At 40.2% G+C, this 56,742-nt stretch carries 40 protein-coding genes (1 of these 40 running past the window's edge); 12 read left to right on the top strand and 28 right to left on the bottom strand.

Features of this window, described 5'->3' with window-relative positions; translation table 11 throughout:
• Positions 1-139, top strand: a 139-nt coding sequence (locus OC25_RS28565) for an IS3 family transposase (RefSeq protein WP_156131529.1), incomplete at its 5' end; no start/stop codon positions are given.
• 65 nt (positions 140-204) lie between these two features.
• Here OC25_RS28565 and OC25_RS20700 read toward each other — a convergent pair.
• The 8 genes from OC25_RS20700 to sucD form a co-directional block, all read right to left on the bottom strand.
• On the bottom strand, positions 205-2,169 hold the full coding sequence (locus tag OC25_RS20700) for an SPFH domain-containing protein (protein ID WP_039479960.1): 1,965 nt from the start codon (positions 2,167-2,169) through the stop codon (positions 205-207).
• Between the two features lie 603 nt (positions 2,170-2,772).
• Positions 2,773-2,994: a cysteine-rich CWC family protein gene (locus tag OC25_RS27700; RefSeq protein ID WP_082018673.1), complete on the bottom strand. Its 222-nt coding sequence runs from the start codon at positions 2,992-2,994 to the stop codon at positions 2,773-2,775.
• A 294-nt stretch (positions 2,995-3,288) separates the two neighbouring features.
• On the bottom strand, positions 3,289-5,673 hold the full coding sequence (locus OC25_RS20695) for a ribonucleoside-diphosphate reductase subunit alpha (RefSeq protein ID WP_039479959.1): 2,385 nt from the start codon (positions 5,671-5,673) through the stop codon (positions 3,289-3,291).
• A gap of 159 nt (positions 5,674-5,832) precedes the next feature.
• On the bottom strand, positions 5,833-6,804 hold the full coding sequence (locus OC25_RS20690; RefSeq protein WP_039479958.1) for a ribonucleoside-diphosphate reductase small subunit: 972 nt from the start codon (positions 6,802-6,804) through the stop codon (positions 5,833-5,835).
• Positions 6,805-7,260: 456 nt separating this feature from the next.
• The gene (locus tag OC25_RS20685) at positions 7,261-7,644 is read right to left on the bottom strand and encodes a septal ring lytic transglycosylase RlpA family protein (protein WP_039479957.1); all 384 of its coding nucleotides are present in this window, start codon (positions 7,642-7,644) and stop codon (positions 7,261-7,263) included.
• Positions 7,645-7,838: 194 nt separating this feature from the next.
• Complete coding sequence (locus OC25_RS20680) at positions 7,839-9,386, bottom strand: arylsulfatase (RefSeq protein WP_039479956.1); 1,548 nt, start codon at positions 9,384-9,386, stop codon at positions 7,839-7,841.
• 179 nt (positions 9,387-9,565) lie between these two features.
• Positions 9,566-10,069: a methionine-R-sulfoxide reductase gene (locus OC25_RS20675; RefSeq protein WP_052266361.1), complete on the bottom strand. Its 504-nt coding sequence runs from the start codon at positions 10,067-10,069 to the stop codon at positions 9,566-9,568.
• Positions 10,070-10,655: 586 nt separating this feature from the next.
• On the bottom strand, positions 10,656-11,528 hold the full coding sequence (gene sucD / locus OC25_RS20670; protein WP_039479954.1) for a succinate--CoA ligase subunit alpha: 873 nt from the start codon (positions 11,526-11,528) through the stop codon (positions 10,656-10,658).
• Between the two features lie 582 nt (positions 11,529-12,110).
• Between sucD and OC25_RS20665 the strand changes: the two genes are divergently transcribed.
• Positions 12,111-12,533: a cupin domain-containing protein gene (locus OC25_RS20665; RefSeq protein ID WP_052266357.1), complete on the top strand. Its 423-nt coding sequence runs from the start codon at positions 12,111-12,113 to the stop codon at positions 12,531-12,533.
• Positions 12,534-12,766: 233 nt separating this feature from the next.
• Here the strand turns inward: OC25_RS20665 and rlmF are convergent, their stop codons facing one another.
• From rlmF to OC25_RS20635, 6 genes are all read right to left on the bottom strand, one after another.
• Positions 12,767-13,732 (bottom strand): 23S rRNA (adenine(1618)-N(6))-methyltransferase RlmF, encoded by a 966-nt coding sequence (rlmF, locus tag OC25_RS20660; protein ID WP_039479953.1) that lies wholly within the window; start codon positions 13,730-13,732, stop codon positions 12,767-12,769.
• Between the two features lie 253 nt (positions 13,733-13,985).
• The gene (dctA, locus tag OC25_RS20655; protein WP_039479952.1) at positions 13,986-15,254 is read right to left on the bottom strand and encodes a C4-dicarboxylate transporter DctA; all 1,269 of its coding nucleotides are present in this window, start codon (positions 15,252-15,254) and stop codon (positions 13,986-13,988) included.
• Between the two features lie 8 nt (positions 15,255-15,262).
• On the bottom strand, positions 15,263-16,255 hold the full coding sequence (locus OC25_RS20650) for an isoaspartyl peptidase/L-asparaginase family protein (protein ID WP_245222108.1): 993 nt from the start codon (positions 16,253-16,255) through the stop codon (positions 15,263-15,265).
• An 87-nt stretch (positions 16,256-16,342) separates the two neighbouring features.
• Positions 16,343-18,112: an ABC transporter ATP-binding protein gene (locus tag OC25_RS20645; protein ID WP_039479950.1), complete on the bottom strand. Its 1,770-nt coding sequence runs from the start codon at positions 18,110-18,112 to the stop codon at positions 16,343-16,345.
• Positions 18,113-18,229: 117 nt separating this feature from the next.
• Entirely contained in the window at positions 18,230-18,982 is a 753-nt protein-coding gene (truA, locus tag OC25_RS20640) for a tRNA pseudouridine(38-40) synthase TruA (RefSeq protein ID WP_156131545.1), read from the bottom strand.
• Between the two features lie 71 nt (positions 18,983-19,053).
• Entirely contained in the window at positions 19,054-21,543 is a 2,490-nt protein-coding gene (locus OC25_RS20635) for a prolyl oligopeptidase family serine peptidase (RefSeq protein WP_039479948.1), read from the bottom strand.
• Positions 21,544-21,778: 235 nt separating this feature from the next.
• Here OC25_RS20635 and OC25_RS20630 point away from each other — a divergent pair, with 235 nt between their 5' ends.
• From OC25_RS20630 to OC25_RS20610, 6 genes are all read left to right on the top strand, one after another.
• Positions 21,779-22,246 carry a DUF4293 domain-containing protein gene (locus OC25_RS20630; protein ID WP_039479947.1) on the top strand — a complete coding sequence of 156 codons (468 nt, stop codon included), beginning with the start codon at positions 21,779-21,781 and terminating at the stop codon, positions 22,244-22,246.
• On the top strand, positions 22,246-22,707 hold the full coding sequence (locus OC25_RS28560) for a DUF4293 domain-containing protein (protein WP_082018672.1): 462 nt from the start codon (positions 22,246-22,248) through the stop codon (positions 22,705-22,707). The genes OC25_RS20630 and OC25_RS28560 overlap by 1 nt, the downstream gene beginning before the upstream one ends.
• 472 nt (positions 22,708-23,179) lie before the next feature.
• Positions 23,180-25,051 carry a DEAD/DEAH box helicase gene (locus tag OC25_RS20625; protein ID WP_039479946.1) on the top strand — a complete coding sequence of 624 codons (1,872 nt, stop codon included), beginning with the start codon at positions 23,180-23,182 and terminating at the stop codon, positions 25,049-25,051.
• A gap of 294 nt (positions 25,052-25,345) precedes the next feature.
• Positions 25,346-27,190, top strand: coding sequence for an alpha-L-fucosidase (locus tag OC25_RS20620; RefSeq protein WP_039479945.1), 1,845 nt, complete (start codon positions 25,346-25,348; stop codon positions 27,188-27,190).
• A gap of 69 nt (positions 27,191-27,259) precedes the next feature.
• The gene (bshC, locus tag OC25_RS20615) at positions 27,260-28,846 is read left to right on the top strand and encodes a bacillithiol biosynthesis cysteine-adding enzyme BshC (RefSeq protein ID WP_039479944.1); all 1,587 of its coding nucleotides are present in this window, start codon (positions 27,260-27,262) and stop codon (positions 28,844-28,846) included.
• A gap of 74 nt (positions 28,847-28,920) precedes the next feature.
• Entirely contained in the window at positions 28,921-30,006 is a 1,086-nt protein-coding gene (locus OC25_RS20610; RefSeq protein ID WP_039479943.1) for an Ldh family oxidoreductase, read from the top strand.
• Between the two features lie 187 nt (positions 30,007-30,193).
• Here OC25_RS20610 and OC25_RS20605 read toward each other — a convergent pair whose 3' ends face one another.
• From OC25_RS20605 to OC25_RS20540, 14 genes are all read right to left on the bottom strand, one after another.
• Complete coding sequence (locus OC25_RS20605; protein WP_245222106.1) at positions 30,194-32,875, bottom strand: glycoside hydrolase family 3 N-terminal domain-containing protein; 2,682 nt, start codon at positions 32,873-32,875, stop codon at positions 30,194-30,196.
• Complete coding sequence (locus tag OC25_RS20600; protein WP_039479941.1) at positions 32,875-34,299, bottom strand: alpha-L-fucosidase; 1,425 nt, start codon at positions 34,297-34,299, stop codon at positions 32,875-32,877. Before OC25_RS20600 ends, OC25_RS20605 begins: the two co-directional genes overlap by 1 nt.
• A gap of 101 nt (positions 34,300-34,400) precedes the next feature.
• Positions 34,401-36,035: a SusD/RagB family nutrient-binding outer membrane lipoprotein gene (locus tag OC25_RS20595; protein WP_039479940.1), complete on the bottom strand. Its 1,635-nt coding sequence runs from the start codon at positions 36,033-36,035 to the stop codon at positions 34,401-34,403.
• Between the two features lie 19 nt (positions 36,036-36,054).
• Positions 36,055-39,483, bottom strand: coding sequence for a SusC/RagA family TonB-linked outer membrane protein (locus OC25_RS20590; RefSeq protein ID WP_052266356.1), 3,429 nt, complete (start codon positions 39,481-39,483; stop codon positions 36,055-36,057).
• A 116-nt stretch (positions 39,484-39,599) separates the two neighbouring features.
• Positions 39,600-40,787, bottom strand: a complete 1,188-nt coding sequence (locus tag OC25_RS20585) for an ROK family protein (protein WP_039479939.1) — start codon at positions 40,785-40,787, stop codon at positions 39,600-39,602.
• 179 nt (positions 40,788-40,966) lie between these two features.
• On the bottom strand, positions 40,967-42,292 hold the full coding sequence (locus OC25_RS20580; RefSeq protein ID WP_039479938.1) for a calcium-binding protein: 1,326 nt from the start codon (positions 42,290-42,292) through the stop codon (positions 40,967-40,969).
• Between the two features lie 3 nt (positions 42,293-42,295).
• Positions 42,296-42,889 carry a redoxin domain-containing protein gene (locus tag OC25_RS20575; protein ID WP_052266355.1) on the bottom strand — a complete coding sequence of 198 codons (594 nt, stop codon included), beginning with the start codon at positions 42,887-42,889 and terminating at the stop codon, positions 42,296-42,298.
• 64 nt (positions 42,890-42,953) lie between these two features.
• Positions 42,954-44,636, bottom strand: a complete 1,683-nt coding sequence (locus OC25_RS20570; protein WP_167335421.1) for a SusD/RagB family nutrient-binding outer membrane lipoprotein — start codon at positions 44,634-44,636, stop codon at positions 42,954-42,956.
• A gap of 25 nt (positions 44,637-44,661) precedes the next feature.
• Positions 44,662-47,964, bottom strand: coding sequence for a SusC/RagA family TonB-linked outer membrane protein (locus OC25_RS20565; protein WP_082018671.1), 3,303 nt, complete (start codon positions 47,962-47,964; stop codon positions 44,662-44,664).
• 289 nt (positions 47,965-48,253) lie between these two features.
• A complete protein-coding gene (gene lepB, locus OC25_RS20560) occupies positions 48,254-49,447 on the bottom strand; it encodes a signal peptidase I (protein WP_039479937.1) in 1,194 nt (397 codons plus the stop codon).
• 148 nt (positions 49,448-49,595) lie between these two features.
• The gene (gene dapB / locus OC25_RS20555; protein WP_039479936.1) at positions 49,596-50,330 is read right to left on the bottom strand and encodes a 4-hydroxy-tetrahydrodipicolinate reductase; all 735 of its coding nucleotides are present in this window, start codon (positions 50,328-50,330) and stop codon (positions 49,596-49,598) included.
• 82 nt (positions 50,331-50,412) lie between these two features.
• Positions 50,413-51,159, bottom strand: a complete 747-nt coding sequence (locus OC25_RS20550; protein ID WP_052266352.1) for a DUF5683 domain-containing protein — start codon at positions 51,157-51,159, stop codon at positions 50,413-50,415.
• Entirely contained in the window at positions 51,159-52,067 is a 909-nt protein-coding gene (locus OC25_RS20545) for a ParB/RepB/Spo0J family partition protein (RefSeq protein ID WP_039479935.1), read from the bottom strand. Before OC25_RS20545 ends, OC25_RS20550 begins: the two co-directional genes overlap by 1 nt.
• Positions 52,068-52,074: 7 nt before the next feature.
• Positions 52,075-52,878, bottom strand: a complete 804-nt coding sequence (locus OC25_RS20540; RefSeq protein ID WP_039479934.1) for a ParA family protein — start codon at positions 52,876-52,878, stop codon at positions 52,075-52,077.
• A gap of 170 nt (positions 52,879-53,048) precedes the next feature.
• Between OC25_RS20540 and OC25_RS20535 the strand changes: the two genes are divergently transcribed.
• From OC25_RS20535 to kdpB, 4 genes are all read left to right on the top strand, one after another.
• Positions 53,049-53,570, top strand: coding sequence for an NADPH-dependent FMN reductase (locus tag OC25_RS20535; RefSeq protein WP_039479933.1), 522 nt, complete (start codon positions 53,049-53,051; stop codon positions 53,568-53,570).
• A gap of 1,082 nt (positions 53,571-54,652) precedes the next feature.
• Positions 54,653-54,730, top strand: a complete 78-nt coding sequence (locus OC25_RS28555; RefSeq protein WP_090766592.1) for a potassium-transporting ATPase subunit F — start codon at positions 54,653-54,655, stop codon at positions 54,728-54,730.
• Between the two features lie 37 nt (positions 54,731-54,767).
• Positions 54,768-56,486: a potassium-transporting ATPase subunit KdpA gene (kdpA, locus tag OC25_RS20530; protein ID WP_039479932.1), complete on the top strand. Its 1,719-nt coding sequence runs from the start codon at positions 54,768-54,770 to the stop codon at positions 56,484-56,486.
• A 126-nt stretch (positions 56,487-56,612) separates the two neighbouring features.
• Positions 56,613-56,742, top strand: partial view of a potassium-transporting ATPase subunit KdpB gene (gene kdpB / locus OC25_RS20525; protein ID WP_039479931.1) — the 5' portion only. It continues 1,898 nt past the right edge of the window; the window shows 130 of its 2,028 coding nt (coding positions 1-130); the start codon lies at positions 56,613-56,615; the stop codon falls past the right edge of the window.

Genomic DNA, 56,742 nt, shown 5'->3' with positions numbered 1-56,742 from the left:
TGAATTTAAATCGGTATCACAATTACATTCTGAAATTAGAAAGTATATTAAATATTATAATAGGGACCGAATAAGGATTAATTTAAATGGAATGAGTCCGGTGGAATACCGAACTCATTACTTTAAAAACATTGCGTAACTTCGTCCAACTTTTTGGGGTCAGTCTAAACTTACGTCAAGGCCTTTCGTGCTAATTTAACAAATTTAAGGGTTAATATTATCCCTTTTCGGTTTCGTTTTGGTTTCTACAATTTCGGCTACTGCAACCACTTCTTTACGTTTTTCAGGATCCATTAACTCCATCAGTTTAAGCCCTAATAAACCATCCATGGCCGAACCACCGGCATTGGCATTTCCACCGATCAATACATCCGGAATCAGTTTTACATTACCTTTCGATAACTCTTCGGTAATTTTGTAGCGGGTAAAGTTTTCGCCACCCAAGGCTTTAACGGCAAGCTCGTAAGCCTCGGCAGTAGATTTACCTACAGCTAAAATTTTACCTGCTTCGGCGCTACCGGTTAACGAAATTTGTTCTGCCTCTGCCGATGCGCGTAATTTAATCGCTTCAGAATCGGCCTGTGCACGTGCCTTTGTTGCCTCAGCCTCAGCGTGTGCACGCATTTTCGTAGCTTCGGCCTCAGCACCTACAGCCAGTTTTACTCCGGCAGCGTCACCTTCCGATTTTTTCACCGTTGCACTTGCAGTACGTTCGGCAATTTCGACACTTTGTTGTGCTTTTACGATATCTTTCTGCATATCGGCAATGGCGGTTTCTTTTTCCATCCCCTGGCGCGTTTCCTGAGCCTGTTTCTGTGTTTCGTAAGTCACCTTTTGCTCTTCTGCAATTTTACGGTCGGTTAAGGTTTTCATTAACGATTCTGGTGGTACAATGTCACCAATCAAAGTATCAACTGCATTTACATTGTACTCGTCAAGCACTTTGCGAATGTGCTCTTTTGCCGACTCCTGACGCTCTTTACGGGTACTCAGGAAAGCAATTACATCGCTGCCCTGTGCCGAATTACGGAAATAGTTACCAATAGTAGGCTCCAACACCTGAGAAACGAGGTTAACCATATTACCAAAACGGGCAATTACTTTTGGCGCCTCGGTGGTAGGTACGTGAATAATCTGCGCCACATCCAGGTTAAAAGGGAAACCATCTCTCGAACGCACGGTAATGGTTGACAAGTTTTTATCCAGATTGTGTGCCTCGCTACGTGCCGATGCCCAGTTTAATACCAGATTGGTTGTAGGCACCAGCTCTACCTTCATAATGTACTTGTTAATCGGGTATTTTCCCGGTCCAAGTGGTTCCAGCCAAACCCCTTTTGATCCTTTGGCCACAATATTACCATGTTTAAAATCAGCACCGGTTAAATCGTCGCCTTCTTTACCAATAAAGGAGATCACCACACCTACATAACCAATGGCAATTTCGGTCATAGGTATTTCTTCTAACTGGATAGCCCAAGGATTTAAATTGTATGAACCCGCCAGAATAACCTGCGGCTGCAAGCCCCTGTTACCACCTTGTTTTACAAAGGCATCAAAATCCTGAAAGTTATTGTGCCCCTCTACCAGCTTACCTGCAATCTGGTTAGCTTCGATTGGTAAACCATCCAGCGTAGTCACAATGCCTACCATGCTTTCCTGAATACGGACCATATCGGTAACCGAAACCTGAAATAGCATGGTGTTAATCCGGTACGAACCGGAAGTGATATAGGCCGTCTGCCGACCTCGTTGGCCACCGTTTTCGAGAAACTTAACGGCATCCTGAAAGTTATCAGACTCTACTTTTTGCCCCAAGATATTCCCTGTTGGGATTTCGGCACCGTCTTTGGCCATAATGAGTCCGATTTTACCCTCTGGAATAACCGTAAACTGCTCCATCGTTACACTGTACTGCCAGAACCACATCCCGAAATACAATCCGGGAGCCAGTGTTTTTCCCTGGAAACCTGCTTCGCCTTTAATGGCGATAATCCGCCCGTCGGGCAATTCGCGATCGGAACCTAAGAGCACGAATTTTTTGGTAATCAAGCCGATTCTGTCTTCGGGTACGATAACCATCCCGAATAGGAAACGTAAAATATATTTGTATAAAACTAAGCACAACAGTGCCACTAAAACCCACCAGTAATTTGAAATGAGCGATTCCATAATTTATATGATTTTTATGTTTTTTAAGCCTAATAAACCATTTATTAAGCATGATATAGATATCAAATGATGTGCATTGTTACCAGATTTAACACTTATTTTCAAACTATTTTTTATTGATTTTAAGGCCCGAAAGAAGCGTTAAGAAACACGATTTCAGGAGCACCAACTGCAGATGACATTTTTAGGATTTGCTTAACCAAACGCTTATAAACAGCCAAAAACGACCTTTTTCTTTTTACCTGGTGACTGCAGAAATTTTAATTGTACTTTCAACAATTAAAAGAAGAAAGGTGTCCTTTTTTGGATCTATGCATTTGACCGAATTGAGATACAGTAATTAATCAGTTTTGAATCAGAAAAGATGTATTGACATAAAAAATTCAGAAAAGCTCGGAACTGCTGTAAGCTAAACCCGATTGCACGAATGCCGATTCCTTCAATCGGCAGCAGAAAAAGCGGGACTTAAAGCAACCCAAAAGCACAGGAACTTGCTTTTCAAATGATGTTCCTTCATATTATGATATCGACACCTGCAATGATTTACAGATTCGGTTTGTGAGCCACAGACCGATAGATGCCAGCAATAAAGATCGTAAAGTATTATGCTCCTATTTCTTCCCGGTATTCCTGTTGCAGTTCGAACAGACATTTGGCACAGAGACAGCCATCGTAAAGCTCAGAGATATGTTGTACTTCGTTAATGCTAAGTTGCACCACGCTGCACTGGCATTTGGTATAAGCATTGGCCTTGCACTCTATAGCCGTTCCACATCTTTCGCAGGGAATGATTTCGTGTTTGGCGCTATGGGTATGTGCAGGCATTTTTACAGGTTCATTGGTTCAATGATTCATTAGTCATTAGTAAGGATGTTCGCTATTTGCGTTTGGCAAAACTAATGAACCAATTGCCTAATGAACTATTGAACTGAATACAAAAGTAAGGACAAAAAATAAGGTTTTGAACTTTCATTCAAAACCTTATCTATTTTATTGCTTTATCGTGAGAAGGGAGTTGACTAATTGCATTAAGATTGCTTCGTCGGCTGAAAAAGCCTTCTCGCAATGACGAGATGGGGCAGGCTTTTCGCTTTAGTCTTTCTGCTTTAGTCTTTAAGCTTAACCTGAGCAGCTAATGCAGCCTTCTTCCATCGAACAAACTGGTCCGTCGATGATTTCTTCTGCAACCTGATCTTGTGTCATTTCAGCAGGAATAACCGCCTCAATTGCTTTACCGCCCTGGTTCTCTACTGTAAATTTAACAGCTTGCGAAGCAGCTTGTGTACGTAGATAGTACATACCGGTTTTCAAACCTTTCTCCCATGCATAGAAGTGCATTGAAGTTAATTTTGAAGTGTTTGGCGCGTTTACGAACAGGTTTAACGATTGCGACTGGCAGATATAAGCACCACGGTCGGCAGCCATATCGATGATATTACGCATCTTAATCTCCCAAACAGTTTTGTACAATTCTTTGATGTAATCAGGAATTTCAGCAATCGCCTGGATAGAACCGTTAGCCAATATGATTTTGTTTTTCATATCGTTGTTCCATAAACCTAAGGCCACTAAATCTTTCAATAAGTGTTTGTTTACTACCACAAACTCTCCGCTCAATACACGACGGGTGTAAATGTTAGAAGTGTAAGGCTCGAAACACTCGTTGTTACCTAAAATCTGCGAAGTAGATGCAGTTGGCATTGGCGCAACCAATAATGAGTTGTACACACCATCTTTAACTACTTTTTTACGCAATGCATCCCAATCCCAACGGCCGCTATCTGGAGTTACATTCCACAGATCGAACTGGAATTTACCTTTTGATAACGGAGAACCTTTAAAGGTTTGATAAGGACCGTGTTTCACAGCTAAATCGTGTGAAGCCGACATCGAAGCGAAATAAATGGTTTCAAAGATATCTTTGTTTAAACGTTTAGCCTCATCGCTTTCGAAAGGTAAACGCAACAAGATAAAGGCATCAGCTAAGCCTTGTACTCCTAAACCAACGGGACGATGGCGCATGTTAGAGTTTTCAGCTTCCTGAACAGGGTAATAGTTGTGATCGATGATCTTGTTCAGGTTTAAAGTAGCCTGATAAGTTACATCGTATAATTTCTGGTGATCGAAAGCACCGTTAATTACGAAACGTGGTAAAGCCAGTGAAGCTAAGTTACAAACCGCAACTTCATCTTTAGAGGTATACTCGATAATTTCGGTACACAGGTTAGAGCTCTTAATTGTACCTAAGTTCTGTTGGTTAGATTTGCTGTTCGCTGCATCTTTAAACAACATATAAGGTGTACCGGTTTCAATCTGCGAATCTAAAATGGCAAACCAAAGCTCTTGTGCTTTAACTGTTTTGCGGCCACGGCCTTCAGCTTCATATTTGGTATATAAATCTTCGAATTCTTTACCGAAACAATCTGCTAAACCTGGTGCTTCGTGCGGGCAGAATAAAGTCCAGTCGCCATTATCTTTAACACGTTGCATAAACAAATCGTTGATCCAAAGTGCATAGAATAAATCGCGCGCACGCATTTCTTCTTTACCGTGGTTTTTACGTAAATCTAAAAACTCGAAAACATCAGCATGCCAAGGCTCTAAATAAATAGCGAAAGCACCTTTACGTTTACCTCCACCCTGATCTACATAACGGGCAGTATCGTTAAATACGCGTAACATTGGAATAATACCGTTACTTGTACCGTTAGTACCACCAATATATGAACCCGTTGCACGGATATTGTGGATGCTTAAACCGATACCACCGGCACTTTGCGAAATTTTAGCGGTTTGTTTTAAAGTATCGTAAATACCTTCAATACTGTCATCCTGCATGGTTAACAAGAAACATGACGACATTTGAGGTTTTGGTGTAGCGGCATTGAACAAGGTTGGCGTAGCATGCGTAAACCAACGCTCACTCATTAAGTTATAGGTTTTAATTGCGCTTTCGATATCTTCTTTGTGGATACCAACTGAAACACGCATGAACAAATGCTGAGGGCGCTCAACAATCTGACCGTTAACTTTTAACAGATAAGATTTTTCTAAAGTTTTAAAACCGAAATAATCGAAACCAAAATCGCGGTCGTAAATGATAGAACTATCTAAAATATCTTTGTTTTTTTCAATAATCTCATAAACATCATCAGCGATAAGAGGTGCCTCTTTCTGCGCTTTCGGGTCGAAATATTCGTACAACATTTTCATCGTACCCGAGAATGATTTGGTGGTGTTTTTATGCAAGTTAGAAACCGCAATACGCGAAGCTAACAAAGCATAATCAGGGTGTTTAGTGGTTAACGATGCAGCTGTTTCTGCAGCAAGGTTATCCAACTCAGAGGTAGTTACCCCATCGTATAAACCTTCGATTACCTTTTTGGCCACATCGATCGGATCTACAAGATCTGAATTTAAACTGTAGCACAGCTTTTGAATACGTGCTGTGATTTTGTCAAATTGCACCGGCTCTTTCCGGCCATCTCTTTTTAGTACGAACATATTTTATGAGATTTAAGTTTTATATCAAGTCGTGAGTATCAAGTATCAAGACTTAATCATCACTTTTGTAATTTTTGTTATTTAGTATCGAGTAGTAAGTATCGGGTATCAAGTAATAAGTATCAGGTATCAAGACCTTCCGCCTTCTAACCTTCTACCTTAAAAGTCTTCATCTAAAGAAAATGCCTGAGCTTTGTTATCGGCAGCGGTTAATACACCACTTTTCTGATAGTCGCCAACACGTTTTTCGAAGAAGTTGGTTTTACCCTGCAACGAGATCATTTCCATAAAATCGAAAGGATTGGTTGCGTTGTATATTTTTTTGTAACCTAATTCCTGTAACCATCTATCGGCAACAAACTCGATGTACTGGCTCATTAATTTTGCATTCATCCCAATTAAGGCAACTGGCAATGCATCGGTAATAAATTCTTTTTCAATTTCAACTGCATCGCTGATAATGCTATGCACTTGTTCTTCACTTAATTTATTGCTTAACATGCTGTACAACAGACACGCAAATTCGCAGTGAGAACCTTCGTCTCTCGAAATAAGCTCGTTACTGAAAGTTAAGCCCGGCATTAAGCCACGTTTCTTTAACCAGAAGATTGAGCAGAAACTACCGCTGAAGAAAATACCTTCAACCGCAGCAAAAGCCACTAAACGCTCTGCAAAAGTTCCGTTATCAATCCAGCGTAACGCCCACTCTGCCTTTCTTTTTACTGCCGGAACAGTATCAATGGCGTGGAACAAACGGTCTTTTTCTTCCGGATCTTTAATATAGGTATCGATTAATAAAGCGTAGGTTTCTGAATGGATGTTTTCCATCATGATCTGGAAACCGTAAAAACAACGGGCTTCAGGAATCTGAACTTCGCTCATGAAGTTTACTGCAAGATTTTCATTTACAATACCATCACTGGCTGCAAAAAAAGCTAAAATGTGAGATATGAAATGTCTTTCACCATCGTTAAGGTTTTCCCAATGTTTCAAGTCGTCAGAAAGGTCGATTTCTTCGGCAGTCCAGAAACTCGCCTCTGTTCTTTTATACATCTCCCAAACTTTCGGATACTTGATCGGCAAAAGCACAAACCTGTCTTTGTTTTCTTGTAGTAATAATTCCTGTTCCATACGCTGATGTTTTTAAAATCTATTTTTTTAACAGAGCCGACAAAGGCACGCATCCATCAATTTTATATGATGATTGTAATGTCTTTTATCAAAACGCTGTAGTGAAAGTGCTAACCCTATTACCTGACTAACAACTTAGCTTTTAGTTCGGAAAATTTAAAATTGCAATCTGAGAGATATACGCATAAATTACTAAAAACTAAGCTTTTATAATTGTTTTCAAGTGCAAGAAGTTAAAGAACTTTGTTATAACAAATATATATACGGTAGCCCTTTTTAGTGAACCAAAGTTGTTAACACCCTTGTCTATTGCTGGGGAAAAATGATCAGCTAAATCTCATTTTCAAGCCAAAAAAAAGCTAATCATTTAATTTCAAGCACTTAGCAAACAAAAACAAGTGTTAATAACTTAAATTTGAGGGGTGTTTTAAGCCCGAAATAGAGCTAAAAGGAGTGTTACTCAACCGTATAACTGAGGTTAACTTTAGCAATGCCTTTGCGGTAAATACCAATCTGTTTAGCGGCGCTTTCCGACAAATCGATAGCCAGTCTTTTAGAGAAAGGACCACGATCATTTACCTTTACAACTACTGATTTTCCATTAACCGGATTGGTTACGGTAACCATTGTACCAAATGGCAGGGTGCGGTGTGCGGCAGTAAGTTTTTTTGACCTGTAGCGGGCACCGCTAGTGGTGCGGTGGCCTTCAAATTTTCTGTGGTAATAAGTGGCGAGAACTGTTTTTTGAATACTGTCTGTGGTATTTACCGGCGAGGCAGCATCTTGTGCATTACTGTGTAAAAACAAGAACAAACTACTTAATAACAGAAGATACTTCATAGGCTAAAATTCTTTATCGAGCCCGCAAATATAAGCATTTAGTTTAAAATGAAGCTGTTAATCAGCACCTGCCCGGCAAAACACAGCTATTCAGCCCCAATATCAAAGCAGCCTTTTACCCGAAAAATCGCTGCCTATCACCCCGTCAGGTAAGATTTTTGCCTGTTGAAAAAACCTGAGGCAAGCACGATAATTTATTTCATTTCCTGCTCTAAAACCGGAATTAAAAAGCGCGATAATGCCGGAGTTCGGTGTTCCTGCTTACTGATTTTAATCATTTTTTCGACAATATCGGGATGCTTTGAAGCCAGGTCGTTTTCTTCTTTAATGTCGCTCTCCAGATTATACAAAGCCCATTTCGCATTGCCCTTAAGCATATTGAGGCGTACACCTTTCCAGTTGCCTAAACGGATAGCCTGCTGACCACCATATTCAGGATATTCGAAATACAAATAAGGATGGGTATTTTTCTGTTGCTGTCCTAACAAAGTTGGCAAAATACTGATCCCGTCAACCTCTTTGGGTGTATTTAAACCAAGCAGATCGCAAAAGGTAGGCATCATGTCCATAGTCGAAGCAATCAGATCACTGGTACTACCAGGTTTTACCTTTCCGGGCCATGAAACAATAAAGGGCTCGCGGATGCCACCTTCGTGCACAAAACCTTTACCCCAACCAAAGTTACCCTTAAACGGACCAGCACTGTTGAAAAAGACAGGATCTACACCAGCATTGAAAGCTACACCATTATCGGCCGAAAACAGGATGATGGTATTGTCATACACACCTTTCGCCTTTAGCTCTTTAATTAATTCGCCTACCTGCCTGTCTAACAAGGTAATCATAGCTGCATAGGTAGCACGCGGGTAACGGCAAGGGAAATAAGATCCATCGCCGAGAAATGGCTTTTCATCTCCAAATTTTTGATGGTAATAAGCTACCAGGTCTTTAGGTGCCTGCAACGAAACATGCGGCAATGGCGTCGGGTAGTATAGGAAAAATGGCTTGGCGGCATTTTTATCAATAAATTTCAGTGCTGCTTTGATCAAAAAATCAGGGGCATAATCCTTTTGCGCATATCGCTCGTAATTTTTCTCATCCAGGCTATCCAAATCTTTAGGAAAGGTAACTGTGGGTGCCTGAATTTTATTATCTAAAGGAACGCGGTTTTCATTTTCCCACAGGTGACCGCTATAATAGGTATGATCTTGTCGTTGACAGATATAGCCATAAAAATAATCAAAGCCCTGTTGCGTTGGGAAACCAGTGGTAAAGGGTGCACCCAAACCCCACTTACCTACCATACCCGTAGTGTAACCTGCACTTTTTAACACTTCTGCCAGGGTAACTGTCGAATCGGGTATGGGATACTGTCCTTCCAGATAAGGGTTTTCTTCCATAGCCTTAAAATCCCACACTGGCCCGCGCTCGCCCCACTCGTGGTTACCGCGGATAAAGGCTTTCCCTGAATTTTGTCCGGTCATTAAAATATAGCGTGAGGGTGCACACACCGGGTAAGCATAGTGCTGGGTAAACTTCATGCCACGTTTGGCTAAAGCATCCAGATTGGGTGTTTCAATCTTATCTTGTCCGTAACAACCCAGTTCGCCATAGCCCATATCATCGGCCAGAATATAAACAATATTAGGTTTGGATTGATTAGCCTTTTTTACCGTCTTTTGGGCAAAGGCTGTGCAAAAAGTAAATAAGCTTAGGGCGATGAGCAAGAGTTTACGTTTCATTATTGCTTCCTGATAATTGGGGTTGTAAGGTTAGTACAACTAAAATAAGGCATTCGGCAAATACTCGTATCTTTAAAAAAAGCGCAAACGATTGACCATTTGAATTATTACAAAAGCCCATAAAAAAAGGTGTATAGCCTATAGCCATACACCTCTACCTAACCCTTCTATATCCACCTTTATTTCTGATCGGGCACGAAATTCATAGAGATCGAATTTACACAATGACGGGTGTCTTTATTGGTAAAGCCTTCTCCTAAAAATACGTGACCCAAGTGTGCGCCGCAATTGGCACAAACAATTTCTGTACGCGAACCATCTGCATCTGGAATGCGTTTTACAGCACCTTTAATTTCATCGTCAAACGCAGGCCAGCCGCAGTGTGCATCGAACTTGCTTTCTGAGCGATACAAGGCCGCATTGCAGCGCTTGCAAGTGTAGGTTCCTTTATCTGTAGTATGCTCGTATTTACCTGTCCCCGGGTATTCGGTGCCTTTATTTACAATTACTCTTTCTTCTTCGGGGGTTAATGGATTCCAGTTCATTTTTTTCTTGGGTATAATTTGTGTAGTTTCCTTAGCTGGTTTTGCTTCTTTCTTATCCTGCTTTTGTGCGCAGGCCGAAAGCCCTGTAATTAAAACAACAGCCGAAACTAAAAATAGTTTATTTAACATCGTTCTCATGTTACAATATACGTTAAAGCTATAGGTTTTGGTTTGCTGTTTCAATGGTTTATAATAGTGTTTACCTCCTACTGACAAAGTATGTAGTGACATCTATTATTTACCACCTAAGATATTATTTACCACCTAAGACACCTAAGCGTACCTGAGACTTAAAGCAAAACCAAAGTAGTTAAAAAATATAAGCCAGCTCTTAGGTATTAACCACAGAGAGAAAAGAGCTTTCACAGAGAGGCACCGAGCGAATTGGTTTTAATGTTAAGTTATAATGCTCTCAACTCTGTGTGCTTGTGTTTTTCTCTATGCATTCGGTGGTAAAAACTCAGTGCCCTTTGTGCCTCACTCTGTGTACTCGGTGGTAAAATAAGTTAAAAAAATATAGATTTACCACCTAAGACACCTAAGCACACCTGAGTGTTGAAAAAAACTCAGCGTCCTCCGTGCCCTTCTCTGTGCACTCGGTGGTTAAAATGTGCGCTCTTTGCGTCAACTCTTTGCGTCCTTTGCGGTTAAACAGCGGGTAACCAAAAACAAAAAGCGCTTCGAACCTAATCGAAACGCTTTTCTTTATGTAAATTTAAAAATCTTACTTCGCTAATTCTTCTGCCATTGCAGCTCCGATTTCAGCTGGGCTTTCTACTACACGGATACCACACTCAGCCATGATTTTCATTTTAGCTGCAGCAGTATCATCAGCACCGCCAACAATTGCACCAGCGTGACCCATTCTACGTCCCGGAGGCGCAGTTTGACCAGCGATGAAACCAACAACAGGTTTAGTACCGTGTTCTTTGATCCAACGGGCAGCTTCAGCTTCCATACCCCCACCAATTTCACCAATCATGATGATACCGTGCGTTTCAGGATCGTTCATTAATAATTTAACTGCTTCAACAGTTGGTGTTCCGATAATCGGGTCCCCACCGATACCGATAGCAGTAGTAATACCTAAACCAGCTTTTACAACCTGATCTACAGCTTCATAAGTTAAAGTTCCTGATTTAGAAACTACACCTACGTTACCTTTTTTGAAGATAAAACCTGGCATGATACCAATTTTAGCTTCATCAGCAGTGATAATACCCGGGCAGTTAGGGCCAATTAAAGTAACATCACGATCTGCAATATATTCTTTTACCTGAATCATATCCTTAGTTGGGATACCTTCAGTAATACAAACAATCACTTTAATACCACCTTCGGCAGCTTCCATAATCGCATCAGCAGCAAAAGCCGGTGGAACGAAAATGATCGATACATTTGCTCCTGTCTTATCAACAGCATCTTTAACAGTATTAAAAACAGGCTTATCTAAATGTAATTGCCCGCCTTTGCCAGGGGTTACACCACCAACTACGTTTGTACCGTACGCCAACATCTGTTCTGCGTGGTAAGTTCCTTCGTTTCCGGTAAAACCCTGAACGATAACCTTAGAATCTTTATTTACTAAAACGCTCATGTATCAATTTTTTTTGTGCAAAGCTAATATTATTGACTGGAAAGTCAAACCGAAAAGCATATTATTTGCCCCGTTTTTTCAGGAAAATGTAAGGAATTGCTTTATGCCTACCAGAGGCCTGTTCTGGGCGTAGCCTATACTGTTCTGATCGAATTTATTGACGAAGGATAAAATTCTTTTTGGCACGTTGTAAGAAACAGGCCTTTCGGTTATAAACCTGACAGGAACGAGCATCCCGATTTAATCGGGATAAAGTGGATGGCAGGACTAAACGCTGCCAGGAACCACAAGCCCCTCATTTCCAAATAAAAAATTATCGCTTTGATTAAGAAATGAACAGTCCGGTTCTTTTGGCGGGCTGCAGTCCCGCTCTACGCTTTACTCCGTTACACTCCATGCCCGCTTCGATCTGGTTTAGTAACAAAGTTTAGATGCTTTTGGCAACATCCATGCAAACGCCTAGATTTACGGTTGAAGACCAAAGTAGAAAGACTAAAGACTAAAGCTTAAAGACCAAAGCGGAAAGACTAAAGACCTAAGCGGAAAGCTTAAAGCCAATAACCAGATATAAAAACGAAGCACATGAGCAACAAAGCATTAGCAGTATTATTTTTTACATTCTTTATTTCAATTGCCGCAAAAGCCCAAACAGCCGACACCAGTAAATACATTTTGCAAAATGATGTTGAAGTGGCCAAAACCGAACCGGGCACACACAACGGCGGCGGCGAAACCATAGGTTTTAATTTCTTTGCCCAGGCCAAAAACCTTAAAACCATTTTTAGAAAACGCATATTAAAACCGGGCTCTTCTATCGGTTACCACCTGCAAAAAGAAGATGAGATTTATTATGTTATTAGTGGCAACGGCAAAATGAAAATGAATGGTAAGGTTTTCCCGGTTAAACCCGGCGATGCCATTTTAACCCGTCCGGGCAGTTCGCATGGTATTGAGCCCAATGCGGGTAACGATTTGGTTATTTTGATTGCTTATGAGAAGAAGTGATAGGCAGTTGGCAGTTTTCAATTTTCAGTTAACAAGCTCTAGAGTCGGGATTAAAATAAAACAGTCGTCATTGCGAGAAGGCTTTTCAGCCGACGAAGCAATCTTAAAGCGTTCGCTAGTAGCGGTAGTTGTAAGATTGCTTCGTCGTTCCTCCTCGCAATGACGACTTATATTATAAACTATTTTGAAACGTCAGCGAGTAAACTAAAAACTCACAACTATTAACTCCAAACTTATTTCCATCCTTTAGCCCAGGCTTCCTGCGCTCTTTCATCGTGGAAAGTCCAGGCTACAAAGCGGCTGATTTTCTGTCCCTGGCTCATTTGAACGGTTCTTACCTCGAAAGCATTTACCTTAATTAAAGCATTATAAATACTTTTCAGGTTGGCACTTTTAGAAACGAGTGAGGTAAACCACAAAACCTGGTTTTTAATCTGCGCACTCTGAATAATCATCTGCTCAACAAAAGCACGCTCACCTCCGGGGCACCAAAGCTCTGCCTTGTTACCACCAAAATTCAGTACGTGTTTTACTTCCTTTTCGCCACCGCCCAGGTTTCGCCATTTTTGACGGGTACCCTGTTCGGCCTCTTTTAATGAAGAATGGAAAGGCGGGTTACAAACTACCGCATCAAAACGTTCGTTTCTTCCCACAATTCCTCTGAAAATTCCCATTTTAGAACCTTGCAAACGTGGCTCGATAGCCCCTTGTAATGATTTATTGGCCTCTACGATTCTTTTAGCTGCTTCAACTGAAAGCGGATCGATATCAGAACCCACAAAGCTCCAGCCATACTCACGGTGACCAATTATTGGGTAAATACAGTTGGCTCCAATACCAATATCCAGCACATTTACATTGGGTCCGGTTGGATTTTTGCCCTTATTGCTCGAGCCTAAAAGATCGGCAACGTAATGAATATAATCGGCCCTGCCCGGAATAGGCGGACAAAGGTAATCTTTTGGTATATCCCATTGCGAAACATCGTAATACTGTTTCAACAAAGCCCTATTTAATGCTTTAACTGCATTTTGATCAGCAAAGTCAATAGAATCGTCGTTGTGTTCGTTTTTAAAAACAAAACGTTTCAATTCTTTTGAAGTAGCGGTAAGTTGTTTGAAATTGTAACGCGCACGGTGTTTGTTGCGTGGGTGTAACTCGCTTTTCTCTTTGCGGTTATTTTGTTCTTCCTGAGCCAATATGATCTGGTTTAATTAAACATGCTGTGTTGCCTGTTTCTGCCGCAAAGATACTTAATTAGTTTGGAGTTCGGAGTTTTTAGTTGGGAGGTATTGGTTAGATACAAACTCCCTTTACTCGTCTTGCTGAACTCCCGCCTGGCCAGTCGGACAGGTGTTTCAGCACCTCTCAGAATAAAACAGTGCTCTCCAGGTATTAGAGACCCTGAAATAAATCCGATAGCTATCGGATCAGGGTGACGACTAGAGTAAACTAGCTCTCCTCTCCTTTTTCGATCATTGCTGGCTGGATGGCTTTTAAATATTTTTCCTGATCGAACTGATTTTCACTTTTAGCAATTACAATGGTAGCCACGCCGTTGCCAATTACGTTGGTGATGGCCCTGGCTTCGCTCATAAAACGATCTACACCTATTAAGATAGAAATGTGCTCAATGGGCATAATTTTCAGTGCTGTAAGGGTTGATACCAATACAATAAAACCACTTCCGGTAACTCCCGCAGCACCTTTCGAGGTTACCATCAATACGCCTAAAATCGTAATTTGCTGTCCGAGGGTTAAATCAACATGAAAAACCTGACACAAGAATATCACGGCCATAGCCAGATAAATAGCTGTTCCATCGAGGTTAAAAGAATAACCAGTTGGAATAACTAAACCAACAACCGATTTATCGCAGCCAATGCTTTCCATTTTTTGCATCATACTGGGCAGGGCCGATTCGGAAGAGGAAGTTCCCAGAACAATCAAGATCTCCTGGCGGATGTATTTGAGGTAAGCCCATAAACTGAATTTATAATACCTGCAGATCCCATTCAGCACGATAAAAATGAAGAGAATACAAGTTAAATAAACTGATCCCATTAACTTGGCCATGCCAATTATGCTTTGCAAACCATGCGTACCAATGCTAAAGGCCATACCGCCAAAAGCCCCAATAGGTGCCAAACGCATAATCACTTTCATGATCTTAAACAGCACTTTCGATATTTTATCAAAAGCATTGAGTACCACAGTGCCTTCGCCACCTAATTTATTTAAACCATAACCAAAAAGGATGGCAAATAACAAAATCTGTAAAATATTACCCTCGGCGAAAGAAGCGATAATATTGTGTGGAATGATATGGAGGAAAAATTCGGCCCAGTTCATATCCTTCGCCTGTTCGGCGTAACCGGCGATTTTAGCGGTATCGCCTACCTTAGCCGCTGTATTGGCCCCAGGTTTTAACAAATTGGCTACCAGTAAACCAATGGCAATGGCCACTGTACTCACAATTTCGAAATACAATAAAGCTTTGCCGCCTACCCTTCCTACTTTTTTCATATCGCCCATGTGTGCGATACCCAAAACAATGGTAAAAAATATAATCGGGGCAATTAGCATGCTAATGAGGTTGATAAAACCCTGGCTAATCAGCTTCGCTGTAGGTGCAAAGCCCGGAAAGTAAGCACCAACACTAATGCCGATAATTATGGCTACAATAACCTGAAAGGTTAAATTGGAAAAGATTTTTTTCATGGATTGCCTTACTTATAAATACTGACCTCAATCTTTCCATCGGCAGTTATAGCACCGCGGTACATGCCTTCGGTATTAAATGGCATGGCTATGTTTCCTTGTTTATCTAAAGCAATTAAACCGCCATCACCCCCCATTTTACCTACTTTATCCAATGCAATTTTCGATGCCTCTGCAACTGATAATCCTTTGTACTCGATCAAATCGGAAATGGTTTTGGCCACCACATTACGAATGTAAAACTCGCCCCAGCCTGTGCAAGATATACCGGCAGTTTCATTGTTACAATACGTGCCGGCACCAATAATCGGGGCATCGCCAACACGCCCGTATTTTTTATTGGTCATACCGCCAGTTGAGGTTCCTGCAGCTAAATTACCTGCTTTATCCAGCGCGACACAACCTACGGTACCAAACTTGTAATCCAGGTTTTTCACCCCAAAAAGTTCAGACTTTTTACTACCATGATCGAGTACCGCTTTGGTAGAGTCTTCTTTAATTGCCTTTTGCAAACCTTCCCAACGCTCTTTTGTCCAGAAATACTTCGGATCTACAATCTCTAAGCCTACTTCTTTGGCAAAAAGATCGGCACCTGCGCCAACCAGCATTACATGTTCCGATTTTTCCATTACTGCTCTGGCCGCCGAAATCGGATTTTTAATGGTGGTAACCCCTGCAACAGCTCCGGCCATCAGGGTTTTTCCATCCATAATGGCTGCATCGAGTTCATTGCGGCCATCGTGGGTAAAAACAGCACCTTTACCTGCATTAAAATGCGGGTCGTTTTCGAGCACATGAATGGTAGCCTCTACCGCATCTAAACTGCTTTTACCCGCTTTAATTTCCGCGTAACCAGCTTGCAAGGCCTGGGTTAAAACAGCAATATAAGCGGCCTCTTTCTCGGCACTCATGTTCTTTTTTAAAATGGTACCGGCACCGCCATGAATAACCATTACATATTTTTTCTGCGCCGAAACATTAACTGCCAAGGCTAAAATCATAAATAAGCTTAGTATTTTGAACAACTTCATCTGCTTGCTGGATTTAAGAAGCTGTTAAATTAAGAAAATAACGGGGAATAACGGCGTTTAAACTTTAGCAATCCCTTTTGAAGAAAACTGCAGATCGTAAAGCTTTTTGTAGTAACCGTTTAATTTAAGCAACTGCTGATGCGTACCTTTTTCTTTGATCTCGCCCTTATCGAGCACTATAATCTGATCGGCTTTCTGAATAGTAGATAAACGGTGCGCAATTACGATTGACGTACGGCCTTCCATCAGGTTATCAATGGCTTTCTGAATCAGCAATTCGGTTTCGGTATCAACCGATGAGGTAGCCTCGTCAAGCACCAAGATGGCTGGATTATGCACCAATGCACGAATAAAAGAAATAAGTTGCGCCTGACCTGCCGAAAGCGTAGCTCCCCTTTCCATCACATTGTACTGGTAACCGCCAGGTAAACGTTCAATAAAGTCGTGGGCACCCACTTTTTTGGCGGCATTAACCACCTGCTCCAATGTGATTTCGGGATTATTAAGGGTAATGTTGTTCAGAATTGTATCTGAAAAGAGGAAAACATCCTGCAATACGGTAGCAATGTTACTCCGCAGATAATCGAGATCAAAATCTTCAATGCGGATGCCATCGACTGTGATCTCGCCTTTTTTAACTTCGTAAAAACGGTTCAGGATATTGATTGTAGATGATTTACCCGCACCAGTTGCCCCTACCAGAGCTACCGTTTCGCCGGTTTTTACCTCGAAAGATAAGTCTTTTAAAACATAATTATCATCATTGTAGGCAAACCAAACCTTTTCGAACTTAATATTTCCTTCGAGTTTAGCAGGTTGTTGCGTACCCATGTTAGGTGTGGTTTCGTCGGTATCTAAAACTTTAAAAACGCGTTCGGCACCAACCATTCCCATTTGCAGGGTATTAAATTTATCGGCCAGTTGGCGGATTGGCGTAAACACCATGCCCAGGTACATGATAAACTGGGTAATGGTTCCAGGGGTAACATCTAAAGGTTTGGCCAGAATACTTTTTGCGCCATACCACACCAACAAACCCAAAGACATGGCCGAAATGAGTTCTACAACCGGAAAAAATATAGAATAGTACCAGTTACTGCGGATATTGGCATCGCGGTAGCGCTTGTTAATGGCATAAAATTTACGGTATTCCTGTTTCTCGCGGGCAAAATACTGCACAATAGGCACACCGGTAATGTGCTCCTGCAAAAAGGTATTCAGGTTAGAAACCTCATTCCTCACTTCCTGAAATGCCACTTTAATGGCCTGCTGAAACTTACGGGTAGCCATAATTAATAGCGGAATAGGCAACAGCACAACTAAACTCAGCTCCCAGTCGGTGTACAGCATTACGCAAACAATTACCACCACCTGCAAACTATCGCCAATCATGGAGATCAGGCCTTCCGAAAAAATATCGGCAATGGTTTCCAGATCGGAAACGGTACGCGTAATGAGTTGTCCAATGGGCGTTTTATCGAAATACTTTAACCTAAGACTGGTAATGTGGTTAAAAACTTTTATCCTTAAATCTCTAATTACAGATTGCCCTAAGGTATTGGTTAATAGTGTGTGATTATATTGAATCAAGGTTTGCAAAATCAACATAAAAACCATCAGCATGGTCATATTCACCAAGCCCGAATAATTGCCGGCTAAAATATAATGGTCGAGTGTGTATTTAATCAGGAACGGACGCACCGGCGAAATTACCGCAAGCAGAATGGTTAAAATAACCGACCAGACAAAAACAGCACGATAAGGCCTTACATATTTAAAAATACGTTTCAGTAATCCTGTGTTGTATACGTCGCCGGTAACTGCCATTTTTGTGGTTAACTGTTTAATTGTTAAAATTGGTTAACTGCCTTTTGGGGTAACTGGTTAATTGTTTAAATTGGTTAATTGCTTAGGTTGCAATTAACCGATTAACCAGTTTCACAATTAACCCAGGTAAGGGTACTCTATCTTCACTAAATACAAACCACAGGCAGGTACCGATTGCCCGGCCATACTGCGGTTTTTACTTTCTATTACTGCTTTAAATGCCGTTAAATCTATTTCTTTTTTACCAATTTGCACCAGTGTACCCATAATGGCCCGCACCATATTCCTTAAAAAACGGTCGGCCTCAATGGTAAATACCAACCCATCTTCCTCCTCTTCGAAAACAGCTTTTACGATTTTACAATTGTTGGTAAAGGTTTGCGTATTCGATTTGCTGAAACATGAGAAATCGGTATAGTTTAAAAGCAATGCTGCTGCTTCGTTCATGGCCTGAACATCTAAGTGATCTTTAATCAGCCAGGACCGGTTTAATTTAAACGGATCTTTTTCGAAATGAACATGGTATTTGTAAGCCCTTGCTGTAGCATCAAACCGTGCATGCGCTTCCTCATGAACCGGAATAATCCGCTTTGCAGCAATCTGATAAGGCAAAATGGCATTAATTCCACCCAAAGCATTTAAAACTTTGTTTTCATCTATTCCTTCAACATCAAAATGCGCATAAAAATCTTTCGCATGCACACCGCTATCGGTACGGCCGCACCCCAGGGTTTCGATCGGCTGCCTTAAAACCGTGGTCATGGCCTTATCCAACAACTCCTGCACGGTTACGGCATTGGGTTGCACCTGCCAGCCATGGTACAGGCTGCCATCATAAGCGATTTGGATGAAATATCTTTTTTTACTCAAAGCGATGCAAAAGTACTTTTTTCCTTTTATTTAGCGGGTAAGCACTTTACATTTATTCATAAACTGCGTAATTATGGCTTAGCTGTGTTTTTCTCGTCAAACTGCCATTTGTTATCGTAGAAACCTGCCAGTTTAATGCCTTTACTGCCTGCTTTGGGTAAATCAGCCGAAAACACCATAAAATCAGGAAAACCACTACCACCTGCAAAATACTGATTGGCATAGGCCGCCTTCATACCGGCAACACCAGTACTGGCTACTACCCCAACCAACAGTCGGTTATCTTTTTGTGGCCAAATGTAATAGGCTGCGAGATCGTTACCTTTCCAGCTTTGCTGACCTGCTGTAATTTGCGAGTTGTTAACCTGTATAGGGCAATCTTTTAATAAAATTTTCCAGGCGGCATTATTCCCGGCATTGCCATATAAAATGATGTTCCGTTGCTGATATTTGGCTGCTGAAAATTCTTTATCGGTAATGATGTCAACCGCCCCGTTTCCGCGGTAGTACCAACTTTCTGCATCATATTTGGCTTTGTTTAAATTGGCCTCCGCTGCTTCGGCTGTACCTCCAGTTCCCACCACAAAAACCATTTTATGGTTAAAGGCTTCTTTAAAGGTACCTGATCGTATGGGATTTTTATCCCTTGCATTGACCTGGGTAAGCATCTGCCAGGCTCCATTACTTTTGGCTAAAACCACTGTATCATTGGCACTGCGTGTAGTATAATCAATGGCTGTTAAGCTATCTAAAGTTATTTTAACTGCTGTATTTGCTTTAAAACTGGTTAATGCGAATTTTAAAGTCGCTACGTTTTCAGTTTTGCCTGTAATCATTGCCTGCTTGTTATCGCGGTTTAAAATGATGCGGCTATATTGCAAAGGCTGCTCCTGCTGCTCAATGCTAGCCCAGCGGTAGTTAGCCGAAATCCCCGGACTGGAAGTCATGAAATCGATGTGGTTTACAGCCGAATCTACCGGAATGGTGTGCCATTTAAAAAAGCTGAAAATGGCTGGCCAGTCTACACTTTGATCACCAAACCAGTGTTCGCCACCGGGATATTCGTAATAGCTAAAATCAGGATGAAAACCAGCCAGGAGCTTCTTCATTTGCCGGGCATAACTAACTGGTACTACTTTATCAGCATCGCCATGCAAAATATACACCCCAAGAGGTGTATAATTGGTCGCCAGTTTCGGCACATCGCTTTGGTTCCCCGCCCTTAACAACATGCGCTCTATACTATTCTGACTGCTATCAGGAATTTTCCCATCAGCAGAGCCATAATCTTTAAGCGAAGCATAACCGGCAGCAGGTGCAATAGCAGCCCATTTATCGGGATAAGTAGCACCCAAAAACCAGGTACCATGCCCACCCATAGAGTGACCAGTTAGGTAAATTTGTTGCGCATTGGGTTTAAACTGATTTTTTGCCAGTGATAATACTTCCAAAGCATCTTTACGGCCCCAATCTTCCCAGTTAAAGCCACGTGGCCTGCGGTTGGTGGCGGCCACTACTGTGCCCCAATCTTTAGATTTATAAGCTTTTGCCTGACCAATAGCCTCAACTCCGGCACCGTGCACCGATAGGAATAAGGCCGAATTGGGTTTCCAGCCTTTGAGTTGTGGCGTTACGGCGAAATACTGCAAACTGCCATCTATATTGCTCACAAAAGTCTGTTTATGGGTTGATGCACCATTTAAAGCCTCAATTACAATCACTTTCTCGTCTACCTTTTTATTGCCTTGTAACAATTGCAATTCGACATTGTAATTGCCGGGTGTAGCTACAGCACTTGCATCGAATTCGAAAATCACTTTGCGCATACTCAATTTCGGAATGCGTGCAACGACTACCTCACGTTGCTTACCATTCAAGGTAGTTTTAAAAAGTAAATCATTATAATCTTTTAATGAGGAGTTGCTTACGGTTACTGCACCTTTCAATATGCCATTTGTCTCATTCAGAACAATACTGGGCGAAGTCACGTCATCAGTATGGATTAATAGTTTTTTAGCATTCAAAATAATCATAGGTACAATGCTGGCACCCCGAACATAAAGCTCATTCACACCTTTCTTTAACTGAACGGGGATATTCATATAACCTGAGGCATAGGGATCGCCCATATGCGGAATGCCGTTAAAAAATAAGCTATTGCCACCAATTACATTCAAAATTGCGGTTTGCGCCGTAGGAGAAGTATAAGTAAGGTAAATATAATCAGAACCACGATCTACCCCACTCGGATTGAGAAAAGGATTGCTGGTAGTTTGAAACGCCCTTCTGGAAAAAGCACTAAAACGTCCTTTAGGATCAGCCTTAATTGCTTTCCACAATACCTTTTCGCCATTCTTACCGGTTGAAAATTCTCCGTTTTCTATCGGCGTTTGCAATTGATTGTTAGCCATTTTCCAGGCAAGCAAATCGGTATAAACTGCTTCGCGACCATAGCGGCTCCCGCTGGCTACCGTTAAAGCCTTTTCAAATTTGAGGGTATCTTGTGCAAAAGCGCTTGTTGCAACAAAAAGGCAGGTTAAAAAGAGTAAGTTTTTTAACATAAATCGTTTTATAAAATAGGTCTGTTAAATTCAATTTCTTTTAAATAATCTCAAAGGCTATAGTTAGCCTGTCAGAAAAAGAAAAGACAATCAATTTAGTTTATCAGTCAGGGTTTGTGGTGTATAACCAAATGTATTAAAACTTGCAGGTTTTAGCAAAATCTATTCTTTGCTCAAAAATGTTTTTTCATGGTTGAAATAGAATCCCTATAATTGCTTATTATTTAAAATTAACATGATACAAAGAATACAATCGATATGGCTTTTCTTAGCCGCTTTTACCCTGATTTTAATGTTGTTTTTACCTGTTGCCAGCAAAGAAATCGGAGGAACAGAATCAGCAATATACACAAGCGGACTGTTTCAGATTATTGCCGGAAAAGCAGGTTCACCTTTTAAAATCATATCATTTTTACCTTTACTGATTACCAATATTGCTGTTGCAATTATTTGTTTCATTAATATCTTCAATTTCAGAAAACGCAGTTTTCAAAAACGCTTTGCCATTCTTTCGATTGTGTTAATTGGCGGCTTTGCTTTCTGGTGCAGCATTTATGCTAAAAAACTACCGGGCGGTATTGAAGGTGCTACCTTTGGTATTGGTGCTTATCTACCAGCTCTGGCTATATTATTTATTGTATTGGCCATCTTCGGGATTAATAAGGATGAAAGATTAATCCGTTCGGCTGAGCGGTTGAGGTAATGTTTCAGCGGGCTCAAACAATTTGGTTATCATTAGCATCTATTATATTGGTTGCTATGTTCTTTTTCCCAATCGTTATTATACAGGAGCCCCATTCATTTTACTGTAATATTTTTTCTGTTACAGGAATAGAAAGACATGGGTGTTTCTCCTCAACTTTCAGTAGCAGCTACATCTTTTTGACGATCTATATTGCGATAGTTCTTTTGTCTTTTATCAGCATTTTTAATTTCAAAAACAGAAACAGACAGAAGTGGATTGCCATTATTTCAATACTTCTAATTTTTGTCTTTATTATTTTGTGTTGCATTAATATCTCACAATTACCTGGCAACTTAATTGATGTATACGTAGGTGTTGGTTCTTATTTACTCGCATTTGCGATAATATTTATTATACTGACCATCTTGGGGATTAATAAAGATGAAAGATTAATCCGTTCGGCTGAACGGTTGAGGTAGCTAGCTATATATAAATACCGCTCAACGCAACCAGTTGATAACTTCCTAAACAGGATCGTCATTTCGACTGAAGCCAACCGTTTTTCGCGGTGGCGAAACGGAGAAATCTTTTCAAGTTAGATTTCTCGACTCGCTGCGCTCCGCTCGAAATGATGGATTTGGTGTGGGCTTCACCAGTAAACCATTACAATCACACCTGTCATTCCAATTCCTTTGTTTTTCTAAAACTGACTTCTAGAAATGACGATATTGAAGGAAAGCTATGTCGCAAACCCACTGTTTTCTAAATCTAACATCTGGAATGCGCCGTTTTTACCGCACCTTCCCTCCCCCGTTTTCCATCTTCCATCATCCACCATTCATTACCTCCTTATTACCAAATAATTAAGCTTAAAAACTATTTACCTGACTACCTGTGAAATACGAAATATTAACCGTACCTTTGCGGCTCAATTAAAAAATAAAAAGACGAATGACAAACCCATTTCAATTATTGGGGATAAGTGATGACGTCGTTAATGCCGTAAAGGACCTTGGATTCGAAAATCCAACGCCTATTCAGGAGCAAAGTATTCCTGTACTGTTAGAAGGCACTAATGATTTTGTTGGTTTGGCCCAAACAGGAACAGGAAAAACAGCCGCATTTGGTTTGCCGCTGTTAGAACTAATCGATTTTAAAGTAAATAAACCACAGGCATTGATTTTATGCCCTACCCGTGAGTTGTGTTTACAAATCGCTAACGACCTTAAGAACTTTTCTAAAAACATTGCTAATGCCCACGTAGTTGCCGTTTACGGTGGCGCGAACATTATGCAACAACTACGCGAAATACGCCAAGGCGTTCAAATCGTAGTGGCCACGCCCGGCCGTATGTTGGATATCATTGGCCGTAAAGCCATTGATTTCTCAAACGTTAAATATGTTGTGCTTGATGAAGCTGACGAGATGTTGAACATGGGTTTCCAGGACGACATCAACGACATTTTATCAACTACCCCTGATGACAAAAAAACCTGGTTATTCTCGGCTACCATGCCGTCGGAAGTTCGCCGTATTGCCAAAAACTATATGGATAACCCGATCGAATTAACCATGGGCACCAAGAACACAGGTAACGTAAACATCGATCACGAATACTATATTGTTCGTGCACGTGATAAATACGCAGCCTTAAAACGTATTGTAGATTTTAACCCCGATATTTTCGGTGTTGTTTTCTGCAAAACGAAATTAGATACTCAGGATATTGCTGAGCATTTAATTAAAGATGGTTACAATGCTGATGCACTACACGGCGATTTATCGCAGCAACAACGTGACAAGGTAATGCAACGTTTCCGCGAGCGTAACATGCAATTGTTAATTGCTACTGATGTTGCCGCACGCGGTATCGACGTAAACAATGTAACGCACGTAATCAACTATTCTTTACCTGATGAGATTGAAAGTTACACCCACCGTTCAGGCCGTACCGGTCGTGCTGGTAAAACCGGTGTTTCTATCTGCATCATCAACTCTAAAGAACTGGGTAAAATCCGTCAGTTAGAGCGTATTATTGGTAAACAATTTACCAAAGCTGAGCTGCCTACCGGTTTTGATGTTTGCGAAAAACAATTGTTCTCTTTGGTACATAAAGTACATAATGTAGAGGTTAACAATGAGCAAATCGATCAGTACATTCCACGTATTATGGATGAATTTGCTGATTTAACCAAAGAAGAAGTAATTAAACGTTTTGCTTCTTTAGAGTTTAACCGTTTCTTAGATTATTATTCGAAAGCACCTGATTTGAATGCTGCTGTAGGTGATGATCGTGGTGAAAGAGGTGAGCGTGGCGAAAGACGCGGACGTGGTAGCGAAGGTTACACTCGTTTGTTTATCAATTTAGGTTCTGTAGATGAGTTTACCCGCGGCGATATGTTATCATTTATCTGTAACAACGGAAAAATTGGTGGCAAGAGCGTTGGTAAAATTGATTTAAAAGGTGTTTTCTCTTTCTTTGAAGTAGAAGATGCAGTAGCCGACAAAGTTTTTGAAGGCTTTAAATCAGTTGAATTTAACGGTCGTCAGGTACGTATCGAAAGAAGCGGCGAAGGCGGTGGCGAAAGACGCGGTGGCGGCGAAAGACGTAGCGGTGGTTTCGGCGGTGAACGCAGAGGCAGCGGTGGTTACCGTGGCGGAAACGGCGGTGGCGACAGAAGAAGTTCTGGCGGTAGCGGACGTAGAGAAGGCGGAAGCCGTGATGGTGGTGGTTTCAGAGATTTTTCTGGCCGTAGCCGTGAAGATAAAGGTGGCAACGGACGCAGAGAAGGCGGGAGCGGTGAGCGCCGTAAAAAATGGTAAATCACTAAACCAAATATTTTTACAAGCCGTCCTGATTTTTCAGGGCGGCTTTTTTTTTGCAATTAACATGCTGTTAATCGCTACCCGGGATGCGTTCCGATGGAACGGCCTGAGAGCTTTCCTGTCCTGAACATTTATCAGGAACTGACATAAACCGGTCCTCTCTTTTCTTCATTTCATCTTAAATCCTTATAGAGAAAAAATATCCCATTTCTAACATAAATAAAGCCTGTTTTTCATATAAAATCAGCCCATAAAGCCTTATATTTAACGTTTATTGTACAACCAAATATTATGCGTTATTTAAAGCTTTATATTACTTTTTTCCTGTTAGCTTCAGGCTTCAATTTATCTGCCCAACAAGCCGCTTCAAACCAAAAAATGCAATGGTTTGCCGATGCCAAGCTGGGTATTTTTATTCACTGGGGTATTTATTCGGTTAACGGTATTTCCGAATCGTGGTCGTTTTTTAACAACTACATTAACCACGATGCCTACATGAAACAGCTTAATGGTTTTAATGCTGCCAAATACCAGCCTGCAGAATGGGTAAATTTGATTAAAGAAAGTGGCGCAAAATATGCGGTAATTACCACAAAACACCATGATGGTGTGGCTCTTTGGGACAGTAAAATGCCAAATGCTACCACAACAGTAAAACATAGTGCAGCCAAAAAAGATTTAATTACGCCATTTGTGGCCAATCTTAAAAAATCGGGCTTAAAAACCGGATTATATTTTTCGTTACCCGATTGGAGCTATACCGATTATGACGGTTTTACACGCGACCGTAAGCGTTATGATTACAAACAGGATCCTACCCGTTTTAAAAAATTTCAGAATTATTTTCAGGGTCAGTTAAACGAACTTTCCAATCAGTACAATCCGGATTTAGTATGGTTTGATGGCGACTGGGAACATAGTGGTGAAGAATGGCAGGCTAAAAACATATTGGAAAACCTGCGTAAGGTAAATCCAAACGTCATCATCAATTCGCGTTTAAATGGTCATGGCGATTACGATACCCCCGAACAAGGTGTGCCGGTAGTAAGGCCTGCTTCGCCAGAGTGGGAATTGTGTTACACGATTAACGATTCGTGGGGATACCAACCTTACGATAACCACTACAAATCTCCAAATATGATTATCCGCACCCTGGTTGATTGTATCAGCATGGGCGGTAATTTATTGCTCGATATCGGCCCCAAAGCTGATGGAACCATTGCGTCTGAGCAGGTTAATATTTTAAAAGGCTTAGGCCGCTGGACTCAAAAACATGCTGAAGCCATTTATGGTACACAGGCTGGGATTCCTCAGGGTCACATTGATGGAAAAACCACTTTATCTAAAAATAAAGATGTTTTATACCTGTATCTCGATTATAAAACCGAAAATGGCATTTTACTATCGGGAATTAAATCGAAAATCAACAAAATTGAAGTAGTTGGCAACAAAGCACAGCCCTATATCATTAAATTAAATGAGACAGATTATCTCCTTAATTTTAAGGAAGCAGATTTCGACAGTGACGTAACCGTTGTAAAAGTATCGTTAAATGGGCCTATCCAGCTGGCTGAAGAAAAACAGGAAACCCTTTCGCTGGCAAACCTATATGCTGCACCAAAACAACGTGGCTTAACCAATTTAAACCTGAGCAAGCTGGCCATGAACTTAAATGCCGGTATAAATATATTTCAAAACACCAGTTTACCTGCTGATGGCTTAGACTTTAACCCAGGCATGAAAAATGCAGATCAAAAGATTAGCAACTGGATAATTAAAAATGCTGAGGCGCTTTACAAAACCGGCAAAGGCATACCAGCTGGTCATTATCAAGGCAATACTGCCCTTTCTGCCGATAAGCAAACCCTTTATCTTTTTGTTGAAGGGAAACCAACAGGTCCTATTGCCATTAAAGGTTTAAAGAATAACATTAGCCGCATCAGGGTAGTTGGCGAAGGCACCATGCTTAACCACGAAATTTATAACAAACTGTACTGGAGCAAGATACCCGGCATTGTGTACATTCCGATACCGGAAGATAAATTAGATAGCGAATTAACCGTAATTGCCGTACTGCTGGATGGCCCGATTGATTTGTACCGGGAAAAAGTTGGGGCAATAGAAAGCAATTTATAATTATTTAACAAATGTAAAATAGTTAGCGCACTTTACGATTATCCTTAAATTGCATTACTTTCGCACATCATGCAGGCAAAATATATCTCATATCAGGAAACCGGATCATTTTCAAAACTGGTTTTAGATTATATTAACAACGAAGAACAGCTTAGGGCTTTTTACAGTTACCGTCCTGATATGGCGGGTTTAGCCAATGCAATGGAACGTAGAAATTTTCTGGGTAACCGTACTACTTTGGTGCAGGTTCTGCAGGATCAGTACCAGCATTTACAGCCCAATAAGTCGGTTACCAAAAACATCGAGCTTTTAGGTCTCGACAATACATTTACCGTAACAACCGGTCACCAGTTAAATTTATTTACCGGTCCGCTTTATTTTATTTACAAAATTGTAACTACCATCAATTTAGCCATTGAGTTACAAATTGCACATCCGGATAAAAACTTTGTACCTGTTTACTGGATGGCTACCGAAGATCATGATTTTGATGAAATTAACCACGTAAGTGTTGATGAGAAAAACATCAGCTGGATACAACAAACCAATGGTGCAACAGGCAGGTTAAGCACTAAAACCGTGGCCGCAGCGGTAACTGCATACAAAGGTTATCTGGGCATTTCGAAAAACGGAAAACGCATTGCCAAACTGGTTGAGCAGGCCTACCTGCAACACGATAACCTGGCTGATGCTACCCGATTTTTGGTGAATAACCTGTTCGAAAAATATGGACTGGTGATTGTAAACGCCGATGATGCCCGCCTGAAAAAACAATTTGCCAACATCATTGCCGAAGATATTGTACACCACAACAGTGCCCGTAATATTGACACAAGTTCTCAAAATCTGGAGGATTTAGGTTATAAAACGCAGGTAAACGGCCGTGATATTAATTTCTTTTACCTGAACGATAATCTGCGCGAACGCCTGATTTTTGAACAGGGCAAATACCGGGTAAACCATACCGATATCAGTTTTACTGAAACTGAGCTTTTAGCTGAAATCGAATCTCACCCCGAGCGCTTTAGTCCGAATGTGGTAATGCGTCCTATGTACCAGGAAGTGATTTTACCTAACATTGCCTACATTGGTGGTGGTGCAGAAGTAGCTTACTGGATGCAGCTGAAAGCCAATTTCGATTACTACAAAGTAGATTTTCCGGTTTTACTGTTGCGCAATTCGGCTTTGCTGATTGATAAACGCAGTGCAGAGAATTTGTACAAACTAGGCTTTTCTTTAGAAGATATTTTCCTGCCGGTTGAAGAGCTTAAAAACATTTGGGTTAAGCGCAATACCACTGCCCAACTCAGTCTAGCCGACGAAACCCGGGCCATCAACAGCATTTTCGACCAGATTAAGCTGAACGCTTACAAAATAGATAAAACTTTATCGGTATCGACTGATACGGCCAAGCAACGTACCAACCATTTGCTGGCCAACTTGGAAAAAAAACTGTTCAGGGCCGAAAAACGCAAGCACGAAATGGCGCTTTTACAGATAGACAATGTTAAAAAACGACTTTTCCCGAATGGCACATTGCAGGAGCGCATACTTAATATTGCACCCATGTACGTGAATTATGGAGAGGATTTTCTATCCTCCTGCATAGAAAACTTTGAACCTTTAGGCGGTGATTTTACCGTGTTGCTACCTTGAGCTGAAAGCTAAAAGACTAAAGCTTAAAGCAAATTTTCTTGATTCTTGCTACCTGATACCAGATAATTTAAACAATGAACTTCATCACCTTTTCTGAAACCAACCTGAGAGCATTTACCTACAGCGTATTTAAAAAAATGGGCTGCTCCGATGCACATGCCGAATTAGCGACCGATGTTTTGATCCGCTCTGATTTGCGTGGTATCGATTCGCACGGCGTTGCCCGTTTGAGTGGTTACGTCAGGCTTTGGGAAAAGAAACGGATTAATGCTACTCCTGATATTAAAATTGTGCACGAAACTCCAACCACAGCTACCATCGATGGCGATGCCGGATTAGGTTTGGTTGTGGCGCCTTTTGCCATGCAGATAGCGATAGAAAAGGCCGAAAAATATGGCAGTGGATGGGTATCGGTAAAAAATTCGAACCATTACGGCATTGCCGGTTACCATGCTTTAATGGCGGTGGAAAAAGATATGATTGGGATTAGCATGACCAATGCCAGCCCGCTGGTAGCCCCCACCTATGCCAATGAGCGTTTGTTGGGTACCAATCCCATGTGTTATGCTTTCCCGGCAGGTAAATATCCACCTGTTATTGTTGATATGGCCACTGCCGCAGCAGCCAATGGTAAACTGGAAATTGCACAACGTGCCAACAAAAGTATTCCCGATGGTTGGGTACAGGATAAAGCAGGCGAAAGCTCAACTAATCCTAACGAACTGAAAAACGGCGGCTCGCTGTTACCACTGGGTAGCGATAAAGACCACGGAAGCCACAAAGGATATGGTTTGAGTGCTACAGTTGATATTTTATCGGCCGTGCTGTCAGGAGCCAATTATGGTCCATGGGTTCCGCCGTTTGTGGCTTTTTTAGAGCCTTCGGCAAATCCGGTGGGAGAAGGGCTGGGTCACTTTCTGGGTGCCATGCGCGTAGATGGTTTCAGGCCGGCAGCGGATTTTAAAAACCACCTGGATAATTGGGTTGAGCGTTTTAAAAGTGCAAAAACCATCGATCCGGATAAAAAAGTAATTATTCCGGGTGAGCCAGAGCACGAATTTGAGCAGGAAAGAAAAATTAGTGGTATTCCGCTTATTGACGTAGTGGTTAACGACCTGAATGAACTGGCAGAGAAATTGGGAATTGAAGGGCTGAAATAATCACGCTTCATTAATTTTATCCATTGGTTGATGCCCCACCAATCGGCTCTATTGTTATAAATGTCGGTCGGTGAGACACCGACCGATAGGATTATAAAGATTAAGAAACAAAAAAGCCGCAAAACTAACCAGGTCTTGCGGCAACATGTACGATTATAACCCATCATACAAGGGCTGAGAATTATCTTTATGGTTTTACCGTTAGGGTTTCTTTTAACTGCAGTTCGCGGCTTGATGACCCAATCATCACCCTGAAATCGCCGGGTTCAATAACTGTTTTCAGGTTAGCATCTAACATCTGCAGCATTTCGGGTGTAATTTTAAAACTGATGGTTTTGCTTTCACCTGCCTTAAGTTTAACGCGTTCAAATCCTTTAAGTTCTAAAACCGGACGGACCACAGTTGCCAGCATATCGCGCAGATACAACTGTGCTACTTCCTCGCCATCTTTGGTGCCTGTATTTTTAAGGGTAAAGCTTACGGTAGTGCTTTCATTCTCTTTAATGGCTTGCTTAGCCAATGCAATATTGCTGTATTCGAATGTGGTATAACTTAAACCATAACCAAAAGGGAACAATGGTTCTCCACTTAAATTATTGTAATCGTCGCCTCTACCTGTTGGCTTGTGGTTATAAACCAACGGCAATTGCGCTTCATGCACCGGATAAGTAATTGGTAGTCTGCCGGCAGGATTGTAATCGCCGAATAAGGTCTCGGCTACAGCAGTTCCGCCTTCTTCACCCGGATACCATACATTTAAAATAGCCGAAGCATCGTTGATCCAGTTGTCCATCGTTATCGCACTCCCTCCTACCAATAATACCACTACAGGTTTACCAGTTTTAGCCATTTCCTGAATCAGTTGTTCCTGATTGCCAGGCAAACTCAGCATGGCACGATCTAAAAACTCTCCTTCCTTTATTCCTGCGGCAACTACGATGACATCGGCATTTTTAGCCATTGTTTTGGCTTCCTCCAGTAACTGTGCTTCTTTATCTTCAACACCATAATTCCAGATTAATTTGATGTAGGCATTACCTTTTGGCTCTTTAAACTCGATTTTAACCGGATAAGCTTTACCTGCTTCAAAATTAAAGCCTTCGGTACGTGTATGGTAAGAAGCTTTGTCCCACTGATCGATAATCAGCTTTCCATCCAGATACAGCCTATAACCGTCGTTTCCTGCTAAACCGATTTGATAGGTACCTGCTTTTTGCGCTTTAATTTCTCCTTGCCATCTCACCGAATAATTATCGGTTGCCAGTTTCTCGTTGGGCGAATAGAGCGTCCACATGAAATCGATTTGTTTATCGGTTCTGGTTAATACGGGCTTACCGGAAAGATCAGTAGTGTTAAAATATTCACCGGTTAATCCTTTGCCGTTTTTCGAACTCAGAAATGTAGAATCGATTACTGTATACTTTTTACTTTCCCTAAAACTTCCCTGGGCATAATTTACCTTCACCAAATCACTAGCCCTGGATTTGATTCCATCTAGGATGCTGATTTTACCAATCCCGGTTCCACTATATCCCCCCAAACGAGCTTCTACAGCATCTTGCCCCAATACCAGGATATTTTTGGCTTGCTTTAGCGGCAATACATTTTGATTATTCTTTAACAATACGAAGGATTCTAAAGCCGATTTTTTAGCCAAAGCCTTAGCCGATAAATCAGTAAGCGAAGCTTCTGCCTCCTTTTCTGAAACATAAGGGTTCTCGAACAATCCCAATTCGAACTTAGCCCTTAAAACCCTCGAAACGGCATCATCAATCCGTGCCTTTGGAATACTTCCATCTAAAAACGGTGGTTTAAAAAGTTTGTAATGTTCATATTCCACCTGAAAAATAACATCAAGACCACCATTTAAAGCCTGTAAGGTAGATTGTGCATAGTTTTTTGAGGTATTATGCAATACATTTGCCCCACCTACTGCACCTGCATCAGAGATCACAAAACCTTTAAAACCCCAATCGTGTTTTAAGGTTTTGGTTAAAAGCCAGTAATTGGAAGTTGCAGGCGTTCCGTCGACACTGTTATAAGAAGTCATTACAGAACGGATACCTGCCCTTTTTACTCCTGCTTCAAATGCCGGGAAGTGTATTTCGCGTAAAAATCTTTCCGTTTTCTGAATGGGATAACTGTCTCTGCCCCCATCGCCAACGTTAGCAATCAGGTGCTTTGGTGTTACCACCACATTTTCTTTTTCGATAGCATTCATAAATGCGGCGCCCATCACTTTGGTGAGGTAAGGATCTTCGCCATAAGTTTCTTCTACACGTCCCCAGCGTACATCCTCGGCCATGTTGATTACGGGAGCTAATACATCTCTTATACCCCTCACTTTAGCTTCGTATGCTATCCGTTTGCCAATCTGAGCCATAATTAGCGTATCAAACGTTGCAGCTAAGCCAATTGACTGCGGAAAAGCTGTTGCATTTTTGCGCACCAAACCGTGTAAAGCCTCGTCAAACACCAGCATCGGGATGCCGAGGCGGGTATTGTTAACCAGGTAACGTTGTAACTGATTCACTTTTTTAGCCAGGGTAAGGGCATTCTCGGTAGTATTGTAGCTCAACAGTTGCTGGGCTTCTCCTGCTCCGCCCGATTGCGCACTAATTTGCAAGCCAAAAATTCCGTTTTTATAATGGCCTTTTGCAATTCCATCTACATCGCCAGGCACCATAAACAATTGCCAGAATTTTTCTTCAGGCGTCATTCTCGATACCAGATCTTTAACCCTTAAATCGATACTGAGTTTAGGATTTTTGTAAGGTAGGTTCTGCACGTTTTTATTTTGCGCACAAACACCAGCTGATAATAATAATGCTGAAAGTAAAAAGGTATTTCTTTTAAGGTTAAACATCATTATTCGGTTTCGGGGGTAAACGAAAAGGCCAGTGCAATATGCTCGTCGGTTTTAGGGAAGTCGAAATGTACCTTACCATCAACCAGTTTCCATTTTATTTTTTGGTTATTGCTTAGCAGTGTAATGGCTGTTCCTTTTTTAGGAATGCTGCCTTTCCACGAAATTTCTTTAACAGGATTATTATCCACTAAGCTGATGCCATATACCGTTTTACCATCTTTACTCTGCGTAAACCAGTTTTGGCCGTCATGATAGTTTTTGGTGATCCTTGTGCCATAGATAGCGGCACCATTTTTTGCTGTCCACTGTCCTACTTCGCCTAGTCTGGCAATTACATTATCGGGTAAAGTTCCATCGGCTTTGGGGCCGATACCTAAAAGCAAGCTTCCGCCTTTAGCCACAATCTCGACCAGTTTATGTACCACTTCTCGTGCTGGTTTATACCTGTCGTTCGCTACAAAGCCCCAGGCACCACCTAAAGTCATACAGCTCTCCCAGGGATAATCCAGCTGTGTTTCCGGGATTTTCTGCTCTGGCGTTTGGTAATTTTCGTACTGACCATGTACCGTACGATCAACCACAATTAAACCCGGGTGTGCCTTTCTGGCATCAGCAGCGATCTTCGGCATATCAATGTCCTGACTCCAATCCGGAATTGGCGCCCCCCATGAAAGTACTTCTTTGTTCACACTCGCGCGTGGACGTACCCAACCACCATCGAGCCACAAAATATCAATACTACCATAATTGTTCATCAACTCGCCAATCTGGTTCTGGGTAAAGCTTTTAAACTGGTTCCAGCGCCATGGGTTCTTTCTGATGTCGTAATTATTGTTCCTGTTGGCTGTGGCATATTTATCCCACCAGTAGTACTGCGAATGCCAGTCGGGTTTAGAAAAATAAGCACCAATCATGAAGTTTTCTTTGCGGAAGGCTTCGAATACATATTTGGCCACATCCTTTCTGGGATTGCTGGCAAAAGGACCTTTGGCAATACTAAAATCAGATTGTTTGGTATCGAACATGGCAAAACCATCGTGGTGTTTGGTGGTAAAAACCAGGTATTTCATACCGGCACTTTTACCTGCCTTAGCCCATTGTTCGGGGTTAAATTTGGTTGGGTTAAACTTTTCGCTAAAGCCCCAATACCATTTTTTATAGTCTTCGTATTTAATGGTACTATCCCGGTCTATCCAATCCTCAGAGCAGATCGACCACGATTCGATAATACCTGGTACGGCATATAGCCCCCAGTGGATGATCATCCCAAATTTTTTATCCTGCCATGATTCGAGCTTTTGTTTAACGGCAGCATCTTTAGGCCATTCGTAAATTTCGGACTGCGGCATAATATCGTTTTGCTGGGCAGAAACATTTAATGCAATCAGACCAAAACAGAAGAGGAGGTAGTTTTTAAATTTCATTTGTGTGTTGTTTATTTTTAAATGGTGATGAAACCACCATTAAGTATAAAAATCCCGGCCATATTATTGACCGGGATATTTATGGATTAAATTATTTCGGATTAAGGCATCCAGTAAACTTTCTTTTGAATCTGAACTTCTGGTCCTACGTTACCCCCAATTGCAGACAAATTTGCTGAGTTATTGGTTTTTTCATCATCAGGATAAGGCAATCTGTTGTAGGTTGTAGGGTTATAACTTGCATCTTTTGGAGTTAATCCGGTACGCCTAACTGTACACCAGGTTTCTACGGCATTAAACATGCTGGCCAACCATGATTGGGTAATTATCTTTTTATAATTTCCGGCTACATCACCAGGTGTAAACTTAACTGCCGGGTTATTGGTAAATACATCAATTTGCGCTTGAGTAATCGGCCCAGGTTTGGCTGCTGTTGGCCAAATTGATGTGGTATTGCTATTTACAGTAGTATACCAAAAATTAACAGAGGCCCGCATACCTAAATTGTATTCTGTTTCTGCCAAAGCCTGGTTTGCAGCAACACCGATACCTTGATTGTAGGCCTCGGCTTTTAAGAAATGTACATCAGCTTCTGAAATGATTACATAAGGGAAGCTCTGAAAATCACGAACAAGGTAATAGTTAAATGAAGCAAACTTATTATCTGGATCGGTACCTGGAGCCATTGGTGCATTAGCCGATGTATTTGGGTATGGTGTACCACCATCAGCAACGGTTCCGTTTTGTGGCTGAGGTATCCATTTCCCAGCATTATTTGGCATAAACCATACTTTATAACGTGGGTCGAAGAAACCCGAACCATCATCAGCATTGGTTGACGACATTTTCGCAAACACATTAGAACTCATCCTGATATTTGAAACGGAAAGCTCACGAAATGCATACCAAAAACGATCGCCATAATCCGGACTATTAGGCACTACAACCAAAGGATAGCTACCATAGTTACTTTTGTATAATGCGGTTAGGTCCTGATCGTTTGGCAATGGATAAGTTGACGGATTGCCCAGAATTTCTACAATAGCGGCTTTAGCTTTGGTTTGTAGATTGGTTTTACTTAAACGCACCGCATAGCGCAACCGAAGCGCGTTACCAAATTTTTTCCAGGCAACAAAATCATTCGCCAAAAACGACTCATAAGTGCCGATTGAGCTTTGATTTGCTCCTCCAACTCCTTCAACAGCTGCCTTTAAATCATCTAAAACACTGCTGTAAACCGCTTCTTCTTTATCGTATTGTGGTTTATAATTGGCGGCACCTTCTGTAGCAATACCCGCCTGGCTATAAGGTATATCTCCGTAGCGATCTAACATCGATAAGGTTTTTTGAGCCATTAGAATATTGGCCATATACTTTACATTGTTATAAACATCAGGGTTTGGCGATGAGCTGATTAATTTTAACAGTTGTTTGTAGTCTGCCAAATCGGAATAATAAGTACTCCAAAACGAGGTAATATAATTGGTGTAAGGCAAATTTCTATTCTGAACACCCTGCTGATTTGTAATTGGCATAAACAAACCCGTATATATCGTATAATCCTCTTGCGTTGCCCGTTTAGCCAGGTTATTAAAAAAGCCTGCAGGAGTAGCTGTAGAAACAGTTGCATCTTTATACGGCATATTTAATTCTTCGAAACCCTTTTTACACGATACCATACCAGCCATTAGCGATATGCCAAGTACCGTGTGGATTATTTTATGTTGAATTTTCATGTCTTAATGTTTTAGATTATTAAAATGAAGAACGTATCGTGAAACCAAACGATCTTGTTTTTGGTAATGAATCGTACTCAATTCCCTGCATATTACCTATACTGTTTACTCCTTCCGGATTTAATCCTTTAGGTATAGTGGTAAAAATGTAGAAGAGGTCTCTTCCTACTAGGGAAAGTGATAGATTTTGAATAAACCGGGTTTTTTGAATGAATTTTGCAGGAACCTGATAAGTTAGTGCCACCTCTCTCAGTTTCATCCAGGAATTTTTAAATACTGCTGCAGAACGGGGTACTCCAAGGTGATTCCATGCAGAGAAGGTACCCTGATAATACCACTGATAATTAACTACATCTGTATTTCGTGTACCATCGGCAAATACACCATCCAATATAACCCCAGTATTAGCACGTGTTCCGTCAGGATATACTAAAGGTAAGCCACCGCCGTTACGTTCTTTTAGCGTCTCCTCCAGGTTTCCACTTCCCATTCCTGCAGCATAAGAACCAAAAAAAGTATCACCACCAATTTTCGCATCGGCCAATACATATAATGAAAATGCTTTGTACTTAAAGGTATTTGTAATACCTCCCGTTAAAAATGGCTGAGAGTTACCAATTGCCACCTCACCATTGGTTAACACCCATTGGGTACCGGCATAATAACTTTTCCCATCAACAGTATATTGTAAAGGTAAACCATCAGTTCCCACTGCACGTTTTACTACTTTACTGCCATTCATATAAGTGAAATCCTTACCATACAATGTTCCATAATAATCGCCAACCTGAACGCGTTGAGAAATACCATTTCCACCAAAGAAGTTACCCAAGGTTAAGGTATTTACACCATCTTGTAAGGCCAAAACTTTGGTTCTGGCATGTGAGCCACTAATCGATACATCCCAGCTAAAATCTTTTGTTTTGATGGGAGACCCACTAACAATAAACTCAAAACCGGTATTACCTAATGATCCTGTATTAATTTTAACATTGCTAAAACCAGACGATAAAGCCAATGGATTATCCAAAATCTGGTTATAAGTTTTCATCGAATAAGCGGTTAAATCAACATTCAACCTGTTTTTAAAGAAACCAAGAGACACACCTCCTTCGTAAGATCTGCTTCGCTGAGGTTGAACTCCTTCAAACTTTAATGTTCCAGGCAAACTCTGAGCCTGCTGACCATTATTGGTAGATACATCTAAAACATTAAAAATGGTATAAGGATCGGTATCAGAACCCGTTTCGGCATAAGAGAATTTCAGTTTACCAAAGCTTAACCACGGCAAACTGTTTTGAATACCTTTAATACCATCCGTAAATACATAACTTAAATTAGCAGCCGGGTAGAAGTAAGAATTTGCACCATTCGCCAATGTACTCGACCAGTCGTTACGTGCCGTAGCCTCTAAAAACAGGTAGTTTTTATAAGAAAGGTTTAAGAAACTGTATGCTGAGTTGATTTTTTTGGCATATTTAGTCTCTTCTGGTTGAGGAACAGGATTTGAGCCATTATTTAAGGCAAAAACAAAGGGTTTTACTAAATTACCATCGGTTCTGTTACTCGATATATAGTCATTTCTGTAATACCTTTCCACACCAGCAGTTAAACTGGCATTAATTTCTTTACCAAATAGGTTGTCTTTATGTAAACGTGCAAAAGCTTGTAAATTGGTCGATAAATTTTTTGCCTGTGCTAATTTGTAAGCACCATTAGCCTGTCCTAATATATCAGTTGGCTGGTTTTTTACTGTAGTAACATCATTCGAATTATCAACACCACCCTGAGCGGTAACGTTTAAGAAATCGGTTAAATCGGCCATTAACTTCATACCCCCGGTTAAGCCATTCCGGTTAAAAACGGTATTGTTATTAAATGCATTCCAATACTGGTTGGCTATATAACCTCCGCTGTAGGGATAAGCTGGAGAACCTGCCGGAAAATTACTTGAGGTTAGCACATCCTTACGGGTATTGTTAGGGCCATAAGTGTTGTCAAAATCAACATAGGGATTGTAATCTCTCGGCATCGAATAAATTACACCTCCCAAATAGCCGGCACCAACCGACGGAGCATTTAAACGCGTGAAATTTACATAGCTTGCCGTAACCTCAGCACTTAGTTTTTTAGAAACTTTTAAAGTAGAGCCCAGGTTAAAGGTATTAGACTGCATATTACTATTAAGTATGTTGGCTTTGGTGTCATTTCTGGTATAGGAAAGACGGCCGGTAGCATTGTCACTTCCTCCAGAGATAGCCACATTATGAGTTACTACAGAACCATCGGGAAAAAATGCTTTCCAGTTATCAGGTTGTGCAGAATAAGGTCTTAACACGCCATCATAATTTAAGATAGGCTGATTATCAAACCTTGGACCCCACGACTGGCTTCCAGGATAACTGAAATACGCATCTGTTAATTTACCATTAGGATAAGGAACAGTACCAAAAGAATTACTTAAATAGGTTCCTGTTGGGTTATAACTGTTTCCAATCTGGTAACGTTGTCCTGCCGTGTTTGTCGGAAACATTTTACTATTATCGGCAGTTAGCATTGAAGCAACACCACCCTGACCATATTCATTTTGAAAATTCTGAATTTCGTATGGATTGGTATGTCGGTAAGAATAATTGTAATCAACGCCCAAACCCGGTCTGTTACTACCTTTTTTGCGGGTAATTAAGATCACACCATTACCACCCCTTGCACCATATAATGCCGCTGCTGCCGGGCCTTTTAACACCGTAATATTTTCAATATCATCCTGATTGATAAAGTTCAATCCTGTACCCCAGTCATTATTTGATGAAACATCGGCACCAGTATTACCTGCTACAGATGAACCGCTGTTACCGTTCACATTGGCCGGATCGTTATTTATCGCCACTCCATCTACAATAATCAAGGCGCGGTTATCTCCTGTTAATGAAGTATTTCCACGCACAACAATCCTCGATGACCCACCTTCTACACCACCACCTGATTGAGAGATTTGTAAACCAGCTACTTTACCCATTAAACCCTGGGCAATAGTTGGTGCCTGACCAATAGTCAGGTCTTTACCAGCCACTTCCTGAGTAGAGTAACCTATAGCTCTTTTTTCTTTTTTAATGCCAAAGGCGGTTGTAACCTGAACTTCATCCAGACTGTTTGAAGAAGATTCGAGCCTGACATTGATCGTTGAAGATGCACCAACGGTAACTTCTTTTGAAAGATAGCCGACAGACCTGAAAACAAGGATATTTCCTTCTGCAGCTGCGATAGTGTATTTACCGCCAGCATCGGTCTGTGTGGCTTTCGTAGTGCCTTTAATTGTGACACTTACACCTGGCATTGGGCCAGACGCCTCCACTACCGTCCCGGTAATGGTTTTTTGTGCAAAAGCAGTTATTGCTAAAAAATTTAACAATAAGATACTTAGGCACGCTAAGTACATTTTTTTCATAATGGTTTGGTTTAGATTAGTTAATGTGGTTCGTAACTTAATTGGGGTAATGTTTTTTACTTTATCATATATATAGTGTTTAGTTAAAATTTATATCTCTTTAATTTTATTTTTAATTATTCAAACAGGCTATTTTCTACCATTAAGCTTGCTGCAGCTAATAATTCAGCTTCGTTGGTTAGTGTAGAAAACTTAATATCTGTTTGTTCGGCGATACGGGGAATACAAAATTCGTTCAGTGCCTGTTGTATTGGCGGAAGCAGCATTTTACCTGCCTTGGCACCCTGCCCGCTTAAAACGATGCGCTCTGGATTTAAAATATGGATTAAAGTAGCCACACCTTTACCGATCTTAAAAGCGGCATCGGCCAAAATAGAAATGGCAACCGGATCTTGTTTGATAACTGCATGCAAAAAGTGATCGACATGGCTTTTACTTTCATCCTTAAATAAAGTTCTTAAACTTGTTTCTTCTCCATTTTCTACGGCAGCTTCTGCTTTTTGCACCATTACCAGCAGCGATGTTTCTACTTCCAAACAACCGCGTTTACCGCAAGAACATAAGGCGTTTGACTCTGATAGCGGAATATGACTAAATTCGCCGGCATAGCCGCTGCTACCCCGGTATAATTTACCGTTAATGATCATCCCTAAACCTGTTCCGAGGCCTATATTAACTACCAACACATCCTTTAAGTTCCTTGCTTCTCCAAAATTCAATTCTGCCAGGGCAATCAAGCTTGAGTCGTTATCGATATAAACAGGTAAGTCTAATTGTCTCGATAAATAATCCTGCAAACTGATATCTCCATCAACCTGCATAAAAGAATAGTTTACGCCACGTTCTACATTCACAAAACCTGGCATTCCTACACCTACTCCCAGTAAATACGTTTTATCAATCTTTGATTTACTGATACTTTCGTCAATAAAAGCAATTAGCTTGTCAACACTTTTACCTTCAGCCATATCCAAATCGATAGTCTGCGTAGGCAAAACCTGGTGGTTTGACAAATCATAAATGGTTAACTGTGTGGTTAACTGATCCATGGCTACTGCGATTATATACCTTTTATAGTTAGGGTTTAATAAAAAATTCAATGCGCGACGGCCACCCGTAGAGGGGGCTAATCCTTGCTCTATAATTAAACCATCTTCTATTAAAGCATTAACAGTGGATGTAATTAACGGCAAGCTTTTTTTTGTGCGTTTACTCAAATCAGTTAGGGACGATTTTTTTTTATAGTAAAGCAGCTTAATGATGTCGGCTCGTAATCTCTGGGCTTTCTTAATGGTTGCTGACATTTTTCGTTTGGTTTATATAAATATATAAAAAAATTAAAAGAAATCAAATCTTTTTAAAAAAATTAAAAAGAAATCGAATTTAAGGCAATATAATGCATTATTTGAATAGCCTATTAAAAATTTAGTGCCGAAGTTTAGATGGAAATAGGTAATCAGGCAGCATAACAAATACGCAGAACCTATTGTTCGGCAATAGATAAATGCTCATCATCATCCTTATAGGGTAAATATAAAATGATCAGCGTTAGCATTTCATCTATACTTTTCATTTCTCCGCCCCCATAAATATTCCTGGGTGGATTGAAGGAATTTTTAGGGTTATTGCTCGAATTGTCATATGTTCCCTCAATAACCAAATAAGAATCTTTAGGTATGATGACAGGTTTTTGATATTTATAAAGTTCCTGCCAGTTAAAATCCCATTTGGGAATGGATATTAATTTAATAGTATCTTTTTCCGGAGTAATAGCGTAGGCTTTAAAATCTTTTCCAAGCAAGTGCATATGAGGCCAAACACCTAAAACCGATTGCTTTTCGGGATTAGTTATTTTCAATTGAAAAGTGCGAACACTATCTGCAGGAATCATGAAATAAGGCGTGATCTCCTCTTCTGCTATCCCACCAGAACCAAGATTTACCACATCAATAACCCGTTCAATAGGTTGTTTTGTAAAGAAAAAATTAATTGAAGAAAAATCAACTTCATCTTTTCCTGTCGGCGCATAATGCATGGTTAAAAGAATTACTCCTCTTTTAGGCATTATCCACCCAATATTTTTGGGATACGATTCATACTTCGTACCTGGAATCCATCCTCCATAGTAGATCATATTGCTTTTATACACATTGTAAGCTGAAAAATCTTCATTAGTTTCTCCAACAGTTGTGTTTATATATTCCGGAGACTTATCTAACGGAATACCATCAGGTACATCGTAAATTGCAAAATTTGCATGATGAATTACCTTTCTATTTTTTGAAACGAATTCAATTGCTTCAACATTTTGCATTTGATCGAATTGGAAAGGAATTTTAAAAACAATGAATCTTTCCTTATTATCTCCTTTAATATCAAAATTCCGAGTCATACTCAAAACAGCATCAGCTTTTCGTTTATAACCTGTTCCAGTATGATATTGACTTAAGATGGAGGCTGCAAGTTTATTTGGGCTACCTAGCGGCATTTTATCATCAATCCAATCAATTATGATTTTTTTTTCGTGGTCTGTTAGCTTTCTATTTCCCTGAAATGGAGTTTCAGTATAATGATCATCTGCCTTCCAGGGTGGCATATATCCGGATTTTATTACTTTTTTAATAAAAGAGGCTCTCTTAGCCACATCTTCATAAGAAATTAAAGGAAATGGCCCTGCCTCACCCACCCGATGACAGGATGTACATTTAGTATAAATTATTGGAGCAATATCTTTATAAAATGTATTTTTTTGAGCATAAGCAAAACTTAAATTTATTAAAAACAAAATTGCTAAAATTCCTTTTTTCATGTACTAAATATCATTGATATAACAACCTATTGGCTTGGTATTGTTAACGGCAGCCTTTTTATTTATCTCAAGAGCCTCCATTGCGTCGGTAAGGAAATGTTTGGAAACAATTTGCCTTTGCTGTCCCAATTCTATTATTTTATCATCTATTAAGCCAGAATAAGCAACACCGCCTTTTTTATCTAACAAAACAACTTCTGGTGTAACCGATGCTTTTAATAAATGAGTTAGCAATTTCTTTTCATCCATAACAACTGCAAAGGTCAATTTATAATCTCTTACAAAAGCCTTTACCTCTTTTACAGAATAAGATTTACCAGGAAATACACCTACCAATTCGTATTGTGTATACGTTTTTTTTATCCTATTAAGCTCCGGTATATAATTCCTGCATAATGGACATTCAGGCGAAAGAAAAACAAACACCGTATTTTTATAATTTTTTATCGGTTGTTTGGTGGTAATGGAGATTGGGTTAATTACCCTCACTTTAGCCCATAAATCTTTTCTCTGAACACTTCCAAGCTGCCCTAATGTTTTATCCGTAAAAATGAAACAGAACAGCACAAAAACGCAGAATACTTTATAGTTTTTCATTTTTCAAATAATTAAAATGGCCGGTTATACCGGCCATTTTATATTTAATAAAGATAATAATAACTTATGGCATATCCCACCAAACACGTCCTTTAACATCAGTTGGCTGCCCAAAGTAAGATTCTTTGGCCATATCTGCGATTGCATTCTGCTTATTGGTAAAATTTGCGTCTCCAGCTATCGGGAAATTGATTACAAAACGTCTTGGAATAGCTTGTACTTGCCCCGAGAAAGTAAAATCTTCCAATACCAATGCTGTTTGCGCATTTGGCATACCTGTTCTTTTAAGCAATGCCCAACATTCATTGTAGTTTTTATAGAAATTCAGGTACTGCTGGATTAAAATTTGCTCTAGTCCTTTTGCAGGGTTATAAACAATTTCTGGTTTAGCTTTATAATTTGCAACCGCATTAGTTCCTAAAGCGGCATAATCGGCTAAGCCTGCTGCTTTAGCAATTCTATCGTAAGTAATGATAGAGGCATCAATACCTTTGTTATACCAGTCGGAAGCACTTTCGGTCGTTATATTTCTTGCCGCAAGTTCTGCACGCAACAAGCAAATATCAGCATAAGTTAAAATTAAAAATGTTGCTGAACCTGTTCCTGAACTTAGTGCTGGTGTAAACATACGATACTGAATTGCAGATATTGTATCTAAGTTTCCGCTCTTTATCACAACCGGGCTAAAGAACTTTTGCTTGGCAGGAATAGTATTTGCATCCGGGCTTGTAAACTGACCATAATATCTTCTTGTATCATAAACTGAACTGGCAGGAATTTTACCTTCGCTTTTTGCGGCATCAAAATTTTCCTGAGTCCATGAATTTTTTTGATAAAACAATGGCAACCTGGGGTCTTCATTTCTCCACATAAAATCTACTGTACCGTTCGCACCATATGCACCCGAAGCACTAACATCCCAGTTACCGGTTCCTATAAAGTTACTACCTGCTTTTAGCGACCAGTCATCATCTGGCGACGACATCAAATCGGCTGCATTATTTGTTAATATATCGGTAACAATTGCTTTTAGTTTTGCGGGATCTTTTTTAGATAGACGCATGGCTATCAGTAAGCGCAAACTGGTGGCAGCTTTAATCCATTTAGGTATTGCACCCTGAAAATATAAATCATTATTACCTAAACTAACCTGAGGCACAGCTGGCTGAGCTTTTAAAGCAATTACAGCGTTTTTTAATGTCTGCTCAAAAATATTGTATAAATTTTGCTGACTATCGTAAACCGGGGTAAATGTTCCGTTATACCTAGCTTGAAAAGCTTCTGTATATGGGATACTTCCGTTACCATCTGTTACAAACCACGCTTCATAAACCCTCATAATTTCAGCAATGGTTTTCATCTGTGCATACCTTGGTTTCTGATCGTCAGTAAGCTTATCTATCGTTTTTTGAACATCAACTAAAAGATCACCAGAACTATTATAGAAACGACCATATCTCTGATTTATATTACCTATTCCATCTGTTATAGTACTTGTATTACCGGTTAAGCTAACCATTTGCCTTGTCCACCTTGAAACCCCTCTATAATTTTCATAGAAGGCTTCAAAACTATCATCATGCCAATTGGTTACGGCTTTAGTAAAGAGTGGCTCGGGTGCAATTGTAATAACCGCGTCAGGGTTCGTATTATATTCAGCAAATTTTTCCTTGCTGCAAGAGGATATTAAAAGTGCAAAGCTTAAAAATGCAGACACTTTAACAACATTATATTTTGAATATTTCATAATATCAATTTTTAAAAAACAGTGATTAAAAACTACCATTAATACCTAAGCCAAATGTTCTAACATAAGGTGTACCTCCACCAAGGAAAGCACCTCCAGCTCCGGTACTGGTAAAGTCATTCACATTTAGATTATCTGGTGCATTGTTGTACAGAAACCCAAGATTTCTGGCACTGGCATAAACTTTAACACCATTCATTTTTATTTTAGAAACAAATGCTTTAGGCAAATCGTAAGATAATGTAATATCTCTTACAGCTACCCAAGATGATTTGAAAGCTCCACGCTCCCTGATACCATTACCCCATCCATTAGAGTTATTGTAATATCTCCATGTTATAGTAGGTATTCTCAATCCTTTATCTATTGCCTGTTGATGGCTCATACCACCAACATTCACGCCGTTTATTACTGTACCATCTGCAAAAACACCATCTAACACTACCCCGATTTCCTGATTTCCTCCATCAGTATAAGCTGTACCTCCGTTATCAACAGTACGGCCAAATAATGTGTTTTTCAAGTTACCGGTTTGACTACCATAAAAATAGGTATCAGAAAACACATATCCACCAAACTTAGCATCGATTAAGGCACTTAATGATAATGACTTGTATGTAATTACATTCCTTATGCTGCCATAAAATTTTGGTAAGGTAGAACCAATTGTACTTTCAGTTTCTAATCCATTTGCATAGTTAGAAGCCCTTGTATAAAATGCGCCACCAGTACCTGCAGGAGAAATTACGCGTTTACCATTATTTGGATTGTCAATTGGATTTCCCTGAGCATCTCTTGCCTGATATTTCGCATAACCATAGGCAGCTACCAATGTAGAATATTCACCTCCAACTCTTGCTACTGTTCTAATACCATCACCACCTTCTAGCTGTACTGTAGTAACACCTGGTGCCAGAGAGATAATTTTTGTTCTGTTTCTGGTATAGTTAAAATACGTATCCCAAGAGAATGAATCGGTTTTAACCGGAGTACCAGAAAGCATTAATTCGATACCCTGATCCTGAACATCTCCACTATTGATCAACGCATTCCTTACACCAGATTCAGATGGAACAGCAAGGTTGATGATTTGATTCCTCGTATTTTTTCTATATGCGGTAAAATCTAAACCTAATCTGTTTTTAAGCATTTTAAGTTCAACACCAATTTCTTTGCTATATGATCTCAAAGGCTTAAGATTAAGATTACCTAAAGTTTGGCTATCAAATCCATATTGTTCGATATTTGCAGCAGTTGCTCCAAGTGCCTGATAGTTTCCATTTTTTAAATAGTACCCTGTATTTGCCCTGTAAACACTTGTACCTCCACCGGTGATAGAGTAAGAAGCACGTAATTTACCATAAGAAAATATACTTGGCATTTTAATGGCATCAGTAAAAATCCATGCCAAATCCGCTCCAGGATAGAAATAGCTATAATTTCCGGTTCCGTTAGAATAAACCAAAGTAGAATTCCATTCCTTACGTCCGTATAAGTTTAAGGTTAACCAGTTTTTATAACCAATGCTACCTTGTGCATATGAGGCAAAAACCTGAGTAATATTTGGCGCCCCTTCACTAACAGTTGGGGTATTGATTGAATTCGTAAGTCTATACTGTTTAGGAACTCTTAAACCACCTGATGTACCATAACTTGCACTTTTACTTTGTGAGCGCACTATTTCTGACCCTAATTGTAAAAACAAATCAAAATCATTCACCTTATGTGTTAAGTTTAAACTTGTTCTATATCTGCTATCAATAACATTTCGCACACCTGAGCCATAATATCCACCTTTAAAACCAGGATCCTGACCAAGTTCCCTGCTTTCATTAACAGTATTGTACCAGTTAAGTGATGCACTTGTTTCAAGCTGCAGCCATTTGGTAAAATTTGTTTTAGCGTTAATAGTTCCCCTAAAGTTATTTTCGTTCTGAATTTGGCTAAATTCATTTAACCTGAAAAATAACTGATTGGTTCCAAACGGATCATTAGTACTTCTGCCTCCATTTACAGGGTCGATGTAATTCTGTTTCCAGTAATCTAAATCAAAATTTGTCGGATACCCCCATGTAAGACCATAAATAAGACTATTATCGCCAAAAATCCTTTGCGGATTAAAACCTCTTGCATTAGAATAAGATACAGTTGCATCCATTAATATTGCATTTGCCAGGCGCTGTGTTCCTCTAAAGTTAAAGGTATGTCTGTTTAATTTATTCAATGGACTAATACCTTTGCTGAAGTTGTTTGAGTACGAAAAGCGGAAAGTGGTTTTTTCATTTCCACCCTGCATAGCGATATTACTGTTAACATACCGACCAGTTTGGTATAAACTTAAAGGATCGTTTAAAACACTGTTTGTAATTTGTCGGCCATCTATATCCAAAATTGTTGATCCATCTAACTTTGGACCAAAACTAAAGCCATAAGAAGCAGAATTGATCTGGTTCATTCCATTGGCGCCTTTGATAAAATCTCTTGGCGTAAATCCTGAACCGTATTCTTGTTGCATATCAGGTAAAGCGTAAGCATTATCAAAGGTTTCGTCATGACTAAATGAAATACCTAAACCTTTTTGAGAATAGCCCTTTTTCGTTGTTATTAAGATCACACCGTTTACCGCACGACTTCCGTATAGTGCAGTTACGGAGCCACCTTTTAAGACAGAAATACTTTCAATATCATCTGAGTTAATATTCTTCAAAACATTTCCAAAATCCTGATCACCAGCTCTTGATGGAACAACTACATCATCTGATAGCATAATTCCATCCACCACTATCAGAGGGGTATTTTCTGAGCCATACAAACTAGAAGCACCCCTTATCTGAAATTTCGGGCTAGACTGTGGACCACCAGCACCTGGCTGAACCATCATACCTGGCACTAATCCTTGTAAAGCAGCAATAGGGTTGGTGGTATTAGCAGCCCGTATTTGATCTCCCTTAATATTATTCATAGAATAACCCAGGCTCCGCTTACTTCTTTCTTCACCTAAACCTGTTACTACAACTTCACCAAGAGCTTTAGCATCATCTTGTAAAGAAACATTTAGTACGCTATTGGTTCCTACAGATAACTCTTTCGTAAGGTAACCTAAGTATTTAAAAATAAGCGTTGAATTTGGTGGAACTGTAAGGCTGTATTTTCCGTCAGCCGATGTAGATGTTCCATTAGAGGTACCTTTCTGTAACACACTAACACCAACCAAAGGCTGTCCTGTGTTATCAGTTACCGTACCAGAAACGGTTTTTTGCGCAAAAGCAGAAATTGTTACCATGCATAGCAACAAAATACTTAAGCTAGTTAAGTAAATTTTTTTCATAATTTGTTTGGTAATGGTTAGATAATTGATTAGTTAATTTATCAGCATTATTTTATCAGCAGCTCATTAGTGACTTGAGCCCTGTTGATTGGGAAACTGAAACCCAATATCAGAAAGAAGCAAAAGGTGCAAGACGATTTTTACATACTTTTTACCCACAACTGACAGAACAAACTTATGAAAAAAAAATAAAAACAATGCAAACTTTTTAATTTTTTTAAAAAGGTGATTTTAGCATAAAAAAGGCCCGCATAAAATGCAGGCCTCATTAGGTTTTTATCGAAATTGTTTAGTGAATCCCCATAAACAAACGGCTCCACCTTATTTTGTGTAAGAATGATGCCGTACTATCCCAGCTCATCCAAACAAACAGGGCTTTACCTACAATGTGATCTTCAGGAACAAAACCCCAATAGCGAGAATCGGCCGAATTATGGCGGTTATCTCCCATCATCCAGTAATAATCCATTTTAAAGGTATAACTGGTAGCCGGCTTATCGTTAATAAACCATTTACCATCTTTTTGTTCTACTTTATTGCCTTCGTAAGTTCTGATGGCTCGGTAATAAAGCGGCATGGTATTACTGTCGATCTGAACCGTCCATCCTTTTGCAGGCACTTTAACCGGACCGAAATTGTCGCGGTTCCAAACCCGGTTAGGGTCGTTAGGAAAAATACCTCCCGGAACAGCACCAGCCGGATCGGGACTTAAGGTTACCGATTTAACAAAATCCAGCGCCTTCAATTTATCGGCAATTTCTGATGATGCATCTACAATGTAGGTATTCGCTGCCACCGCAGGCGAACTCCCCAGATTCAATTTAAATTCATCCAGTGCCGCATAGTTAAAATCCATGGTTTTAAATTCGATACGGTATGGCATCATACCTGTATTTTTTAAAGGCTCTGTTTTACCATTTACACTTGTAATGCCATTGCTCATCGAAATTACATCGCCCGGAATACCGATACAGCGTTTAATAAAGTTTTCGCGTTTATCAACAGGTCTGTCAACAATTGTATAAGTGCTGCGTACCTGCTCGCGGCCCATGCTCCTTACCAGTTCGTAATAACTGGCCACCTGATTTTCTACAGCAACGGTATCACCTTCGGGAAAGTTGAAAACCACCACGTCGTTTCGTTTAATTTTTGACAAGCCCGGTAAACGGTGATATTTCCACTGAACGCCATCCCAATAAGCTTTGGTAGAAGTGGTTAAAGGCATGGTGTGGTGTGCGAAAGGAAAAGCAACCGGTGTCATCGGGATACGTGCGCCATAATTTACCTTACTTACGAAAAGAAAATCGCCGATTAACAGCGAACGCTCCATCGATCCTGATGGAATGGTATAGGCTTCGATAAAGAATACCCGGATGATGGTTGCCGCAACTACCGCAAAAACGATAGCATCTACCCACTCGCGGGTTTTGGTTTTCTTCTTCTTAGTGGCATCTTTTTTTCTTTGCCAGAATTTATAATTCATATATCTTAGTTTTGGTCCGCGATTTTATTTAACCGGCTACCTGTTATCTTTCTGTTTGATTACACTGATTTATTTCTCGTTTGGTTAATCGGTTAACTGTATAAATTAGTTAACTGAAAACTTCCAACTGTTAACTTAAAACTTTCGGCTATTCAAAAATATCAGTAATACTAAAAAATCCTTTTTTATCCTTCACCCACTCTGCTGCCACTACCGCACCTAAAGCAAAACCAGCACGATTATGGGCAGTATGTTTAATTTCTATTTCATCAACTTCACTGCTGTAAATTACAGTATGCGTACCTGGTATATTTTCAATGCGGTGCGATTCAATCAGCAATTGCTCAGGTTTTGGAAACAACTCTACATCTGTACCCACTACTTCGTTTAACCATTCTTGCTTGCGCTCCAGATTTTCAACAATACCTTCTGCCAATGTAATGGCTGTTCCGCTTGGCGAATCCAGTTTCTGGGTATGGTGAATCTCTTCTACCTGCACCTCATAAGCCGGATAATTATTCATCAGTTTAGCCAATGTTTGGTTAAGCTTAAAGAACAAATTTACGCCAATACTGAAGTTAGACCCATAAAGCAAGGTATTGTTACTTTTATCGCAATCATCTTTTACTTCCTGTAATTTACCATACCAACCGGTTGTTCCTACAACTACCGGCACATTGGCATCAAAACAAACATCAATATTTTTTAAAACCGAATCAGGCGTACTAAAATCGATGGCCACATCAGCAGCTTTTAAATTTTCGCGGGTTAAATCTTCCTGATTATCGATTGTTATTTTTAAAACGATTTCGTGACCGCGTTCGAGTGCAAATTTTTCTATAATCTGCCCCATTTTGCCGTAACCTAAAAGCGCAATTTTCATCTGTACATTTATATTTAAGGTGATTAAAGGATCATGATTTAAAATAATTGATTGTTGGTAATACCATGATCGTTTGTTGAGGTTAAAAAGTAAGCGATAGTTTTAGTGCCGGTGTGGCATTAAAACCATATACACTGTTGGTGTTAATCATAGATGGCATGAGCTTAACTGTACCCAGATTGTCGTCGATGTTAAAGAAATGTAGTCGCGCAGCAACATAAGCATCTACAATATTGGCAAAATAAACCAAACCATAAGAAAAAAGTACGATTTGAGCATTTCTTTTGTAATTCGCTTTGTTTGTCGTCACCCCGCTGTCAGACCATCTGGCCAAATTCGGATTTGCTTCTAAGCCTTCTGTACTCTGTCCGGAGTTTTTTGCCTCTCTGTATTGCGATTCAGCTAAGAATATTTTATAGTTTTTACGACTGTCTATATATGAAATGGTCAACACGGTAATACCACCATAAATAGCTGCAATTTTGCCACCTGTGTATATCTTTTGCCAAAACTGGCTTTTGCCTGCCCGGGTTCCATAACCATCGTTAAGTAACTGCATATTATATACCTGCCCCCAGCCCGGAATAATCATCGATCTGAAAACCGCTTTTCTACCCGCAACTTTACCCGGATTAACGTATTTGGCTTTCATCGAATCCTGACGGGTTACCGGTTGCTTTGCCCCTCCCTTACCAATGGGTGCTACCACTTTCGTTTTGGAGGTATCGGCTGGTTTTAATACAGTAGTATCCTTAACCTGTGCACTAGCCAGGTTTACAATCAAAAATGTAAATAAAGAAACCAGTATTAAAAGCTTCGTTTTTTGCATTACCAGTCTAATAATTCTAAAATCCGGTTCAGATCGTCGTCGCTCATAAATGGAATTTCGATTGCTCCTTTACCATTTTGGGCAACTTTTAATTTTACCCGTGTGGCAAATTTAGAGGCCAGATCGTCTTGCAGTTTTTGGTATTGGAAAGAAACCGCCTTTACTTTTGGCTTATCGGTTGCTTTTAAAGGCACCTGCTGCAGGTTGCGCACCAGTTCTTCTACTTTACGTACAGAAAGGCCTTTTTCGAGAATTTCCTGATGAATATATAATTGTCTGTCTACACCGTCTACATTAATTAAGGCACGGGCATGGCCCATCGAAATTCGCTGATCGCGGATAGAAGCCTGAATTGCTGGTGGAAGTTTTAGCAAACGCAGGTAGTTGGTTACGGTGGTACGGTTTTTACCTACGCGCTCGCCCAGTTGTTCTTGCTTTAAGCCTACTTCATCAATCATCCTTTGGAAACTTAAAGCCACTTCAATAGCATTTAAATTTTCTCTCTGGATATTTTCGATCAATGCCATTTCCAGCATTTGCTGATCGTTGGCACTGCGGATATAAGCCGGAATCTGCGTTAAGCCAGCCAGTTTCGAAGCCCTGAACCTGCGCTCGCCCGAAATTAACTGATATTTGTTTGCACTCAGTTTCCTTACAGTAATTGGCTGAATCAAGCCCTGAACTTTGATCGAATCGGCAAGCTCATTTAAAGCAACCTGATCAAATTCGGTACGTGGCTGATAGGGATTGGTTTCAACTTCGGTTAAATTTACATGACTGATATTGCTTACCTGCTCGGTTTCGCTCACAGCATTTACCTGCTGTTTGGGTGGATGAGCAGCTTCGCTATCATCTAAAAGCGCACTTAGCCCTCTTCCTAAACCTGTTTTTCGCTGAAAAGATGTCATCTATAATTTATAAAGTTGCTGTTCCAATATTTTCTTCTTCTCTTAACAAACCGTTCTTTTTAACAATTTCTCGGGCAAGGTTAAGGTAGTTAATGGCACCTTTACAGTTTGCATCGTGCATAATTACCGAAACACCATAACTTGGTGCCTCACTTAAACGGGTGTTACGCTGAATAATGGTTTCGAAAACCAGTTCATTAAAGTGTGTTTTAACTTCTTCTACTACCTGGTTCGATAAACGTAAACGTACATCGTACATGGTTAATAAAATACCTTCAATTTCCAGATTGGTATTTAAACGGTTCTGTACAATTTTAATGGTATTTAACAATTTACCCAAACCTTCTAGGGCGAAATATTCACATTGAACCGGAATAATTACCGAATCGGCAGCAGTTAATGCATTAATGGTAATTAAACCCAATGAAGGAGAACAATCGATAATGATAAAATCGTACTGATCTTTAATTTTCTCCAAAACCGCTTTCATTTTATACTCACGGTTGTTCAGGTTAATCATTTCAATCTCCGCACCCACTAAATCGATGTGTGCTGGCAATAAATCTAAATTGGGTGTATCTGTTTTTTGTATCGCCTGCAAAGGGTCGATATCGTTAATAATACACTCATAAATACTATCTTTTATATTCCGCGGATCGAAACCGATACCGGATGTTGAGTTTGCCTGTGGATCGGCATCAACTAACAAAGTTTTATATTCTAGTACGGCTAAACTCGCAGCCAGGTTTATCGATGAAGTTGTTTTACCAACACCACCTTTTTGATTTGCTAATGCAATAATTTTGCTCATCTATGTATCAGAAATTTACTTAACGTTTACTGGGGCTGTGTTATTAATTGGCAAAAAGTTCTATTTTTGCGTTGTTTACGGCCTTTTTCACAATCAGCTAAGATACAAACTATATGGCAATTTTAGCAACAAGCGCATTCGGGTTTTGAACATCTTATTAACAATTATCCATGATTACAATAATAGCCGCTACCAACAGGTATAATAGCAATACGTTAAAAGTTGCCAAATATTACCAAAAGCAACTAAAAGAAAAAGGTGTTGAAGCTAGTGTTTTCAGTTTGGAACACCTGCCTATCGATGTGCTTAATACCGATATGTACGGCAAAAGATCAGAGGCTTTCCAGAAGATTCAGGATATGATTAATGAGACCCAAAAATTCATTTTCGTAATGCCCGAATACAATGGCAGCTATCCTGGCGTGCTTAAGGTACTGATTGACGCCTGTAATTTCCCGGATAGTTTTTACGATAAAAAAGCAGCTTTAGTGGGCATTTCATCAGGGAAATACGGCAATATCCGCGGGGTTGATCACTTTACCGGCGTTTGCCATTACATCCATTTAAATATTTTACCGCTACGCCTGCATATTCCCAACATTAAAACCGAACTGGATGCAGAGGGAAATTTAATCAAAGAAGATACGGTTAAGTTTACGAACGAGCAGATTGATAAGTTTATCAACTTTTAACCGCAAAGAGCGCTAAGTTTTTACGCAAAGGCACGCAAAGCCTATTTTTACCACCGAGAGCACTGAGCTTTTCACAGCATGTAACCGAGCACATCATTTATGCTCTATAGCGATTTTTATCGCTTTCCAATTAACCGCAAAGGGCACTAAGTTTTTACGCAAAGGCACGCAAAGCTTATTTTACTACCGAGCAAACAGAGTTTTACACAGCGTGCAACCTAGCACGTCGCTTGCGCTCGTTTCTAACGAGTGCATAAATAACATAGCGATTTCATCGCATTTTAAATACTTAAGACAATCATAAACAATGTCTTGTCATCATGAGCCTGTCGAAGGACTATCAGTTACCATTCGTACTTCAATTAACTGCAAAGTCTATTTTACCACCGAGGGCACTGAGCTTTACACAGAGTGTAACCGAGTACATCATTTTGTATAAATAACATAGCGATTTCATCGCATTTTAAATACTTAAGACAATCATAAACAATGCCTTGTCATCCTGAGCCTGTCGAAGGACTATCAGTTACCATTCGTACTTCAATTAACTGCAAAGCCTATTTTTACCACCGAGCAAACAGAGTTTTATACAGAGCGCAACTGAGCACGTCGCGTGCGCTCGTTTCTAACGAGTGCATAAATAACATAGCGATTTTATCGCGACATTTATAAAACAAATAATCATCCAACTCTGTGTACTTTGTGTTTTCCTCCGTGCATTCTGTGGTTAAACAGTAAAGCGAACAAAATGCCACATCAAAAATAAGCACCCAACTCTGCGGGCTCTGCGCCTTTCTTTGTGCCCTTTGCGGTAAAAAAATGTGCGATCAACTTTCCATTTTGAAAAAAACCCTTCCAAAACGGAAGGGTTTTTTTGTGTTAAAATTTTTTCAAACAGGCAAAAAAAACATAAACACCTATAAACAAGTGCTTTACAAAAAAAAATCTTCTACGGCACAGGCTTTGGCAATAGCGATATCATTAATCATTTAAGTTATGACAATTATCCTATTTCTAATCCTGATCCTGCTTTGCTGGGCAACTTACCGCTCTATCGATTGGTTCGAAAAAATCTGAAAAACATGTTAGCACTATTTATCATCTCTATCGCCGTATTTATCTATATGATTTACGTGTTGATTAAACCCGAAAAATTTTAACCCCTTACCCTTAAAGGGAAATTAAAAAACAAAAAAAATGAACACTGAATTAATTGGCATCATCGCCACCTTCCTGCTTACCTTAATTATTGCCATCCCTTTAGGTAAATACCTGGCTAAGGTTTTTGCAGGAGAAAAAGTTTGGACAGACTTTTTAAAACCGCTCGAAAACGGAATTTATAAACTTTCAGGCATCAACGTTAAAGAACAGATGAACTGGAAACAACAGTTAAAAGCCCTGCTCACCATCAACGTCCTTTGGCTGGTATATGGCTTTTTTGTATTGATATTTCAGGATAAACTGCCTTTTAATCCGGATGGAAACCCCGGAATGACACCCGATTTAGCCTTTAACACCATTATCAGCTTTGTGGCCAACTGTAACCTGCAACATTATTCGGGCGAAAGTGGCGTAAGTTATCTCACCCAGCAGTTTGTACTCATGTTTCTGCAGTTTGTGAGTGCCGCAACGGGTATCGCCGCAGCAGTAGTCCTGTTTAAAGCTTTCAGAGATAAAACAGCAACCCAGCTCGGTAACTTCTGGGAGTTTTTTGTAAAGTCCATTACGCGCTTATTGCTCCCGCTATCAGTTATTGTAGCATTGATCTTAACCTTTAACGGAACTCCCGCAAGTTACGAAGGCAAGGATCAGTTTATTTCGGTACAGGGCGATACCGTAAACGTTTCGCGCGGGCCTGCCGCACAAATGATAGCTATAAAACACCTGGGTACGAATGGTGGTGGGTATTTTGGTGCAAATTCTGCCCACCCATTCGAAAACCCAAGCTACTTAACCAATATGGTTGAGGTGATTGCCCAAACCATTATTCCAATCGCCATGATTATCGCCTTTGGTTATTTCATTCGCAGGAGAAAACTGGCCTGGACGATATTCGGTGTGATGACTATTGGCTTATTTATGCTGATGATCCCGACCCTATCGTCAGAATTGGGTGGAAATCCGGCTATTGCCAAAATGGGCATTTCGCAAGCTACAGGCGCTATGGAAGGCAAAGAAGTAAGGCTTGGTCCGGCTGCTACAGCTTACTGGAGTACTTTAACCACGGTGATTTCTACCGGATCGGTTAATGGAATGCACGACAGCACAATGCCGCTTACAGGTTTATGGCAGTTACTGGCCATGATGATTAATGCCATTTACGGCGGTTGTGGCGTAGGTTTGTTAAACTATTTCGTTTATTTAATTATTGCGGTATTCATTTCAGGACTGATGGTTGGCCGTACTCCCGAATTCCTAGGCCATAAGGTAGAAGCCCGCGAAATTAAGATTGCTGCACTAATTACCTTATTAAGTCCGTTTTTAATCCTCGCCGGAACCGCAATTGCCAGTTATGTATTTACCAACCACGGTAATGCTGCCTGGGCAGTGCAACCTAAAGCCTGGTTAAACAACCCCGGATTCCATGGCTTTTCTGAAATGCTGTACGAAGTAACCTCATCTAATGCCAACAATGGTTCGGGCTTTGAAGGTCTGGGTGATAATAATATTTTCTGGAACGTTTTAACTGGCGTAATCATCTTCCTTGGCCGTTTCTTACCAATCATTGGTCCGGTAGCCATTGCTGGTTTACTTGCAGGTAAAAAGTTCATCCCCGAATCGGCAGGTACTTTAAAAACCGACACCAAAACATTTGCCCTCATGACTTTTGCCGTAATCCTGGTGTTAAACGCACTTTCCTATTTCCCGGCCCTGGCTTTAGGTCCGCTGGCAGAATATTTTACCATGCTTAAATAAATTATGGAAAATGTGAGATGGAAGATGGAACATAGACCCTCATCTTTCTTCCATCAAACGCCTTACATACATAAACAAATCTGTGAAATCACTCCAATCGGTGTCATCACATAAAAAAATAAAAAAATGAAACCCAATAATAAATTGTTCGAACCTGCTTTAGTGCAAACTGCATTAAAACAATCTTTCATCAAACTCGATCCACGGGTAATGGTGCGCAATCCTGTTATGTTTACGGTCGAAATCGGCACCCTGG

Origin of the sequence: Pedobacter kyungheensis (assembly GCF_000812965.1) — a bacterium.
In the GTDB taxonomy this organism is placed as follows: Bacteria; Bacteroidota; Bacteroidia; order Sphingobacteriales; family Sphingobacteriaceae; genus Pedobacter; species Pedobacter kyungheensis.
This window is presented reverse-complemented; position numbering and strand designations above follow the sequence as displayed.

Bases quoted from the DNA above. Each gene is read 5' to 3' on its own strand.
- OC25_RS20700 (WP_039479960.1), bottom strand. From the start codon at position 2,169: ATGGAATCGCTCATTTCAAATTACTGGTGGGTTTTAGTGGCACTGTTG.
- OC25_RS27700 (WP_082018673.1), bottom strand. From the start codon at position 2,994: ATGCCTGCACATACCCATAGCGCCAAACACGAAATCATTCCCTGCGAA.
- OC25_RS20695 (WP_039479959.1), bottom strand. From the start codon at position 5,673: ATGTTCGTACTAAAAAGAGATGGCCGGAAAGAGCCGGTGCAATTTGAC.
- OC25_RS20690 (WP_039479958.1), bottom strand. From the start codon at position 6,804: ATGGAACAGGAATTATTACTACAAGAAAACAAAGACAGGTTTGTGCTT.
- OC25_RS20685 (WP_039479957.1), bottom strand. From the start codon at position 7,644: ATGAAGTATCTTCTGTTATTAAGTAGTTTGTTCTTGTTTTTACACAGT.
- OC25_RS20680 (WP_039479956.1), bottom strand. From the start codon at position 9,386: ATGAAACGTAAACTCTTGCTCATCGCCCTAAGCTTATTTACTTTTTGC.
- OC25_RS20675 (WP_052266361.1), bottom strand. From the start codon at position 10,069: ATGAGAACGATGTTAAATAAACTATTTTTAGTTTCGGCTGTTGTTTTA.
- sucD (WP_039479954.1), bottom strand. From the start codon at position 11,528: ATGAGCGTTTTAGTAAATAAAGATTCTAAGGTTATCGTTCAGGGTTTT.
- OC25_RS20665 (WP_052266357.1), top strand. From the start codon at position 12,111: ATGAGCAACAAAGCATTAGCAGTATTATTTTTTACATTCTTTATTTCA.
- dctA (WP_039479952.1), bottom strand. From the start codon at position 15,254: ATGAAAAAAATCTTTTCCAATTTAACCTTTCAGGTTATTGTAGCCATA.
- OC25_RS20650 (WP_245222108.1), bottom strand. From the start codon at position 16,255: ATGATTTTAGCCTTGGCAGTTAATGTTTCGGCGCAGAAAAAATATGTA.
- OC25_RS20645 (WP_039479950.1), bottom strand. From the start codon at position 18,112: ATGGCAGTTACCGGCGACGTATACAACACAGGATTACTGAAACGTATT.
- OC25_RS20635 (WP_039479948.1), bottom strand. From the start codon at position 21,543: ATGTTAAAAAACTTACTCTTTTTAACCTGCCTTTTTGTTGCAACAAGC.
- OC25_RS20630 (WP_039479947.1), top strand. From the start codon at position 21,779: ATGATACAAAGAATACAATCGATATGGCTTTTCTTAGCCGCTTTTACC.
- OC25_RS28560 (WP_082018672.1), top strand. From the start codon at position 22,246: ATGTTTCAGCGGGCTCAAACAATTTGGTTATCATTAGCATCTATTATA.
- OC25_RS20625 (WP_039479946.1), top strand. From the start codon at position 23,180: ATGACAAACCCATTTCAATTATTGGGGATAAGTGATGACGTCGTTAAT.
- OC25_RS20620 (WP_039479945.1), top strand. From the start codon at position 25,346: ATGCGTTATTTAAAGCTTTATATTACTTTTTTCCTGTTAGCTTCAGGC.
- bshC (WP_039479944.1), top strand. From the start codon at position 27,260: ATGCAGGCAAAATATATCTCATATCAGGAAACCGGATCATTTTCAAAA.
- OC25_RS20610 (WP_039479943.1), top strand. From the start codon at position 28,921: ATGAACTTCATCACCTTTTCTGAAACCAACCTGAGAGCATTTACCTAC.
- OC25_RS20605 (WP_245222106.1), bottom strand. From the start codon at position 32,875: ATGATGTTTAACCTTAAAAGAAATACCTTTTTACTTTCAGCATTATTA.
- OC25_RS20600 (WP_039479941.1), bottom strand. From the start codon at position 34,299: ATGAAATTTAAAAACTACCTCCTCTTCTGTTTTGGTCTGATTGCATTA.
- OC25_RS20595 (WP_039479940.1), bottom strand. From the start codon at position 36,035: ATGAAAATTCAACATAAAATAATCCACACGGTACTTGGCATATCGCTA.
- OC25_RS20590 (WP_052266356.1), bottom strand. From the start codon at position 39,483: ATGAAAAAAATGTACTTAGCGTGCCTAAGTATCTTATTGTTAAATTTT.
- OC25_RS20585 (WP_039479939.1), bottom strand. From the start codon at position 40,787: ATGTCAGCAACCATTAAGAAAGCCCAGAGATTACGAGCCGACATCATT.
- OC25_RS20580 (WP_039479938.1), bottom strand. From the start codon at position 42,292: ATGAAAAAAGGAATTTTAGCAATTTTGTTTTTAATAAATTTAAGTTTT.
- OC25_RS20575 (WP_052266355.1), bottom strand. From the start codon at position 42,889: ATGAAAAACTATAAAGTATTCTGCGTTTTTGTGCTGTTCTGTTTCATT.
- OC25_RS20570 (WP_167335421.1), bottom strand. From the start codon at position 44,636: ATGAAATATTCAAAATATAATGTTGTTAAAGTGTCTGCATTTTTAAGC.
- OC25_RS20565 (WP_082018671.1), bottom strand. From the start codon at position 47,964: ATGAAAAAAATTTACTTAACTAGCTTAAGTATTTTGTTGCTATGCATG.
- lepB (WP_039479937.1), bottom strand. From the start codon at position 49,447: ATGAATTATAAATTCTGGCAAAGAAAAAAAGATGCCACTAAGAAGAAG.
- dapB (WP_039479936.1), bottom strand. From the start codon at position 50,330: ATGAAAATTGCGCTTTTAGGTTACGGCAAAATGGGGCAGATTATAGAA.
- OC25_RS20550 (WP_052266352.1), bottom strand. From the start codon at position 51,159: ATGCAAAAAACGAAGCTTTTAATACTGGTTTCTTTATTTACATTTTTG.
- OC25_RS20545 (WP_039479935.1), bottom strand. From the start codon at position 52,067: ATGACATCTTTTCAGCGAAAAACAGGTTTAGGAAGAGGGCTAAGTGCG.
- OC25_RS20540 (WP_039479934.1), bottom strand. From the start codon at position 52,878: ATGAGCAAAATTATTGCATTAGCAAATCAAAAAGGTGGTGTTGGTAAA.
- OC25_RS20535 (WP_039479933.1), top strand. From the start codon at position 53,049: ATGATTACAATAATAGCCGCTACCAACAGGTATAATAGCAATACGTTA.
- OC25_RS28555 (WP_090766592.1), top strand. From the start codon at position 54,653: ATGTTAGCACTATTTATCATCTCTATCGCCGTATTTATCTATATGATT.
- kdpA (WP_039479932.1), top strand. From the start codon at position 54,768: ATGAACACTGAATTAATTGGCATCATCGCCACCTTCCTGCTTACCTTA.